The following is a 57,671-nucleotide window of genomic DNA, read 5'->3' on the forward strand; positions in this document are numbered from 1 at the left end:
GCCGACAGTTCCACCAGGCGGTAGTCCAGGAACGGCGTGCGCGCCTCCAGGCCCCAGGCCATGGTCATGTTGTCGACACGTTTGACCGGGTCGTCCACCAGCATCACCGTGCTGTCCAGGCGCAAGGCCTTGTCCACGGCGGCATCGGCACCGGGCATGGCAAAATGTTCGCGCACAAAGTCACCGGCGGCGTCATTGGCGGTCAGCCATTTGGGCGCGACGGTGGCGGCATAGTCGTCGTAGCTGCGGTCAAAAAAAGCGTCGCGGTAGGCGGCATACGGGTCGCTGGCGCCATCGACTTGCGGGTACCAGTGGTAGCCGGCGAACAACTCGTCGGCACCCTGGCCGCTCTGCACCACTTTGCAGTGCTTGGCCACTTCCCGCGACAGCAGGTAGAAGGCGATGCAGTCATGGCTGACCATCGGCTCGCTCATGGCGCGGAAGGCTGCCGGCAGTTGCTCGATGATCTCGCTTTCGGCGATGCGCAATTGGTGATGACGCGTACCGTAGTGTTTGGCAATCAAATCCGAATACTGGAACTCGTCGCCACGTTCGCCACCGGCGTCTTCAAAACCGATGGAAAAGGTCGACAGGTCCTGCACGCCGACTTCCCGCAGCAGGCCCACCAGCATGCTCGAATCCACGCCGCCCGAGAGCAGCACGCCGACATCCACAGCCGCACGTTGGCGGATCGCCACGGCTTCGCGGGTGCTGTCGAGTACACGGTCGGTCCAGTCTTCCAGCGTCAGGTTTTTCTCGTCGTCATGCGGGCCGTAGGGCAGGCTCCACCAGGTTTTCTGCTCGGTGGTGCCATTGGCGTCGATGCGCATCCAGCTGGCCGGCGGCAGTTTTTCTATACCCGCCAGCAAGGTGCGCGGTGCAGGCACCACGGCATGGAAATTCAAATAATGATTAAGCGCGACCGGATCCAGGATCGGGTTGATATCGCCACCTTTGAGCAAAGCCGGCAGCGCTGAGGCAAAGCGCAGGCGCTGGCCGGTGCGCGACAGGTACAGCGGCTTCACACCCAGACGGTCACGGGCGATAAACAGGCGCTGGGCGTCACGCTCCCAGATGGCAAAGGCAAACATGCCATTGAGCTTGGGCAGCAAGGCTTCGCCCCAGGCGTGATAGCCCTTGAGCAGCACTTCGGTGTCACCACCGGAATAGAAGGCGTAGCCCAGGGCTTCCAGCTCTTGACGCAATTCCGGGAAATTATAGATTGCACCATTGAACGCCAGGGACAGCCCCAACTGGGCGTCGACCATCGGTTGGGCGGAGCCGTCCGACAGGTCCATGATCTTCAGGCGGCGGTGGCCCAGGGCAATCGGCCCCTGGGCATGGAAGCCCCAGGCATCGGGGCCTCGCGGGGCAAGGTGATGGGTGATGCGTTCTACGGCTGCCAGGTCGGCAGGTTGATGATCAAAGCGTAACTCGCCAGCTAGTCCACACATAAATTCCTTACCGGTTTTTCCGTTGGGGAGGGCAATACTCAATACGCCCGACAGGGCGCGTACCCAGAAACTGACCCAGTGCTATGCGTGGAGTTTTAGACCGATAAGTTATAAGGCAAATAGCCGCGATGCTGGTAACGGCGTTATTTCTTCCCTCAGGATGATCAGCGTGTTGCGGGTTTTCCTCGTACCAGCGCGCGCAACGCAAACCGGTTCGGGTGGCAGGCTTCGGCCACGCTGGCCGGTACCGGCAGCGGTTCGTCGCTCAACCAGGCAGCCAGCAGTTCGCCGCACAGTGGCGCGGTGATCAGCCCGCGTGAACCGTGGCCGCTGTTGATATAGAGGCCCGGCAACCACGGGCAGGGCGTATCCGGGACTTGCCGGGCGTCTTTGCGCAGTACGGCGTAAGCCTGTTGGAACGCGGCGCTATCGGCCAAGGGGCCGACGATTGGCAGGTAGTCAGGGCTGGTGCAACGGAATGCGGCGCGGCCTAGCAAGTGTTCGGCGTTCAGTGAGTCAGCGCCAAGACGCAGCAGCAGGTCTGCGGAGATCTCGCGCAGCATCGCAAGGTTGCCGGTGTGTTCGGCAACGGTGGGTGTCAGGTCTTCATTATTGAAATCAAAACTGGCGCCCAAGGTGTGTTCGCCAAGGCGCGCCGGTGCCACATAACCTTCTGCGCACACCACGGTGGCCAATGCCGCACTCGCCGGGGTTTGCGCCAAACGCGTGATCTGCCCGCGAATACGCTTGAGCGGCAAATCCGCACTCAGCGGGAAGCGCTTGATTTCGGCTGCACCGGCCAGCACTACCACGCTGGCGCTGGCCAGTACGTCATCGCCGTCACGGGCTTGCCACTGCCCGTCGACGCGGTGCAGCTCGAGCGCCTCGTGATGGGTGAGCACCTTGATCAGCGGATGCGCGGCTTGCCATTGGCACAGCGCCGGTGGATGCACCCAGCCACCTTCCGGGAAAAACAGCCCGCCCTGGGCCAATGCGATGCCGGCCTGTTGTTGGGCCTGGTCCTGGTTTAGTACGTGCAACAGCTCCGGTGCGAAGGCCTCGGCCAGTTGCGCCTGGCGTTGAGCCTCCTTGGCGTCAAACGCCAGTTGCAGGACGCCGCAACCGTCCCAGTCAACGCCGCGCTGCAAGTGCTCCAGCAGGCGCCGGGTATGGCCGAAACCGCTGAGTATCAGCTGCGACAGCGCTGTGCCATGGGCCGACAGCTTGAGGTACAGCACGCCCTGCGGGTTGCCCGAGGCTTCCTGGGCCAAGGCGCCGTGACGTTCCAGCAGGCTGACGCGCCAACCCCGGGCGGCCAGGCTGGCGGCGGTGGCGCAACCGGCCAGGCCGCCGCCGATGACCATGGCATGGCGTTCGCCTTCGACGGCTGCCGGGCGCGCAAACCAGGGTTTGGGTGCGGCCGGCGGTGGCGTATCGTCGGGCCAACCGAGAAACTCGCCGCGCAGGATTTCCCACTTGTGGCCGATGCCGGGTGTGCGTTTCATCTTGAACCCGGCGGCATTGATCAGCCGGCGTACCCAGCCAGTGCTGGTGAAGGTGCTGATGGTCGAGCCCGGCGCCGCCAGGCGCGCCAGTTGGGCGAACAGCTCGGCGGTCCACATGTCGGGGTTTTTCGCCGGGGCAAAGCCGTCGAGAAACCACGCGTCCACTTGCGCATCCAGTTGCGGCAATTGCTCCAGCGCATCACCAATCAGCAGCGTCAGGGTCACGCGGCCGTTATCCAGCACCAGGCGCTGGAAGCCTTGATGGATCGCGATGTACTGCGCCAACAATTGCTCGGCAAACGGTTGCAGTTCGGGCCAGAGGGCGAGGGCGCGCTGCAGGTCGGTGTGGCTCAGCGGGTATTTTTCCACGCTGACAAAATGCAGGCGTGCCCCGGGCACCGCGTGTTGCTCGAACAGTTGCCAGGCGCACAGGAAATTCAGCCCCGTACCAAACCCGGTTTCACCAATCACCAACTGCCCGTTCACCGGCAAGGCGGCAAAGCGCTCCTGCAAACGGTTCTGCTCAAGGAACACATAACGGGTTTCTTCAAGGCCCGACTTGTCGGAAAAGTACACGTCGTCGAACACCCGCGAGTGCGGGCGGCCTTGGTCATCCCAGTCGAGCTGGGCGTGGGTGATGGGGGTCATGGGCGGCTCATAAAAATAACGGCGGGCAAAGGCACGGCGGCCATTCTAGCCGATCAACCGGTAATGAATTGACCCACGGCAAGCGCGGGTTGAATTTCCTTCCGCGTGTTGTTGCCCAATCCGCTAGTCTTGAGCCATCTTGAAACGGAGCTGCCCATGTTCGAATCCGCCGAAATCGGTCACGCCATCGACAAAGACACCTATGACGCCGAAGTGCCGGCCCTGCGTGAAGCCTTGCTGGAAGTGCAGTACGAGCTGCAACAGCAGAAGCGCTTCCCGGTGATCATCCTGATCAACGGCATCGAAGGCGCGGGCAAGGGCGAAACCGTCAAGTTGCTCAATGAATGGATGGACCCACGCCTGATCGAGGTGCGCACCTTCGACCAGCAGACCGACGAAGAACTGGCACGGCCACCGGCGTGGCGCTATTGGCGTCAGCTGCCGGCCAAGGGCCGCATGGGCATTTTTTTCGGCAACTGGTACAGCCAGATGCTGCAAAGCCGTGTGCATGGCCAGATCAAGGACGCGCGCCTGGACCAGGCCATCGCCGGTGCCGAGCGCCTGGAAAAGATGCTCTGTGATGAAGGCGCGCTGATCTTCAAGTTCTGGTTCCACTTGTCGAAAAAACAGATGAAGGCACGCCTCAAGGCGCTGGCCGATGACCCGCTGCACAGCTGGCGCATCAGCCCGCTGGACTGGCAGCAGTCCGAGACCTACGACAAGTTTGTGCATTTTGGCGAACGTATCCTGCGCCGCACCAGCCGCGACTACGCCCCCTGGCATGTGATCGAAGGTGTGGATGCGCATTACCGCAGCCTCACGGTGGGCAAGATCCTGCTCGAAAGCCTGCAAAACGCCTTGAAGCTGCCCAAAGGCAAGGCCAGCGGCATGAACCCGGCGCCGTTGATTGCCTCGGTGGACAAAAAGAGCCTGCTCGACAGCCTTGACTTGACCCTGCGCCTGGACAAAGACGATTACGAAGAACAGCTGATCACCGAGCAGGCGCGTTTCTCCGGCCTGATGCGCGACAAGCGCATGCGCAAGCACGCGTTGATCACCGTGTTTGAAGGCAACGATGCGGCGGGCAAGGGCGGGGCGATCCGCCGCGTGGCGGCAGCGCTGGACCCGCGCCAGTACCATATCGTGCCGATTGCCGCGCCGAGTGAAGACGAGCGCGCCCAGCCGTATCTGTGGCGCTTTTGGCAGAAGATTCCGGCACGCGGGATGTTCACCGTGTTCGACCGCTCGTGGTATGGCCGTGTGTTGGTGGAGCGCATCGAAGGCTTTTGCACCCCGACGGACTGGATGCGCGCCTATGGCGAGATCAATGATTTCGAAGAGCAACTGCGCGATGCGGGCGTGATCGTGGTCAAGTTCTGGCTGGCCATCGACAAAGACACGCAGCTGGAGCGCTTCCAGGCCCGTGAGGAAATCCCCTTCAAGCGCTTCAAAATTACCGAAGACGACTGGCGCAACCGCGACAAGTGGGACGATTACCGGGCGGCGGTGGGTGACATGGTCGACCGCACCAGCACCGAAGTTTCGCCCTGGACCCTGGTGGAAGCCAACGACAAACGCTGGGCACGGGTCAAGGTGCTGCGCACCATCAACCGCGCGCTGGAAGAGGCGTTCGACAAGACCGACAAGCACGATAAAAAGAAAAAGAAATAGCGGAAGCTGTCGAGCATTGATCGTTCCCACGCTCTGCGTGGTAACGCATCCAGTGACGCTCCGCGTCGACTTCAAGGTGGCCGTGGTCAGCGGGACGCAGAGCGTCCGGGGCTGCATGCCCACGCGGAGCGTGGGAACGATCCACCCAACGCAGGGCAAGCGAGCTTTCTGTGGCGAGCAGGCTTGCCCTGCGTTGGGCTGCGCAGCAGCCCCCGGCCCAGGCAGCGCGTTCTTTCAGGCAAACCTCATTGGCAGGGTGGCGAGCAGGCTTGCCCTGCGTTGGGCTGCGCAGCAGCCCCCGGCCCAGGCAGCGCGTTCTTTCAGRCAAACCTCATYGGCAGGTTTTGGGGCCGCTTCGCARCCCAACGCAGGGCAAGCCTGCTCGCCACMGAAGCCCTGTTCGCAAGGCGGTCTTGCTTTTGATCGTTCCCACGCTCTGCGTGGTAACGCATCCAGTGACGCTCCGCGTCGCCTTCAAGGTGGCCGTGGCCAGCGGGSACGCAGRGCGTCCGGGGCTGCATGCCCACGCGGAGCGTGGGAACGATCCATCTGCGTCGYCTTCAAGGCCTGTGGTARGCGAGCTTTCTGTGGCGAGCAGGCTTGCCCTGCGTTGGGCTGCGCAGCAGCCCCCGGCCCAGGCAGCGCGTTCTTTCAGGCAAACCTCATCGGGGCCGCTTCGCAACCCAACGCAGGGCAAGCCTGCTCGCCACMGAAGCCCTGTTCGCAAGGCGGTCWTGCTTTTGATCGTTCCCACGCTCTGCGTGGTAATGCATCCAGTGACGCTCCGCGTCGCCTTCAAGGTGGCCGTGGTCAGCGGGACGCAGAGCGTCCGGGGCTGCATGCCCACGCGGAGCGTGGGAACGATCCATCTGCGTCGTCTTCAAGKCCTGTGGTARGCGAGCTTTCTGTGGCGAGCAGGCTTGCCCTGCGTTGGGCTGCGCAGCAGCCCCCGGCCCAGGCAGCGCGTTCTTTCAGRCAAACCTCTGGGGCCGCTTCGCAACCCAACGCAGGGCAAGCCTGCTCGCCACAGAAGCCCTGTTCGCAAGGCGGTCATGCTTTTGATCGTTCCCACGCTCTGCGTGGTAACGCATCCAGTGACGCTCCGCGTCGCCTTCAAGGTGGCCGTGGCCAGCGGGCACGCAGAGCGTCCGGGGCTGCATGCCCACGCGGAGCGTGGGAACGATCCATCTGCGTCGTCTTCAAGGCCTGCTCGCCACCGAAGCCTCGTTCGCAAGGCGGTCATGCTTTTGTATATGCCAGGTGAATGATCATCGCTGTTGGGCAGGCCCGGATCTATGCTCGGTCCATCTCCCAACAACAAGATCGAGGTAGCCCATGCGTGAAGTAGTGATCGTCGACAGCGTGCGAACCGGCCTGGCCAAGTCCTTTCGTGGCAAGTTCAACCAGACGCGCCCGGATGACATGGCGGCCCATTGCGTCAACGCGCTGCTGGCGCGCAATGGCATCGACCCGGCGACGGTCGAGGATTGCATCGTCGGCGCCGGCTCCAACGAAGGCGCCCAGGGCTACAACATCGGGCGTAACGTGGCGGTGCTCTCGCAACTGGGCACCGGGACGGCGGGCATGACCCTCAACCGGTTCTGTTCCTCGGGCTTGCAGGCGATTGCGATTGCGGCCAACCAGATTGCCTCGGGTTGCAGCGATATCATCGTTGCCGGTGGCGTCGAGTCCATCAGCCTGACCATGAAAAGCGTCAACACCGACAACCTGATCAACCCGCTGCTCAAGGAACAGGTGCCGGGCATTTACTTCCCCATGGGCCAGACAGCCGAGATCGTCGCGCGCCGCTATAACGTCAGTCGCGAAGATCAGGACCTGTACGCCCTGCAAAGCCAGCAGCGCACCGCCCAGGCCCAGGCCGACGGCTTGTTCAACGATGAAATCGTGCCGATGGCGGTCCAGTACAAGGTCGAAGACAAAACTACCGGCCAGGTGCAGGTACTCGAGGGCGTGGTCGACCGCGACGATTGCAACCGCCCCGACACCACGCTGGCCAGCCTCAATGGCCTCAAGCCGGTGTTTGCCGAAGACGGTTCGGTGACGGCGGGCAACTCCTCGCAGTTGTCTGATGGCGCTTCGATGACCTTGGTGATGAGCCTGGAAAAAGCCCTGCAACTGGGGCTCAAGCCCAAGGCGTTTTTCCGTGGTTTTACCGTGGCCGGTTGCGAGCCGGACGAAATGGGCATTGGCCCAGTGTTCTCGGTGCCCAAACTGCTCAAGGCCAAGGGCTTGCAGGTGGCGGATATCGACCTGTGGGAGCTTAACGAAGCGTTTGCTTCCCAGTGCCTCTACGCACGCAATCGTCTGGAAATCGACAACGCCAGGTACAACGTCAACGGCGGCTCGATCTCCATCGGCCATCCGTTCGGCATGACCGGGTCGCGGCAGGTAGGGCACCTGGTGCGTGAGTTGCAGCGCCGTAACCTGCGCTATGGCATCGTCACCATGTGCGTGGGCGGTGGCATGGGCGCGACCGGGTTGTTTGAGGCCGTGCGTTAGTCAACCGACAGTTCGCACCTTATTTCTATAAAGGGGGAGCGTGCTCCCCCTTTGCACATTCGCTGTTTGGTAATAATCGGGTACGGCTTCGTTTGTTAGATTAGTTGCTCTAATGGCGTAAACACGGTTATTTTTCAATGTGTGTAATCCTCATCTTACAGATGCGATCTGGTTTGAATTGTTCTCATTAGTCCGCGCGTAGTCCTTTTCCTTCAGCTGTTTTCAAAGTTTTGGCAAATAGCCATGTTTTTCCTGCGTGGTCTAGTGTGTCGCGGCTACCTGGTTTACGGAAACAGATGGCTTACTTGCGCAAGTGTGAAGTGGAGAATTGCCCGGCGTTGAGCTGATCCCTGAATTGCAATACAACTAATTGGAAAACAACTCAGGAATCGTCGGCTTAACAACACGGGTTATAACCGCTCGTTTAATCAGCCCTGCACCGACCTGTGGCCGGGCTTCTTTAATGACACTTGTGAATAAGTGGGAATCTGTACATGAAAACCAAAATGAAAGCTGCGCTGTTGTCTATCGGTCTGATGGCCGGCTCGATCTCTGTTGCGCAGGCAGCGGATGGGACGGTTACGTTTCTAGGGTCGGTGCACTCGGGTGCTTGCTCTATCAAGCCTGACTCTGTGGATCAGACCGTTCGCCTGGGGGCGATTGCCAAACACCAACTGGAATCGGGCGGCAAGTCTGAGGCGCGCCGTGTGCTGATTGAACTGGAAGGCTGCGACCTGTCCGGCCTGACCGATAACACCGTGACCACCACCTTTACCGGCGCGCCTTCCAGCGCTGTGCCTGGCGCGATCGGTACGGTCGGTGGTGCAGGCGGCGTGGGCATCATGATGACTCACGGCGGCGACCTGGTTGAGCTGGGCAAACCCACCGCCCCACAAGCCATCGTCACCGGTAACAACACCCTGGAGTTCGGTGCCTACGTACAAGGCGCCGCCACCGACCCGATCATCCCGGGCGATTTCAGCGCCGTTACCAACTTCACCTTGGCTTATCAGTAAGTTTTGCTCCCCGCCACCCTGTGTGGCGGGGGGACGCTGACGGGAGAACCAGGTGAATACATTCATACGCCTCGCACTCGCCTCTTCGTTGACGACATTCATCGGCCCTTGTGTGTTCGCTCAGGCGGCATCGCAAGGCGATGGCGTCGTGGTGCTGGGGGGAGAAGTCGTTGACTCAGCCTGCGGGCTGGAACTGGGCAGTATCGATCAGACCATCGAGATGCCACCGGAGCCGGTGGGCCGGCTGCTACGCAATACGCGCGGCGAAGACCACCCCTTCCAGCTGCGTCTGGTCAATTGCACGCTGACCCGTCCGGACCCGTCGCGCCCAGGGGCAACCCTGCCTGACTGGGAGCACATGCGGGTGACGTTTGACGGTGCTACCGACCGGGCCGGGCTTTCCTTTGCTGTGTTTGGTGGCTCGCAGGGGGTTGCCCTGCACATTGTGGACGCTGCCGGCGAGGAGAGTATTCCCGGGCAGCGGATGACGCCGACCCCTCTGTCGGAGGGCGACATGACACTCAACTACAGATTTTATCTGGTCGGTAACGGGCTGCCGTTGGTCGTGGGCGCTCACACCGCCGCAGTGCGGTTCAAGTTGGAATACTTTTGAATAGTGATGGACAGGCGTTCATGTTGAATACAGCGAAGTTCAAAAATACGCTGCGCCCGAGCCTGTTTGGCGGGTTGATGTCTCTGGCAGGAACAGCACTGGGAGCCGGGGATGTCGAGTTTAATACGGATGTGCTCGACCTGATTGATCGCAGCAATATTGACTTGTCTCAATTTGCCCGCAGCGGGTTTATTTTGCCGGGTACTTACACGATGGTGGTGCAAGTCAATGGCCAGCCTATTCCTGAACAATCGGTGGCGTTCTATCCTCCGGACAAAGACCCCAAAGGCAGTCAGGCGTGTTTGTCGCGCAGCCTGGTGGAACAGTTAAGCCTGAAAGTCTCCGATGCCGACAAGCTGGGATGGTGGAAGGGAGGCGAGTGTCTGGATATTCAAAGTTTGCCAGGCATGGAAGTCAGTGGAGACCTGGCCACCTCCACGCTAAGTATCAACTTGCCCCAGGCGTATCTTGAGTACAACGCCATCAACTGGGACCCGCCTTCGCGCTGGGATGAAGGTGTGCCGGGGTTGCTGGTCGACTACAGCGTCACGGCGCAGTCCAACTACCAGCGCGGCGATGGCAACCGCAATAACCTCAGTGGCAATGGCACCGTGGGAGCCAACGCCGGCGCCTGGCGCTTGCGGGCCGACTGGCAAGGACGTGTTGAACGTGGCCGGCAGGAAGCGGCCGGGCCGCAAAAACTGGAATGGAGCCGTTACTACGCGTATCGCGCCATTCCTGCGCTGAAGGCGCGTTTGCTGGTGGGTGAGAACTACCTGTATTCAGACCTGTTCGACAGCTTCCGCTTCACCGGTGCCGCGCTTAATTCGGATGAAAGCCAATTGCCGCCCAACTTGCGTGGCTACGCGCCGGAAGTGGTCGGGGTGGCCAAGACCAATGCCAAGGTCATCATCAGCCAGCAGGGCCGCGTGCTCTACGAAACCCTGGTCGCAGCCGGCCCCTTTCGCATCCAGGATTTGCAGGACGCGGTCACGGGCAAGCTGGATGTGCGGGTGGAAGAACAGGATGGCTCGGTGCACAGCTTCCAGATGGACACCGCCGGCGTGCCTTACCTGACACGCCCTGGGCAGGTTCGCTACAAGTTGGCGACGGGCAGGCCGTCCAATCTGCAGAACGGCTCGAATGGCAATGTTTTCGGGACCGGCGAGTTTTCCTGGGGTATCAGCAATGGCTGGTCGTTGTTCGGCGGCGGCATGTCCGATAACAACTACCGGGCATTATCGGTCGGGGCCGGGCGGGACTTGCTGGCGTTCGGCGCCGTTTCGCTGGATGTGACGCAGTCGCACGCCGAGGTGTGGGACCAGACGCTCTCGGGCAAATCCTACCGCCTTCAATACTCCAAGAATTTCGAAGAGTACGACAGCCAGGTGACCTTCGCCGGTTACCGGTTTTCCGAGAAGAACTTCCTGAGCATGAGTGAGTACCTGGACGCCCGGCATTACGGCTTGAACGGCGAACTCGGCGGACGTGGGGACTACCGCGACCCCAATGAGGGCTGGAAGCCGATTGGCGGCAGCAAGGCGCTGTATACGGTCACCGTCAACAAGCAGTTTCGTGACCTGGGTGCCACCGTCTACGCCAGCTACAACAAGCAAACCTATTGGGATCGGCCGGACACCCAGCGCTGGAACCTGTCGCTGTCACGCTACTTCAATGTGGGCACGGTCAAGAACATGAGCCTGTCCCTGAACATGTACCGCACCGAGGAATACAACTACAAAGACAACGGCATGGCGCTCACGGTCAGCCTGCCATTGGGGCGCACCGGCACACTGTCGATGGACGCCAACCGGACTGCCGGAAAGAACAACTTTGCGACGCGCTACAGCGATCGCCTGGATGAGCGCAACAGCTACCAGCTCAGTGCCAGTGACTCGTCCGCCAGTGGTTACTTGAGCCATATGGGCGACCAGGCCGATATCGACCTGAGCGCCAGCACCCAGGAGGGCGGCTACAGCAGCGTCGGCCTGTCGGCACGTGGCGGCGGCACGCTCACACCCTACGGTGGCGCACTCCATCGAACGACCAGCACCGGCGGCACCCGCCTGATGATCGACACCGGTGGCGTACCCGACGTGCCTGTGCGCGGTTACGGCTCACCGACCCGCAGTAACGTGTTCGGCAAGGCGGTGATCTCCGACATCAGCAGCTACCAGCGCACAGCGGCCAGCGTTGATCTGGAGTGCTTGCCAAACAATGTCGAGGCCACTCAATCGGTCACGCAATTGACCCTCACCGAAGGCGCGATCGGCTACCGCTCGCTGGATGTGATCGCCGGTGAAAAGGCCATGGCCGTGGTACGCCTGCCGGACGGCAGCCTGCCGCCTTTCGGCGCGACGGTGAAGAACCTCAAGCAACAGGACACCGGGATTGTGAACGACGGCGGCAACGTCTACCTGAGCGGTATTCGGGCCGGCGAACAGATGGTCGTCAGTTGGGGCGGCGACGAACGCTGCCTGCTCACGCTGCCGGCCACGTTGCCGGCTGATGGTTTGACCGACGCCCTGCAACTGCGCTGCCAGGTGGTCGCCACCGAGCAATCCCTGACTGAGCCCGCCGTGCTGACCGGCAAGCCCACTGATACGGAGAACACATCCTCATGAAGCTCAACACACGCCTTACCTCCCAAGCCTTCGCGCTGCTGGCCCTGGCCCTTAGCCAGAGCGCCAACGCCGCCGTCGGCCTGGACCGCACCCGCGTGATTTTCGATGGCGGCAAAGATGCCACCAGCGTGAACATCACCAATAACAACACGCAGTTGCCGTATCTGGCCCAGGGCTGGATCGAGGACGAAGCGGGTAAAAAAATCACCTCGCCGTTGATCGTGCTGCCGCCGGTTCAACGCCTGGAACCTGGCAAACAAAGCCAGGTGAAAGTCCAGGCGCTGCCGGCGGCCAAGTCGCTGCCGCAGGACCGGGAGACGGTCTATTACTTCAACCTGCGGGAGATTCCGCCGCGCAGCGACAAGTCCAACACCCTGCAAATTGCCTTGCAGACCCGGATCAAGTTGTTCTACCGGCCGCAAGCCATTACCCCGAGCCAGCAGGACCTGTCCAACCCCTGGCAGCAGAAACTCACCCTGACCCGCGAAGGCGACCAGTATCGGGTGCACAACCCGACGCCTTACTACGTGACCCTGGTGGATGCGCGCAGCAGCAAGGAGGGCAAAACCGTGGAGGGCTTTGCGCCCCTGATGATTGCGCCCAAGGAGTCGTTGACCCTGGGCCCCTCCGCCAAGGCGCTGGGCGCGGCCCCTTACCTGGCCTATGTGAATGATTACGGCGGTCGTCCGCTCCTGGCGTTCACCTGCACGGGTGACACGTGCAGCGTGAACGTGCAGGCCTCATCGCCTAATTGAGTAATGCGTGCTGCTGGAGAAGGTTATGAAGTCGCAACGTATGAAGGTCTTGGGCGGCCTGTTGTGGGTCTTGGCGGCGGGGGTTCACGCCGCCGAGGATGACGAGGATATCGAAGGAATGAGTGGGATGCTGAATGTCCTCGGGGCCATGCACGAGTCGCCGTGCAGCCTGGAAATGACCTCGCTGCATCAGACGGTGGACCTGGACGCCATATCGACCAGCCATCTGCAACGGCCCGGCGATCAGGCACCGGTCAAAGCCTTTCAGCTGCGGTTTACCGATTGCATGCGCAGCGCCGGTCGCGTGCGTAACGAGCGCACCGGGAACCTGACGTGGAGTGCCTACCAACCGGTGCTGTCGGTGGCGTTTGACGCACCGGCCGATGCCGATGATCCACGCCTGGTCAAGGTACAAGGCATAAGCGGTATGGGCCTGCAGTTGACCGACCCCCTTGGGCGCGATGTTCAGCTGGGCGCCAAGGGCGAACCGTTGATCCTGCCCGTAGGCCGCAACATCCAGACCTGGAATGTTCGGCCGACGCGCACCTCGGCGCCGTTGACCAGCGGGGCATTCAAGGCCGTGGTGCAATTCAGGCTCAACTATGAGTAAGGGCAGAGCGATGGCTAGAACATTCGGCCCATGGGCCATTCTTATCGGTGGCGGCATGCTGTGGGCTGCCAGCCAAGGGGTGCAGGCCGATACCGCCCTGAACATCCGCGCGGTCATCATCGCGCCGCCGCCTTGCGTGATCAACAGCGGCGCAACCCTGGATGTGCCGTTTGGCAACGACCTGCAGACGTCACGGGTCGATGGGGTTAATTACCGGCGTGACGTGCCCTACATCGTCACCTGCGATTCGCCGTTCAGCAATGCCCTGACCCTGGAACTCAAAGGCACCGGCGCCGGGTTTGACAGCCGCGTGCTGTCGACCCGCAAGGCCGACCTTGGGGTCAAGCTGTTCGTGAATGGCGCTGACTGGCCGTTGAACACGGCGGTGAATTTTACCTATCCCAATTTCCCGGCGGTACAGGCGGTGCCTGTCAAGCGCGTGGGCAGCAAGCTGACCGGCGGGGCATTTGATGCCGCTGCCACCCTGGTGGTCGATTACCAATGACGAGGAATGCTCAATGACATTTTGGCAGCAACGCCTGTTGCTCACCGTGTGTTCCATCGGCCTTTGCAGTGGTGCGTCGGCCAACCTGACGTTCAGCGGCACGCTGAATGAACCGCCGCCGTGCACGATCGATAGCGGCAACACCATTGAGGTGGATTTTGGCGATGTCGGGGTAAAACGCATCGATGGTGTGAAATACCGCCGAGGCGTCGGTTACGCCATCAACTGTGGCACCGACACCTTGCCGTGGGAGCTCAAATTGAGCGTGAACGGCACAGCCTCGTCGTTTGACGGTGCAGCGGTGCAGACCAGCGTGCCGGCGCTGGGCATTCGGATTTTCCAGAACAACCTGCCGTTTCCACTCAATACACCGCTGGACATCACCCTGTCGTCACCGCCGACATTGGAGGTGGTGCCCGTGCAACAGCCCGGTGCAGTTCTGACCCCCGCGCGGTTTACGGCCGTGGCCACGTTGTTGGCTGAATACCAGTAGGAGTTGAGTCGATGCGAGACCAAATTGTGCAAAAAGGCGGGCTGGCGTTGCTGCTCGCCTCGGGCCTGATCCCGGTGGGGCACGCGGCGGATAACCTGAGTTTCAAGGGCAACCTGGTGGAAGAGGCCTGCACCATCCGCCCAGGCGATGAAGCCATCACGCTGGAACTCTGGGACGTCACCAGCAAGCACCTTTATATCAACACGCGAACCGTGGGCAAGCGCTTCCAACTGCACCTGGAGGAGTGTGATACCACCATCGGCAACACGGTGACCATCACCTTCGGCGGTGCCGAAAACGGCGAGTTGCCCGGTTTGTTCGCGCTGGACGGTGGCAGTGGTGCTTCGGGGATTGGAGTCGGTATCGAGACGCTGAGCGATAAGCCATTGCCTGTGAATGCCGTCAGTGATGAACAAGTGCTGAGCGATGGCAACAACGTGATCGAACTCAAGGCCTATGTGCAGGGCGAGCCGGCGGCTATCCGCGATCAAACCATAGGTCACGGCGCTTACACAGTGACCTCGACTTTTACGTTGGACTACCCCTAGCAGCCTGCTGCCCTCAAGACGCGGGCTGTGAAGGCTCGTTGGGCAGTATCTGGATAGGCAAGAGCAAGAGAGATCAAAATGAAAGGATTTTTGGGAGCCTTCGCGCTTCTCGCCCTGACGGGTGTTGCAACGACCGCGCAAGCCGTTGATTGCCGTGTGAATGGCGGCGCTTGGCAAACGGGTAATCCTAACTTGCAGGTGCCGGTTACGGTTGTTCTGGCCGCCGATCGTACGAGAATCACGCTGGAAGGCGCGCGGCTTGAATGCAGGTTTTCCCCTGGGTCGCAGAGCCCGTCCTGGCGCGCGGATTACTGGGCCACCGGCAATGCGTCAGGGAGCGCCTGGACGCCGGGACCGAGGTTCAGCGGTGAACGCACTGGCCTGCGTATCAACGGTGGGTTTTTCAATACGCCTGTCCAAAATGGAGTGCGTGCAGCGACGATGCCGGATGACCTGAGAAGCTACCCGATCGATATCACGCCCTATATTTTGATGCGTAACTACCCGTCCAATCCGTTCGATGTGCGCATCGGCGACAACCTGGGGTTGTTGCGTCTTACCAGTTCGAACAACTACGACGCCAGCCGACCGCAGCTCAGTGTGACCTACATCGCCGCGAATAACTTTACCGTCTCCCCCTCCAGCTGCACGATCAACAATAACAACCCCATTGAGATCAACTTCGGCACGGTGCACCAGCGCGCAATCGGCACGGACCCGTTGACCTCATCGATCGTCAGCAACCGCAGGCTCACTTACTCATGCCCGGATGGCGGCATTACCACGCCGATCACCATTACCTACAAAGGCACCCGAACAGGGTTCGACACGCGCCTGCTGATGATGAGCAATCCGGATGTGGGTACGGCCATGGTGCATGCTGGCACGGCGGTACCGGTAAATGGCTCGTTCCTCACCCGTATCACCAACAGCGTGGGCGGTGACGATGTGACGTTTTCGCTGGTACGGCGCAATGGCTCCTTCCCGGCGGCCGGGCCCATAAACGGCAGCGGTGTATTGGTGATGGGCGTGCCCTGACACACAATCATCGATACCCAAAACACAGCGCACCACCCTAGAATGCCGGCTCCTCCACCTCCGGTTTTTGGGGCACACATGCACATTTCTTCGGGCCGCTGGGTCTATGGTTTTCTCCTGACCCTGCTGACCGCGCTGCTCTGGGGCATTCTGCCGATCAAGCTCAAGCAAGTGCTGCAGGTGATGGACCCGATCACCGTCACCTGGTTTCGTCTGGTAGTGGCCGGCAGTTGCCTGTTTATCTACCTGGCGCTGAGCAAACGCTTGCCGAGTCGCAAGGTGCTGGGCCCCAAGGGTGGCTGGCTGGTGGCGATGGCCGTGTGTGGGCTGGTGGGCAACTATGTGTTGTACCTGGTGGGCCTGAAACTGCTCAGCCCCGGCACCGCGCAACTGGTGGTGCAGATGGGGCCGATCTTTTTGATGATTGCCAGTGTGTTCGTGTTCAAGGAGCGTTTCAGCCTGGGGCAGGGCATGGGGCTGCTGGTGCTGATCCTGGGTTTTGGTCTGTTCTTCAACCAGCGCCTGGCCGAGCTGCTGACCTCCATGGGCGCCTACACGGCCGGCGTGCTGACGATCCTGCTCGCCACCACCATTTGGGTGTTCTACGCCCTGGGCCAGAAGCAACTGCTGACCGTGTGGAATTCGTTGCAGGTCATGATGGTGATCTACCTGTCGTGCGCCCTGTTGCTCACGCCGTGGGCGCATCCGCTGGAAGCTTTGCAATTGAGCCCGCTGCAAGGCTGGTTGCTGTTGGCCTGCTGCATGAACACATTGGTGGCGTATGGCGCGTTTGCCGAAGCGCTGGCGCATTGGGAGGCGTCGCGGGTCAGTGCGACCCTGGCGCTGACGCCGTTGGTGACCTTTGTGGCGGTGGCTTTGGCGGCGTGGTTGTGGCCGGACTATGTGCAGGCGGAGCAGATCAATACCCTGGGCTACGTCGGCGCGTTGGTGGTGGTGCTCGGTTCAGCGACAGTAGCACTGGCGCCATCGTTGCTCGCCGGGCTCAAGGCCCGGCGAGTGCGTATGGCGTCTTGATACCCTTAAAGCACGAATACACTCACTACAGGATGCTTTTTCGCCCATTAGATCGTTCCCACGCTCCGCGTGGGSATGCAGCCCCGGACGCTCTGCGTCCCGCAGGCCACGGCTGCCTTGAAGGCGACGCGGAGCGTCACTGGATGCATTCCCACGCGGAGCGTGGGAACGATCCCCCGGACGCTCTGCGTCCCGCAGGCCACGGCTGCCTTGAAGGCGACGCGGAGCGTCACTGGATGCATTCCCACGCGGAGCGTGGGAACGATCAAGGACGAACACACCCTCTGTGGCGAGCAGGCTTGCCCTGCGCTGGGCTGCGCAGCGGCCCCACAACSCGCCGATGAGGTTGGCCTGACAGAACGCGTTGACTGGATCAGGRCGGCTTCGCCACCCAACGCAGGGCAAGCCTGCTCGCCACARAAGCCGCGTTTTGGATCGTTCCCACGCTCCGCGTGGGGATGCAGCCCCGGACGCTCTGCGTCCCGCAGGCCACGGCTGCCTTGAAGGCGACGCGGAGCGTCACTGGATGCATTCCCACGCGGAGCGTGGGAACGATCCCCCGGACGCTCTGCGTCCCGCAGGCCACGGCTGCCTTGAAGGCGACGCGGAGCGTCACTGGATGCATTCCCACGCGGAGCGTGGGAACGATCAAGGACGAACACACCCWCTGTGGCGAGCAGGCTTGCCCTGCGTTGGGCTGCGCAGCGGCCCCAAAGCCCGCCGATGAGGTCTGCCTGACAGAACGCGTTGCCTGGATCAGGGCGGCTTCGCCACCCAACGCAGGGCAAGCCTGCTCGCCACAGAARCCGCGTTGGATCGTTCCCACGCTCCGCGTGGGGATGCAGCCCCGGACGCTCTGCGTCCCGCAGGCCACGGCTGCCTTGAAGGTGACGCGGAGCGTCACTGGATTCATTCCCACGCGGAGCGTGGGAACGATCAACACAGAAACCGCGTTCGTCACAGGATGCTTTTTCGCCCGGTCTCCTAGTGCCCGGCTTCCAGCATGTTTTCCGGGCGCACCCACTGATCGAACTCTTCATCAGTCAGGTAACCCAGGTCCAGCGCGGCCTGGCGCAGCGTCAAGCCTTCGGCGTAGGCCTTCTTGGCGATCTGCGCCGACTTGTCGTAGCCGATATGCGGGTTGAGTGCCGTTACCAGCATCAAGCCGCGTTCCAGGTGCTTGGCCATTTGCTCGGCATCCGGCTCAAGGCCGGCGATGCAGTGCTCCTGGAAGTTGTTGCAGCCGTCGGCCAGCAAGCGGATCGATTCGAGCAGGTTGTGGATGATCACCGGCTTGTACACGTTCAGCTGCAAGTGCCCTTGGCTGGCGGCGATGCCGATCGTCACATCATTGCCCAGTACCTGGCAGGCCAGCATCGACAGCGCTTCGCACTGGGTGGGGTTGACCTTGCCCGGCATGATCGAGCTGCCCGGTTCATTGGCCGGCAGCTTGACCTCGGCCAGCCCCGCGCGTGGGCCGGAACCCAGCAGGCGCAGGTCGTTGGCGAGTTTCATCAGCGCCACCGCCAGGGTTTTCAGTGCGCCGTGCAGGGTCACCAGTGGCTCGTGGCCGGAGAGGGCGGCGAACTTGTTCGGCGCGGTCACGAAGGGCAAGCCGGACAGCGCCGCCAGCTCGGCGGCAATCGCCTCGCCAAAACCATGGGGCGAATTGAGCCCGGTGCCCACGGCGGTGCCGCCCTGGGCCAGCTCGCACACGGCGGGCAGGGCGCTGCGGATGGCGCGCTCGGCGTAGTCGAGTTGGGCGATAAAGGCCGAGACTTCCTGGCCGAAGGTGATCGGCGTGGCATCCATCATATGGGTGCGGCCGGTCTTCACCAGTTTCATATGGCGGGCGGCCAACTCGGCCAAACCGCCAGAAAGCGTGGCGAGCGCCGGTAACAGGCGTTCATGAACCGCTTGTACCGCCGCGATGCTCATGGCCGTGGGAAAGCAGTCGTTGGAGCTTTGCGAGCGGTTCACATGGTCATTGGGGTGCACCGGGCTTTTGCCGCCACGGGCCTTGCCCGACAGCTCGTTGGCGCGGCCGGCGATCACTTCATTGGCGTTCATATTGCTTTGGGTGCCGCTGCCGGTCTGCCATACCACCAGCGGGAACTGGTCGTCGTGCTGGCCGTCGAGCACTTCATCGGCGGCCTGTTCGATCAGGCGGGCGATGTCGGCGGGCAAGTCGCCATTGCGGTCGTTGACCCGTGCTGCGGCTTTCTTGATCAGGGCCAGCGCGTGCAACACCGCCAGCGGCATGCGTTGCTCGCCGATGGCGAAGTTCACCAGCGAGCGTTGGGTCTGGGCGCCCCAGTAAGCGTCATCCGGGACTTGGACGTCTCCCAGGCTGTCGGTTTCGATACGGCTCATCGGGCACACTCCTTCAGGTTCGTTTGCGCAGTTTAGGCTGTGCCTGGGGTTGTGGGTTCCATAAAAGACTTTTCATCGAGGGTATTCCCATGCGGTTCAGGCTGCATGCGGTCACAGGTGGGAGCTGGCTCTCACAGAAAGGCAGATCCCAGGCCCGCGGCCCCGCAAAACCAGGCCGAACAAGGCCTGGGGTTGAGCCGCAAGGTTTTTTAGGCGCAGAATGGTCGCCCTTGGGGTATTACCTCGCCTGCTAGAAAGGAAACTCGATGACTCGTCTTCGTGCCATCTGTACCGCGGTTGCTCTGGTTTGCGCCAGCGGCCAGGTTTTTGCCGATACCGCCAGCCATAACGCCAGTGCCGAAGCCTTCCTGACCCTGGCCCACGCTGACAAGCTGGGTACCCCGGTGTACATGCAAGTGCAGCAAATGTTCGCCCAGCGTTTCGAACAGACCAAGGCACCTGCCGCCAAGCAGTCCGTACTGGACAGCTACCAGGCCAAGGCCAACGCCGCGCTGGACCAGGCTATCGGCTGGCCGAAGCTGAAGCCGGACATGGTCAAGCTTTACACCACCAACTTCAGCGAATCCGAGCTCAAGGACCTGGTAGCCTTCTACCAGTCGCCACTGGGCAAGAAAGTCCTGGAAAAAATGCCGCAACTGACCCAGCAATCGGCCCAGATGACCCAGGCCAAGCTGGAAAGCGCCGTGCCGGTGGTGAACAAGCTGCTCGAAGACATGACCAACGAGCTGGCGCCAAAAGCCGCCGCACCGGCCAAGAAGAAGTAAGCAGGAATGACCATGCAACAGCGTATCGAAACGGCGCTCGCCGCCCTGAGCCCGCAACACCTGAGCGTGCTGGATGAAAGCCACATGCACAGCCGTGGGTTGCAGACCCACTTCAAGGCCGTGCTGGTCTGCCAGCAGTTCGAGGGGCTCAACCGCGTCAAGCGCCACCAGACGGTCTACGCCACCCTGGGTGACCTGATGAGCGAATTTCATGCGTTGGCGCTGCATACCTATACGCCTGAAGAATGGGCGAAAATCGACGCAGCCCCGGCCTCGCCGACCTGCGCCGGCGGGCATGACTAATGATCAGGTGTCTCTGACACCCGGCATTTGTTAGAATCCGCAACGCGCCGCTTAGCCGGCGCGTTTTTTTTGCATCCGGTTCACCCCTTACGAGGGTAGCCACCTGGAGAGAACACCCATGACTCAACCGATTGTCGTGGCGGCACTGTATAAGTTCGTCACCCTCGAAGATTACGTCGCCCTGCGCGAGCCACTGCTGCAGGCAATGGTCGATAACGGCATCAAAGGCACCTTGCTGATCGCCGAAGAAGGCATCAACGGCACCGTTTCCGGCAGCCGCGAAGGCATTGACGGCCTGATGGCCTGGCTCAAGAACGACCCACGCATGGACGACATCGACCACAAAGAGTCGTACTGCGACGACCAGCCGTTCTACCGCACCAAGGTCAAGCTCAAGAAAGAGATCGTGACCCTGGGCGTCGAAGGCGTTGACCCGAACAAAAAGGTCGGCACCTACGTCGACCCGCAAGACTGGAACGCGCTGATCAGCGACCCTGAAGTGCTGTTGATCGACACGCGCAACGATTACGAAGTGTCGATCGGCACCTTTGAAGGCGCAATCGACCCGAAAACCACCAGTTTTCGCGAATTTCCCGACTATATCAAAGCCAATTTCGACCCGGCCAAGCACAAGAAAGTCGCGATGTTCTGCACCGGCGGCATTCGTTGCGAAAAAGCCTCCAGCTACATGCTGAGCGAAGGTTTCGACGAGGTTTACCACCTTAAAGGCGGGATCCTGAAGTACCTCGAAGAGGTGCCGCAGGCAGAAACCAAATGGCAGGGCGACTGTTTTGTCTTCGACAATCGCGTCACCGTGCGCCACGACCTCAGCGAAGGCGACTACGATCAATGTCATGCCTGTCGCACACCGGTCAGCGTAGACGACCGCGCGTCCGAGCATTATGTGGCTGGCATCAGTTGCCCGCATTGCTGGGATAAGCTGCCGGAGAAGACCCGTCGCAGCGCCATCGACCGGCAAAAGCAGATCGAGCTGGCCAAGGCCCGCAACATGCCGCACCCGATTGGCTTCAACTACAAGCAAACCCCTTCCGAGGCCTGACCCATGCCCGCGCGCCTGCTCTATGTGATGGACCCGATGTGTTCCTGGTGCTGGGGCTTTGCCCCGGTGGCGCAGGCGCTGGTTGAGCAGGCCCAGGCGGCCGGCGTGGATGTGCACCTGGTGGTGGGCGGTTTGCGCACCGGCAGCGGCGCGGCGCTGGAGCCGACTACGCGGCGCTATATCCTTGAGCACTGGCAGGCCGTCACCGATGCCACCGGCCAGCCGTTCAAGCGCGAAGGCGCGTTGCCCGACGGCTTTGTCTATGACACCGAGCCCGCCTGCCGCGCCATCGTCACTGCGCGCAGCCTGGCGCCGGATTGCGCCTGGACACTGCTGGGGCTGATCCAGCGGGCGTTTTATGTCGAGGGCCGCGATGTGACCCTCGCCAGCGTGCTGGTGGAACTGGCGGAGCAGGCGGGCATTCCGCGCATCGAGTTTGCCGGCGCCTTCGACCGCGCCGAGCAACATGCGGCGACGGCGGCTGATTTTACCTGGGTGCAGGACTTGGGCATCGCCGGTTTCCCGACGCTGCTGGCCGAGCGTAATGGCCAGCTGGCGTTGCTGACCAACGGCTATCAGCCGTTGTCCGAGCTGTCGCCCTTGCTCGCCCGATGGCTGGAGCGTGCCACCTGTGCAGGATGAGCCCAAACGCACCGATCGACTGACCTGGGCGGAAATTCGCCGCCTGGCCCTGCGTCACAAGAAATCCTTGTGGATCGCCAATGGCGTTGCCGTGCTGGCGACCCTGTGCAGCGTGCCTATTCCTTTGCTGTTGCCGCTGCTGGTAGATGAAGTGCTGCTGGGCCACGGCGATGCCGCGCTCAAGGTGATGAACCACGCGTTGCCACTGGGCTGGCAAAAGGCCGCCGGTTATATCGGCCTGATGCTGTTGGTGACCCTGTGCCTGCGCTGTGGCGCGCTGGTGTTCAACGTGGTGCAGGCGCGGCTGTTTGCGCGGCTGGCCAAGGATATTGTGTATCGCATCCGCGTGCGCCTGATCGAACGGCTCAAGCGGATTTCCCTGGGCGAATACGAAAGCCTGGGCAGTGGCACGGTGACCACGCATCTGGTCACCGACCTGGACACGCTGGACAAGTTTGTCGGTGAAACCCTCAGCCGCTTCCTGGTGGCCATGCTTACGCTGGTCGGCACCTCGGCGATCCTGGTGTGGATGCATTGGCAACTGGCGCTGTTGATTCTGCTGTTCAACCCCTTGGTGATCTACGCCACGGTGCAGTTGGGCAAACGCGTCAAACACCTGAAGAAACTGGAGAACGACAGCACGTCACGCTTTACCCAGGCGCTGACCGAAACCCTCGACGCCATCCAGGAAGTGCGCGCAGGCAATCGCCAGGGTTTTTTTCTCGGGCGCCTGGGCCAGCGCGCCCAGGAAGTACGCGACTACGCGATCCACTCGCAATGGAAAACCGACGCCTCCAGCCGCGCCAGTGGCTTGTTGTTCCAGTTCGGTATCGACATCTTTCGCGCGGCGGCGATGCTCACCGTGTTGTTTTCCGACCTGTCCATCGGCCAGATGCTCGCGGTGTTCAGTTACCTGTGGTTCATGATCGGCCCCGTGGAGCAACTGCTGAACCTGCAATATGCCTACTACGCCGCAGGCGGTGCGCTGACGCGGATCAACGAGCTGCTGGCACGGGCCGACGAGCCGCAATATGCCGGCGGCGAAGACCCGTTCACCGGGCGTGAGACTGTCGGCATCGAGGTGCGCGGCCTCAACTTCGGCTATGGCGAAGAGTTGGTACTCAACCAGTTGAACCTGGCCATCGCACCCGGCGAGAAGGTCGCGATTGTCGGCGCCAGCGGCGGCGGCAAAAGTACCCTGGTGCAACTGCTGCTCGGGCTGTATACGCCACAGGCCGGCAGTATTCGTTTCGGCGGTGCCACCCAGCAGGAAATCGGCCTGGCGACCATCCGCGAGAACGTCGCAGTGGTGCTGCAACACCCGGCGCTGTTCAACGACACCGTGCGCGCCAACCTGACCATGGGCCGCGCGCGCAGCGACCAAGCCTGCTGGCAGGCACTGGAAATCGCCCAGTTGGATGCTACCGTCAAGGCACTGCCCTTGGGCCTGGACAGTGTGGTGGGGCGCTCGGGTGTGCGTTTTTCCGGCGGGCAGCGCCAACGCCTGGCGATTGCACGCATGGTGCTGGCCGAGCCCAAAGTGGTAATACTGGACGAGGCCACCTCGGCCCTGGACGCCGCCACCGAGTACAACCTGCACCAGGCGCTGGCGCGGTTTCTCAGTGGGCGTACTACACTGATCATCGCCCACAGGCTTTCTGCGGTGAAGCAGGCCGACCGGGTACTGGTGTTTGATGGCGGGCATATCGCCGAAGATGGCGACCATCAGCAGTTGATTGCCGATGGAGGGCTGTACGCCAAGCTCTATGGGCATCTGCAACAAGTGCGTTGATTTAGCTGAGCTATCGAGAGCGGATTTTCGCGTGCGTATCAAGCAGTGCATGTGCAAGGGACCTCATGAAGCAAAAGCGTACTCTCGGAGCGACGTTAAGCAGGCCGCGGTTGCTGGGCATTGTCTGGCCCTTTATCGCCGTCGTGCTGTTCCAGGCATTGCTGGGCTGCGTCAGCCTCTACGTGCTGTCAGCAGTGCGCGGCTACGTGGCAGGCGAGAGCTTGTGGTCCAAGGGCCAGAAAGATGCCATCTACTACCTGACCCTTTACGCCGATAACCGCGACGAAGCGACCTTCCTCAAATACCAGCAGGCCATCGCCGTGCCCCAGGGCGGCCATGAGTTGCGGGTGGCGCTGGACCAACCCACGCCCGATCTTGCGGCTGCGCGCCTGGGTATCCTCAAGGGCGGCAACCACCCCGATGACGTGTCCAGCCTGATCTGGCTGTACCTCAATTTTCGTCATTTCAGTTACCTGGAAAAAGCCATCGAACTGTGGACCGTCGGCGATGGATACCTGCTGCAACTCGATGACCTGGCCCAGGCGATGCACCGGGCGATCCACAGCGATCAAGTCAACTCTGGCGACATTGCCAATTGGAAGACGCGCATCATCGCCATCAACGAAGGCGTGACGCCGGCGGCCAAGGCCTTCAGCGATGCCTTGGGCGAAGGTTCGCGGATGATCCTGCGCCTGCTGCTGATCACCAACCTGGCCACTGCCCTGGGTTTGATCGTGCTGGCGCTGCTGCGTACCCACAAGCTGCTGACTCAGCGCCACGCCTTTGCCACCGCGCTGCAAGCCGAGAAGGAGCGGGCGCAGATCACCCTGGAGTCGATTGGTGACGGCGTGATCACCACGGATGTCGACGGCGCGATTGCTTACATGAACCCGGCCGCCGAGGCGCTGACGCATTGGAAAAACGCGCAGGCCCAAGGGTTGCCGTTGGCGGCGTTATTCAACCTGCTCGATGAGAATGCCGAGCCCGATGGATTCGCCCTGATCGAACACATTATCAAGGGCGAACTCAGTGGCAGTAGCGGGCATTCCAAGCTGATCCAGCGCGTGGACGGCAGCACGGTGTCAGTCACCCTGGTGGGCGCGCCGATCCGCAGTGCCGGCAAGGTCAGCGGCGCGGTGCTGGTGCTGCACGACATGACTCAGGAGCGCCAGTACATCGCCAACCTGTCGTGGCAGGCGACCCACGATGCCTTGACGGGCCTGGCCAACCGCCGCGAATTCGAGTTCCGCCTGGAGCAGGTGTTGCAACAGGTGTCGCGCCAGCAGAGCGGGCGGCATGCCCTGATGTTCCTCGACCTCGACCAGTTCAAGCTGGTCAACGACACCTGCGGGCATGCGGCGGGTGATGAGCTGTTGCGGCATATCTGTGCGTTGCTGCAATCGGACTTGCGCGAAGGCGACACCCTGGCGCGCCTGGGCGGCGACGAGTTCGGCATCCTGTTGGAGAACTGCCCGGCAGCGGTGGCGGAAAAGATCGCCGAAAGCCTGCGCCATACCGTGCAAAGCCTGCACTTTGTGTGGAAAGGCCGGCCGTTCATGACCACCGTGAGCATTGGCCTGGTGCATATCTCGCAATCGCCGACCACCCTGGAAACCTCGCTGCGCGCCGCTGATATGGCCTGTTATATGGCCAAGGAGAAGGGGCGCAACCGGGTGCAGGTCTACCATGCCGATGACTCGGAATTGTCCCTGCGCTTTGGCGAAATGGCCTGGGTGCAGCGCCTGCACATGGCCTTGGAAGAAGATCGCTTTTGCCTCTATTCCCAGGAAATCTCGCCGCTTGGCCACACCGATGGCGGTAATGGTCATATTGAGATCCTCCTGCGCCTGCATGACGAGGCAGGTCGGATCATCCTGCCGGACAGTTTTATTCCGGCTGCCGAACGTTACGGTTTGATGACTTCGCTGGACCGTTGGGTGGTGGAAAACGTATTTAAGATTATCGCCCGTTGTATGCAAGAGCGTGCAGGCCGTCCTATGGCTATGTGTGCGATTAATCTGTCAGGCATAACTATTGGAGATGATGATTTTCTCGGATTTTTACGTGAGAAATTCGAGGCTTACAGCATTCCGCCGGAAATGATTTGTTTTGAAATAACTGAGACCAGTGCGATTGCCAATTTGGGCAGTGCAATCCGCTTTATTAATGAACTCAAGGCCTTAGGTTGCCATTTTTCACTTGATGACTTTTGTGCCGGAATGTCTTCATTCGCCTATCTTAAACATTTGCCTGTAGACTTCCTGAAGATCGACGGGAGTTTCGTAAAGGATATGCTGGACGACCCGATTAACCGTGCCATGGTCGAAGTGATCAACCACATCGGCCACGTCATGGGTAAGCGCACAATTGCCGAATTTGTTGAAACACCGCTGATCGAACAGGCTTTACTTGAGATCGGTGTGGATTATGCTCAGGGCTACCTGATCGAACGTCCGCAATTGTTTACCTTTGATAGTCTGCAATGCCGACCTGTGCGGCCGCAGCCACTGTTGCTAAAGGCGCCCGGCACATTCCGCTGAAGCATCCGACGGTCTGTACAATCACACTAGAAAAGGAGCCCTACAGTGATCGACACCTTCAACCGAACCGGCCCGCTTATGGAAGCCTCGAGTTACCCAGCCTGGGCGCAACAACTGATCCAGGACTGTAGCGAGAGCAAGCGCCGGGTTGTCGAACACGAACTGTACCAGCGCATGCGTGATAACACGCTCAGCGCCAAGACCATGCGCCACTACCTGATCGGTGGCTGGCCAGTGGTTGAACAGTTTGCCTTGTACATGGCACAGAACCTCACCAAGACCAAGTTTGCCCGTCATCCTGGGGAGGATATGGCGCGCCGGTGGCTGATGCGCAATATTCGCGTGGAACTCAACCACGCCGACTATTGGGTGCACTGGGCACGTGCCCACGGGGTAAGCCTGGAAGAGTTGCAAGCGCAGAACGTACCACCGGAGTTGCATGCACTGAGTCACTGGTGCTGGCACACCAGCTCGGCCGATTCGTTGATCGTGGCGATTGCCGCGACCAACTACGCGATCGAGGGGGCGACCGGGGAGTGGTCTGCCGTGGTGTGCTCGACCGGTGTGTATGCGGCCGCCTTCCCTGAAGAAGACCGCAAGCGCGCCATGAAGTGGTTGAAGATGCACGCGCAATACGACGACGCTCACCCTTGGGAAGCGCTTGAAATCATTTGCACATTGGCGGGGATGAACCCGAGCAAAGCCTTGCAGGTAGAACTGCGCCAGGCGGTGTGCAAGAGCTACGACTACATGTACCTGTTTTTGGAAAGTTGCATGCGGTTGGAGAACGAAAAAGCAAAGGCGCCAGCAGCCGTTCGCGAACGTCAGGTTTGCGTCGCCAGCGAGGCGTGATGTGAGCGTGATGGCGGGGTTTTACCCCGCCATTGCCAAGCGGTTGCGACCTTCGCGCTTGGCCACGTACAGGGCGTTATCGGCCCGCCGCAACAGGCTTTCTGCCGACTCGGCCGCCAACAGGGTCGAGCAACCCAGACTCACCGTCAGTTCAATCCGCTTGCCATCGGCCCAATAGTCCTGGGCCTCTGCCGCCCGACGCAGGCGTTCGCCGACCAAACCTGCCGCATCCCGGCCGGTGTTCGACAGCAGGATCAAAAACTCTTCCCCGCCAAATCGAAATACCATGTCCACATTGCGTAACTGGCTCTTTATCGAGTCGGCGACGGCGCGCAATACGATGTCGCCCGCCGCATGGCCGTGGGTGTCGTTGATTTTCTTGAAGTGGTCAATGTCCAGCATCAACAAGGACAACGGGCTCAGGTGCCGCCGGGCCATGTCGATTTCTCGTTGCAGCGTCTGGTCCATCGCAATGCGGTTGCCGGTTTCGGTCAGCGGGTCACGCAGGGCGCTGCGGGTGGCGGCGCGGTAGAGCAGGGCGTTACGCATCGGGTACAGCAAGGTCGACAGCAACGACTCCAGCTGCGCCAATTCATCGTCCAGGAAGCGTTGGTTGCGCCGGAATATCAACTCGCCCAGATGCTCGCCTTCATGGCTCAAGGTGTAGCTCACCGAGTGATGGCCGCGATGGCCAAACTCCAGGCGCAAGTCGCTGGCCTCATGGCGATATTGCAGTGCGTCCAACGGCACCAGCCGCTGAACTTCGCGAAAGAACAGCGCCAGTATGCGTTCCGGCTCAAGGCTGGTTTGCAATTGCTGGCTCAGTTGCTGACGAAGTTGCGCAAGTGTGGTGGGGCGACGTGGAAGCAGGGAAGGCTGACCAAACCCCAGGCGTTGCAATTTGGCACTGTCGAAGTCAATTGCGTTGGTCTGGGTAGGTGATTTCATAAACGGACGGCCTCTAAGCACTTAACTGTCTTACAGGCTGCACGAGAGCGGCAAATGCCAAGCGTCTTACTGTTCCTTCAGTTCCGTAAAACATTGGAAACAGTTTAAACCGCTTTGCCATGGGTTATAACCCCTGGGCCCTGCCACACGTCTTGTCATCGCTTAACCTGCTTGAAAGGGGTTAGAGCGAGATTCATGCCAGTTTGTTTAACTTAAAAAAACGCCTTATAAATCAACGACTGTTTAAAAAATCGCCACAGTCGTTGCGCCCTGACGTCAGTTATTTGGCTGTTTGAACCAAGGTGGTGTGGTCAATCTGATCAATCGAGGTCACGCCGGTCAAGGTCATGGCCACGCGCATCTCCTTGGCGAAGATATCCAGCAGGTTTTCCACCCCGGACTGGCCGGCGGCGGCCAGCGCGTAGACTGTCGAGCGACCCAGCAAGCAACCCTTGGCGCCGAGGGCGAGCATGCGTACCACGTCGAGCCCGGACCGAATGCCGGAGTCCACCAGCACGGTCAGGTCGTCGCCCACGGCTTCGGCAATCGGCGGCAGGGCTTTGGCGGTTGACAGCACGCCATCAAGCTGGCGCCCGCCGTGGTTGGAGACCACGATGCCGTCGGCGCCGAAGCTCACTGCGTCCTTGGCATCCTGGGGGTCGAGGATGCCCTTGATAATCATCGGGCCTTTCCAGAACTCACGGATCCACTCCAGGTCTTTCCAACTGATCGACGGGTCGAAATTGTTCGCCAGCCAGCCAATGTAGTCTTCTAGGTGGGTGGGCTTGCCAAGGTATTTGGAAATATTGCCCAGGTCGTGTGGGCGGCCCATCAAGCCCACATCAAAGGCCCATTGCGGCTTGCACACGGCCTGCAGCATTCGGCGCTGCGCCGCATAGGGCCCGGACATGCCCGAATGCGCATCACGGTAACGCGCGCCGGGTGTGGGCATATCAACGGTAAACACCAGCGTGGTCACGCCCGCTGCCTGGGCGCGCTCCAGCGCATTGCGCATAAAACCGCGGTCCTTGAGCACATAGAGCTGGAACCAGATCGACTGCGGGCTTTGCGACGCCACTTCTTCAATCGGGCACACCGACACCGTCGACAGGCAAAACGGAATGCCCTTGTTGGCTGCCGCCTTGGCCGCCTGCACTTCGCCCCGTCGCGCATACATGCCGGTCAGGCCCACGGGGCTGAGAATCACCGGCATGGCCTGTTCCTCGCCGAACAGCGTGGTCTTGAGGCTCAGGTCGTCGACATTGCGCAGGATGCGCTGGCGCAGGCTGATCTCGGCCAGGTCCGAACTGTTGGCGCGCAGGGTGTGCTCGGCGTAGGCGCCGCCGTCGATGTAATCGAACAGAAAGCGCGGCAGCTTGCGTTTGGCGGCTGCACGGTAGTCGGAGGCGGACGAGATGATCATGAACGGGTTCTCCACAGAGCGGGGTCGCACCACCATAAGCAAAAAGCTGGCATGATAAAAACAACTTTTATTACTAGTATCCAGTCGCTATAGGAATACCGATGAACCTGAGAACCGTGCGGGCGTTTGTCGAAGTGGTGCGCCAGGGCGGTTTCTCCCAGGCGGCCGAAGTGGTGGCCCTGACCCAATCCACCGTGAGCAAGGCGGTCAAGACCCTCGAAGACGAGCTCGGCACGCCGCTGCTCAACCGCCTGGGCCACCGTAACGAGCTGACGGCGGCCGGCGAAATCGCCTACCGCCGCGCCCTGGTGCTGCTCGCCGAACACAATGACCTGGTGGCCGAGATCAACGACCTGCGCGGCCTCAAACGCGGCGTGCTGCGCATCGGCCTGCCACCGGTAGGCTGCGGCGTGCTGTTTGCAGCGATGTTCGCGGCGTACCGCAGCCGCTACCCGGAAATCGAAATCGAACTCACCGAATACGGCAGCAAAAAACTGCGCGAATGCCTGGAAGCCGGGGAGGTCGACCTCGCCGCGCTGCTGTTGCCGGTGGACCAGGCCTTCGACTACCAGCCGGTGCGCAACGAACCACTGATGGCGGTACTGCCCATCAACCACCCACTGGCCAAGCGTAAACGCATCGACTTCACCGACCTGGCCGATTCACCGTTCATTTTGTTCGAAGCCGGCTTCGCCCTGAACGCCAAGATCCTCGCCGCCTGTGAACGCAAAGGCGTCACGCCCCGAGTGACCGCGCGCAGCGGGCAGATCGATTTTATCGTTGACCTGGTCTCAGCCGGGCTGGGCGTCGCCTTCCTTCCGCGCATGCTCGCACTCAAACATCAACACGCGGGTATTGCCTTGATTGCGTTGGACGAACCCCACACCGACTGGCACATCGCCCTGGCCTGGCGCGCCAGCGCACACCTGCCGCCGGCGGCGCGTGCGTGGCTGGATCTGGCCAAGGAAATGGCCAGCCCGGTGTAGCGGGTTGCAACCGGAATTCGCAGGATTTCGTCAACATGCACCTCAGTGCTTGACTTCTTCTTTTTAATCAGTAACATACGGCGCATTCCGCGATAGCTCAGTTGGTAGAGCAAATGACTGTTAATCATTGGGTCCCTGGTTCGAGTCCAGGTCGTGGAGCCAGATAGAGAAAAGCCTGCAGAGATGCAGGCTTTTTTTTGCCTTGGATTTGGCTGATCGTCGCAACTTTTCCCCTATACAACCCCTCTCCTCAGCCCATAAAATGAGAACTATTATCATTAGTGCGGATCTGAAATGCAGCACGACAGCACCCCCTCGCCCGTCGCCCAGCTGTACGCCAATCACCACAGCTGGCTCCGAGGCTGGTTGCACCGGCGGCTGGGGCATACGGCCGATGCCGAAGACCTCGCACATGACACCTTTATCCGCGTGCTGCGCTTCCAGGATGACGTGGGTGAATTACGCCAGCCCATGGCATTTCTTGCCACCATCGCCAACGGCTTGCTGATCAACCGTTGGCGTCGCCAAGCCATCGAGCGGGCTTATCTGGAAGCGCTGGCGGCGCGGCCGGTGGCCGAGGAGCCTTCGCCGGAAGAGCGGTATCTGATGATCGAAACGCTGTCGCAGCTGGATTCGCTGCTGGTCGGTTTGTCGACGCGGGTGCGGCAGATTTTCTTCTTGTCGCAGCTCGATGGCCTGACCTATCCGCAGATCGCCAAACAATTAAGCCTGACGGTGGCCCAGGTGCAGCGCGCCATGGGTAAGGCATTCAGTGTCTGCTATGCGAGCCGGTTTGAATGAGCAGTGTGGCGGTTGACCCGCAAGTGCGCGACAGTGCCATCGAGTGGCTGGTGCGTCTGCAGTCCGGCTTGATGAATGCCGCCGACCATCAGGCTTTGCAGCAATGGCGCCAGGCCAACCCCGCGCATGAGTACGCCTGGCAGCGGGTCAGCAGCTTGCCGCTGTTGTTGCAACCAGGCGCCAATGTGTTGGCCGACGTCACGGCACGCCAGGCATTGCAGGCGGCCGGGACCGATCCTCATCGCCGTCGTCAGGTGCTCAAATGCCTGTTGGCGCTGGGGCTGCTCGGTGGCGTTGCCTGGCAAGGTGCGGACTCCACGCGGGTACGCGCGGCGCTGGCGAGTTATCGCACCCGCACTGGCGAACGCCGACACTGGACCCTGGCGGACGGCAGTTCGCTGTGGCTGAACACCGCCAGTGCGGTCAACCTGGACGTGAACGCAGGCCAACGCAGCGTGCAGTTGGTCGAAGGCGAGCTGGCACTCGACACGCCAGCGGGGTCTGCCTCGTTGCAACTGCAAACCCCGAACGCGCTGCTGTACAGCCAGGGCGCCAACCTGTTGGTGCGCCACGATCATCAGGGCACGTTGGTGACTGTTTTGCGCGGGCGGGTGCAAGTGAGTGCGCGGCATCAGCCGACGCCCGTGCCGTTGCAGGCTGGCTGGCAGATAAACGTTGACGACTACGCAATCGGGCGCCCAAGCCCGGTTGACTTGTTGCTGGCCCAGGCCTGGATGCACGGCATTCTGCCTGCCGAACGCATGCGCCTGGATCAGTTACTGGCCGAACTCTCGCGCTATCGCCCGGGCTTGCTGCGTTGCAGTGAGGCGGTGGCGGCGCTGCGCATCACCGGCAGTTTCCAGTTGGACGACACCGATGCCGCGCTGGCCCTGGTGGCCAAAACCTTGCCGGTGCGCATCGAGCGAAGAAGCCGTTATTGGGTGACGGTGGTGCCCGCGTAAAGTTTTTTTTTCGCCGACGCGATAGTTTTTTCGATCTGGCTTGGCCTTTAGGTATTACCCACCGGCACAGGTGGTTTTCGATCCCTAGGAGCCTTGCATGATTTCCCCCGTTAGTGTCTTGCGTCGTCATACGTTCAGCTTGTTGTTTCTCGGCCTGCAACCGTTGTGCGGTGAGCTGGTGCTGGCCGTCGGTGAACGCCCGTACAGCATCAGTGCCGGGCCGCTGGACCAGGTGCTGTCGCGCTTTGGTGCCGAAGCCGGGATCAGCATGGCGGGCAGTTCGCTGCTCACGGCGGGCAGAAAAAGCCAGGGGCTGCAGGGTGAATTCAACACTGAGAACGGCCTGGCCCAGGTGCTCTCGGGCACCGGCCTCGACTATCAGCGCCAGGCCGATGGCGGCTATGTGTTGCGCCTGCGCCAGGAGGCCGTGCAGCTGCCGACGCAAAAAGTGACGGGCGAAAATCTCGACGAAGAGGAGGTCTACCGAGCGCCGCGTTCGTCGGTGTATATCTCCGGCGAAGACATGCAACGTTTTGGCGTGGTGTCGGTGGGTGATGTGCTCAAGGGCCAGCCCGGCGTGCAGGTGGGCGACAGCCGCAATGGCGGCGGTTTGGATGTGAATATTCGTGGTATCCAGGGCCAGAGCCGGGTGGCGGTTACGGTGGACGGTTCGCAGCAGGCGCTGGATGTGTATCGCGGCTATGCCGGTACTCAGCAGCGCAGTTACATCGACCCGGATTTGATCAGCGACATCACCATCGACAAAGGCCCAAGCCTGACCTCCAGCGCCATTGGCGGTACGGTAAAGATGCGCACCCTGGGCGTTGGCGACATCCTCAAGGACGGCCAGAACATCGGTCTGCGCCTCAAGGGCGACTTTTGGAACAACGGCGTCGCCCCGGCGTCCCGCGACCCACACTCCAAAACCCAGGACCTGTATGCTGAGCCGCAACAGAGCCGCGGCGGGCTGTTCGGCTCGCAGGCCGAAGCCGGCAGCGCCGCGTTTGCCTACACCCATGAGTTATTCGACGTGGTGGCGGCCTACGCCAAGCGCAACCAGGGCAATTATTTTGCCGGTAAAAAGGGCCAGGACCGTTACCGCACCTACGACCGTTGGGGCGATGAAGACACCAGCGTAGCCACCACCTACAACGCCGGCGAAGAGGTACTCAACTCTTCGGCGAAGACCGAATCGTTCCTGCTCAAGACCACTCTGCGCCCGGCGGACGGCCATACCTTCGACCTCGGCTATCGTCGTTATGACGGGCGCATTGGCGAGATCATGCCGTCGGATATCTTCCGTTTCGGCACCGGCGGTATCTATCAATACCCACTGGGCCACACCAGGATCGACACTTACACCGCTCGCTACAACTACCTGCCCTCGGGCAACCCGCTGGTGGACCTGACCGCCGACCTGTGGATGACCGACGCCCAAACCAGCCAGCTCACCTCGGTGGCTGCACCTGCGTCCCAGGCTTATCGCTCCGACCGCGCCTGGAGCCGCCAGGCCAACCAGCGCATCGGCGGCGGCCTGGCCAACACCTCACGCTGGGTGACCGGCTACGGCGATCTGAAGCTCGACCTCGGCAGCTCGTTCCAGCTCGAAGAACTGCGCCCGCAAAAAGGCGTTGCCACCACCCAGGACGATATCAACGCCAACCGTATGCTGCGCGAAGGCTCGCGGCAGGAATACAGCTTCAATGGCAAGCTCGAATACAAACCGGTGGACCGTCTGACCTTATGGGGCGGCGGCCGTTATACCCACTATCGCAGCAAAGACCACATTGCCAGGTCCACCGCACGGCGCGAGGAGCGTGACCTGCGTTACCTGCGTGTCTACAACGGCAACAATTCCGGCAACATGATGTGGTTCCCGGACCAGAACGGCGAGTACACGAATGCCACCGATCCGCGCCTGAACAACGGCATCGTGTTCCAGAACACCAACTTCCCCTTCGAGGGCGTGCGCTACAACGACTTTGGCGTGATCGATTCGACGGTTTACCCGTCCCAGGTCGGTGACGTGGTGAGCGGCTATGACTATTCCGGCAAGGCCAGCAACAGCGGCGGGGCTTTTTCGCCGGCGCTGGGCATCAATATCGAAGTGCTGCCGGACACCTTTGTGTATGCCTCCTACACCCAGGGTTTTCGCATGCCCTCATTGTTTGAAACCAGCCAGGGCGTGCTGCAAACCCTGCCCGGCAAGGGCTTGAAACCCGAGCGCTCAAGCAACTGGGAGGTCGGTGCCAGCACCTTGCGCAAAGGGCTGCTGGTCGAGGATGACGCGGCGGCGATCAAGCTCGCCTACTTCAACAACACCATCAAGAACTACATCACCCGCTACTACGACCCAAGCCCAGGCACCTGGGGCCAGATGCGTTTCAGCAACACCGACAGCTACAAGACCAGCGGCCTGGAACTGCAAGCCCGCTACGATGCCGGGCGCGTGTTCGCCGACCTGTCGTCCACCTACTACCTGAAAACCGAAACCTGCGATGCGGCCTTCGCCGCCAGGCTGCGCGCTACCAGCAACAGTTACCAGAAAACCGCCGACACCCCGAACTGCACGCCGGGCAGCTTCATGGGTTCCTACACCAACACCCAGAACCCACCCCGGCTTGCAGGCAACCTGACCACCGGCCTGCGCTTCTTTGACCAAAGCCTCACGCTCGGCACACGTATAACCTACACCAGTGGCCCCACCGTCACCGCCGACAAAACTTGGCAGACCGGCGCCACCACGCCGCAACTGAACTACCGCGAAGTAGCCATGGTGGATCTGTTCCTCAACTATAAGTTGCAGGAGGACGCGAGCCTGAACGTATCGCTGCAGAACGTCACCGATCGCTACTACCTGGACCCGCTGGCGCAAAGCTTCATGCCGGCGCCAGGGCGTACATTACGGGTGGGCGTGCAGGCTAAGTTCTAAGGGCCAGGCAACGCCCATCAGTGAAGGCTGAACACCTTCACCGTGGCGAGCAGGCTTGCCCTGCGTTGGGTGGCGAAGCCGCCCCAATTCGGGTGACGCGGCGAGTCAGCTGGAAGGGGCTAGGGCCGCTGCGCAGCCCAACGCAGGGCAAGCCTGCTCGCCACAAGTGACCGTGTTCGTCGTTGAATGGAGGGCGCTCGCCCACTGGCAGGCAGCGCCCGGTCATCGCTCTTAGAAGGTTACATCGCCTGCACAATGATCTGGCTTTTCAAATCATTGACCATGCCTTCAATCGCCGACTTCATCGCCGCGTACACTTGCGGGGAGCACAGGGCATCCGGCTTGGTGAAGGTATAGTGGCGCGTGATCAGCACCGTGTTGGCTTTTTTCACAGTGATCGTTCCCATGCTCTGCGTGGGAATGCATCCGGTGACGCTCCGCGTCACGCCTTCAAGCGCTGGACGCAGAGCGTCCGGGGCGGCATTCCCACGCGGAGCGTGGGAACGATCAATTAACCCTATCCCCAGGGCAACCTGGGTATCGGCAGGCGCTACCCTCCAAGAGGATCAACGGTATGGCATTTACCACCCTGATACTGGATGCCCCCGGGCCGCCGTTACTGTTTGAGGAGGTCGATCGCTTTCTTGAACTGGGCCTGGGCGTCACCCTCAACCTGCATTATTTCGCGGACAAAGAGCGCATTCGGCAGCACTACGGCACGCGCATTCACTATGCCGAGATCAACTGCCATGACGAGCCTGGCTTTATTGCCGCCGTGAGTCAGGCCGGGGGCTACAGCGTGTTCAAGACGCGCCTGAACATCCCCTTGGGCGCCGGCCTGATCCGCGCTGCCACCTCGCCGGCGTTGGCCACGCCACTGCGCGCCATTGCCCAGGCTGGCGCAGGGGTCAATCATATTGATCGGCTGGCGTGCGAGCAGTGTGGCGTGGCGATCCTCAACACGCCGGGTTCCAACGCGGCCGCTGTTGCCGAATACGTCGTGGCCCAGGCGCTGTATCTGTCGCGCGATCTGGATGACTACAACGCCGAAACGCACAACGGCCATTGGGCAAAAGGCACCTTGGCGCCTGCCTGCGAATACGCCGAACTGACGCTGGGGCTGGTGGGCACCGGCAGTATTGCCCGGCAGGTGGCGCGCAAGGCTGCGGCGCTGGGCATCAAGGTGATCGCCACCGGGTCCGAACGCTTTACCGAACCGGTGGCGCGCAGCCTTGGGCTTGAACGACGGGCGGGTCTTGAACCGTTACTGGCCGAGGCGGACATCGTCTCGATCCACGTACCGCTCACCCCGCAGACCCGAGGCTTGTTCGGCACTGCCGAGTTCCGGCAGATGCGCCAGGGCTCAATCCTCATCAATACCGCGCGCGGCGGGATCGTCGACGAACACCAGTTGGCCGCCTTCATGGGCGAGTTTCCCAGGCATATCAAAGCGGTGGCCATCGATACCTTTGCCCTGGAGAAAGACCGCTTCGACTCGCCATTGACCGCGATTGCCAATGCGCAATTGACGCCGCACATTGCCGGCAATACCACCACGGCAATCCGGACGGCATCACGCCAGATCGTCGACAAGATCCACGCATTCAGTGCCGCCGCCATCGTGCGTTAACCTGCCGGACACAAGGACGGCCGATGACTCATTCGTGCCCGGCGCGCTGTATTAAAGGGCAAGAGGCTGGTAAGTATGACGTCGGATAGTGAGCCGACGAAATCAATCATGAAACGCCATTTCGAAGATTTGCAGCTGGGCAGCATCGAGCTGTTCTGCCTCGCTGCCGAAGCCGGCAGCTTTACCGCGGCCGCGCAGGCCGCAGGTGTTACCCCGGCCGCCGTGAGCCGCAGTATCTCGCGCATGGAAGAACGCCTGGGCGCACGCTTGTTTGTGCGTACCACCCGCAGCATTCGCCTCACCGACAGCGGCCGCACATTTTTCGAGCAGTGCCGCGAGGCGCTGACGCAACTGGTGGAGGCCCAGCAACAGGTGATGGGCGAGCAGGCGGTGCCGTCCGGGCGCTTGCGCATCAGTGTGCCGACCACTTACGCGCATCACCGCTTGCTGCCGCTGCTGCCCAGGTTCCGTGCGCAGTACCCGCAAGTCACCGTGGATATCCATATCAGCAACCGCAATATCGACTTCGTTGCCGAAGGCTATGACCTGGCCATTCGCGTGCGCGCCCAGCCGGATTCGTCGCTGATCGCGCGGCTGCTGGAAGATGCCGAGCTGGTGGTCGTTGCCGCACCGGCTTACTTGCAGCGCGTCGGTACGCCGCAGATGCTGGACGACTTGCCTGCGCATGAGTGCATTCAATTTGAATTGCCCAGCAACGGTCGACGCATCCCCTGGCTGTTCCAGGTGCAAGGCCAGGAGCAGGAGTTTGCCGGGCAGGCCGGTTACAGCATTGCCCATGATGTGCTGGGCGGCGTAACCCTGGCCAAACACGGCGCGGGGCTGTTTCAAACCTACAAATTCATTGTTGAACCCGAGTTGGCCGACGGCAGCCTGGTTGAAGTGTTGAAGCCGTTTGGCGGGCGCTCGCGGCCCTTCACCTTGCTGTATCCCCATGGGCGCTATGTGCCGCATCGGGTGCGGGCGTTTGTGGACTTTTTGCTGGCGTGTCGGGACGAATGGGCGACGCGGTAGCGGCGGTAATGTCCCATGTCAGCAGGAGTTGGCTGATCGCCGCGTCGATATCCTTAAACCGCACGTTATCGCGCGCCAGGATCGAAACGCCCTGCAAGAAACTGTCAAATACCGTCGCCATCGACGCTGCCTGCGTGGTGCCCGGCAATTGCCCAAGACGTATCCCGCGCTCAACGCAGGCCACAATCCCGGCCCGGGTGCGCACGCGCGATTGCGTCAGTGCGTCCGCGACCCGCGCATTCTCGGGGCTGGGTGCGCTCATCACGCCCAGCGCCACCATGCAGCCCTTGGGGTGCCCGTCTTCACACTGCATGCGCGCCGACTGGCGCAGCGCGGTTTCGATGGCCTTGCGGGGTGGCAAAGCCTCGTCCCACAGGCATTCGGTGACCTGGGCATAGGTGGCCAGATAACGCTGCACGCACTCATCGAACAGCGCTTCTTTGGAGCCGAATGCCGCGTAAAAACTCGGCGCGGAGATACCGCCACCCAGCCCGGCCTTGAGCTGGGCGAGGGAGGTGGCGTCATAACCGTGCTGCCAAAACAGGTGCATGGCCTGTTCCACGGCCTGGTCTCGGTCGAAATTACGCGGGCGGCCCATTTGTGCCATGTGGGGAATCCTCTGGGTAAGCGAGATAAATACTAGTCGATACATAAGTCGTTGACAACGCACGGTGTGCGCACGCAACATTTATATCGATCAGTATCTAAGTTGTCCCAAGGAGTTTCCCGTGACACCCTCACTCAGCTTATCCGCGTCATCCGACCGTCTGCCCATTGGCGCTTTGCTCGCCCTGGCCATGACCGGCTTTATCTGCATCGTCACCGAAACCCTGCCCGCCGGGCTGTTGCCGTTGATCAGCGACGGCCTGGCGATTTCGCCGTCGATGGCCGGGCAGATGGTCACGGCCTATGCGCTGGGTTCGGTGCTGGCGGTGATCCCCATGACCATTGCCACCCGTGGCTGGCGGCGGCGCAATGTGTTGCTGCTGACCATCGTCGGCTTTCTGCTGTTTAACTCCATCACCGCGCTGTCGTCCCAATACGGCGTAACCCTGGTGGCGCGGTTCTTTGCCGGCGTGGCGGCGGGGCTGGCCTGGAGCCTGCTGGCCGGTTATGCCCGGCGCATGGTTGCGCCGCATCAACAGGGCCGGGCGCTGGCACTGGCCATGGTGGGTACGCCGATTGCGTTGTCGCTGGGTGTGCCGCTGGGCACGTGGCTGGGCGGTCTGGTGGGTTGGCGCACCACCTTTGGTCTGATGTCGGCGCTGACGCTGCTGCTGATCGTATGGGTGCTGGCGAAAGTCCCGGACTATCCGCCGCAGCCTGCGCACCAGCGTCTGTCCCTGGACCAAGTGCTGACCACGCCCGGCGTGCGGCCGGTGCTGGCGGTGGTGATCAGTTGGATGCTGGCGCACAACATTCTGTACACCTACATTGCTCCGTTTGTGGCGCGTGCAGGCTTGGCTGAACGTGTGGATTTAGTCTTGCTGGTGTTCGGCATTGCCGCGCTGCTGGGGATCTGGTTGACGGCCAAACTGGTCGAACCGCTGTTGCGCAAGACCGTGCTGGCAAGCCTGGTGGCGTTTGCGGCGGTCACCCTGGTGTTCGGCTTTGTGGGCAGCGTGCCGCAGGTGATCTACCTCGGCGTGGCCGTGTGGGGCTTGAGTTTTGGTGGCGCCGCCACACTGCTGCAAACCGCATTGGCCGATGCCGCCGGGGAGGGCGCCGATGTGGCGCTGTCGCTGAACGTGGTGGCGTGGAACAGTGCCATTGCGGCCAGCGGCGTGGTCGGTGGCGTGCTGCTGAAAACGTGGGGCGCTGCCTCGTTTCCCTGGGCAATGGCGCTGTTGCTGCTGGTGGCGTTGGTGATTGCCTGCACGGCGCATGCCCATGGTTTCAAACCGGGACGGCGGTCAGCCGATGGGCCAGCGGTGGCGGGGCACTAGGCGCTAAGCGAGCTTCACGTTCAGGGTGCCGCCTGCCCGTTCGGCAAGTGGCTTCCCCGGCAGGTGCAGCATCCTGCGTGAAGCGCTGGCGTGCCTTAACGAGGTGGGGATCCCGGCGCAGGCGGCCTGGAATTCGATCCGCCAGGCGTCGCACTAAAGGTTAAAGTGAGGGTCCATTAGGCTCCTCACTTTAAGATATAAAACATGCACTTACGCATTATTGCAGTTGGCCTGTCGGCGCTTGTTCTGCTCTCGCCCGGCGCACAGGCCCGTGGTCTGCTGGACCTGATCAAACCACCGGCCCATGAACACACTTCGCGCTCAAGTTCCATCAGCCAAAGCGCAGCCCTCGGTCTCTATTCCAGTCAAGAACAACGGCTCTCCTTCGACGGCTGCGCGGACCTGTTTCCCGGCGCCAAGCCGATCAACACGGCCACCGTGCCCGCCTCGATGAAACCCATGGCGCTGTGTTCGGATCACTTTGCGGTGCTCTACTCGCAAACCAGCAAGACGCCTTTGGTGGTGGTCGAGCGTTTGAATGCCGCACAGCTGAAAGACGCCAAGGGCGAGGAGCGCACCAACCAGTTTTATCCCGACCCGCGCATTCCCAAAGGCGCGCGCGCGGAACTGAGCGACTACCGCAGCCAGCACCCGGCGGTGGACCGCGGCCATCAATCTCCGGCTGCCGATGCGCCAAGCGCAAATGCCATGGCGCAATCCTTCGCTTTGTCGAACATGGTGCCGCAAGACCCCACCAACAACCGCAAGATCTGGAGCAAGGTCGAGGCCGACGTGCGCAAGTTCGCCGTGCGGGCCGGCGGCAATGTGTTTGTGTTCACCGGCCCGTTGTTTGATGCCGGCTACAGCACCATCGGCGACAACAAGGTGTGGGTGCCTACGCGCCTGTTCAAGCTGGTGTATGACGCCTCGTCCCAACGTGCCTGGGCCTATGTGCTGCCCAACGCCGAAACCCGTATCCAGAAGCCGATGGACTACGACACTTTCGTGAAAAGCACCGGGCTCAAGTTGCTCGGCAATTTGCCGGTTACCGGCTCGGTGAGTCGGACATAACCACTTTCAGGCGGTCTGACTGACGCTTGATCGGCCCGCTGTACTGACACCCACGGGATGTCGGCACAGCGGGCGTCTCAGGGCTTTAGACTTTTTCGATCCAGCCTGCCGGCGCTTCAACGTCGCCGTTCTGGATGCCGGTCAGCTCATTGAACAAACGCTGGGTCAGCGGCCCGGCCTCATGCTCGCTGTGGAATACATGTAGGTGATCGTTGTAGCGGATACCGCCAATCGGTGTGATCACCGCTGCGGTGCCGCACGCGCCGGCTTCCTTGTAAGCCGCCAGGTTGTCGATATACACGTCTTCTTCCACCGCCTTGAGCCCCAGACGGCTTTGCGCCAGCTCGATCAACGAGGCGCGGGTGATGCCAGGCAATACTGAAGGTGAACGCGGGGTCACAAAGGTGTTGTCATGGGTGATGGCAAAGAAATTCGCCGAACCGACTTCTTCGATTTTTTTATGGGTCAGCGGGTCGAGGTAAATGCAGTCGGCAAAACCCGCCTGCCGTGCTTCGGTGCCGGGTAGCAGGCTGGCCGCGTAGTTTCCGCCGACCTTGGCAGCGCCCGTACCATTGGGGGCGGCGCGGTCATAGTCCGAAATGATGAAGTTGCTCGGTTGCAACACGCCTTTGAACAACGCGCCGACCGGGATGCAAAACACGCAGAAGATAAACTCCGGCGCGGTACGCACACCGATGTTATCGCCCACACCGATGACGAAAGGTCGCAGATACAGCGAGCTGCCGGTACCGTAGGGCGGCAGGAAGCGTTCGTTGGCCTTGATCACCTGCTTGCAGGCATCGATGAATTGCGCGGTCGAGACGGGCGGCATCAGCAGCCGTGAGCAGCTGCGCTGCATACGGGCAGCATTCTGATCGGGGCGAAACAGGTTGATCGAACCATCCTTGCAACGGTAGGCCTTCATCCCCTCAAAACACTGCTGGCCATAATGCAGCGCGGTTGAGCCTTCGCTGATATGCAGTTGGTTATCTTCGGTCAGCGCACCTTCCTGCCACTGACCGTCACGCCAGTGTGCGATGTAACGAAGGTCGGTTTTCCTGTAGCTGAAGCCCAGGTTATTCCAATCCAGTTGCGGATGTTCCATATCACGACTCCCGAACCCGGCTACGGGTGGTATTTATTGGTTCCAGTTGATGCTCAATGCAGCATCAAGCCATTGGTGGTACGCGTTCGCCGCCTCATCCGAGGCATGTACCGAGAAGATGAACCCTGGGTAGCCGCCAAACGCGGGAGGGGGTGGTGAAAGGTGTCCGGCCTCGAAAAAGGTCACGATCCGTGCGGTTTCCGGGTGCTCCTCGACCTTTTCCAGCCCGCTGAAACCGTTGAAACGGCCATCGCCGCGCAGAGGAATGATGTAGTTTGCTGCCACTTTGGCGGCCGGCAGTACATCGGGCAGTGCCGGGGTCGGCAGCCCCAGGGCGGCCTTCATGCAGAGTGCGGCGAACGACACGCCGGTGCTCTGCTCGACCACAAAGTGCGAGACCCCCGAGCCCCCTATGCGTGCGCCGATTTCAATCACATACGCTTGCTGCTTGGCATCCAGGCGCAGCTCCACATGGGCGGCGCCCATGGTAATGCCCAACGCCTTGACCCCGGCGCGCGCGGTGTCGCACAGCGCCATGATCAAGGGGTCGTCGATATCTCGACGCTGGCGATAGATCGTTTCTTCAAACCAGGGCCCTTCGGGTTGGCCCTTGTCGCCCACTGCCAGGACATGCACCCCTTCGATGTCGACAAAGCACTCCACGACGAATTCTTTACCCGGCAAATACTGTTCAACAACCAGGCCTGCGGCTTTGTCCTGGTCATAGAAACGTGCCAGGTCCTTGCTCTGCACCTCCCAGACAGCGTTGACGAGGGCGGGAAGCTCTTCGGCCGTTTTGGCCAGCATCACACCGGTGCTCGACCAGCCGGAGAGCGGCTTGATCACCAGGGGCAAGCCCAGGGCGCGGGTTTGCGACAGGTCGTGGGGGTTATCAATGTAGCAAAAGCCCGGTGACCTCAAGCCTGCCTCGGCAAAGGCCTGGCGCATCAGGTACTTGTTGCGGGCCAGCGCCGCCACATGGGGATCGATGCCAGGGGTACCGATTTTTTGCGCCGCCAGTGCCGTCCAGATTATCGCTTCTTCGCGAACCGTCATGACCCCGCCAATCCCTCGCTCTTGCGCGCCGGCCGCGAATGCTTCCAGCGCTACCTGCGGCTCGTCGAACACCGGCAGCTGCCAGGTCGACGTGACCGCCGGCAAGTGCGCGGGGGCGCTTTCGGTCGTGTCGTAAATCAGTACCAGTTCAATACCTGCCGCTTCTGCGGCCTCAAATACAAAGGACAACTTGGCACTGCGGTGGCAAACCAACGCCAGCTTTTTCATTGTATTTCCTCACTAACCGGTGGGTTTGGGGCGCGACGCTTGAACGTCCAGCCCGAGGCGCCTGATGCATCCATGAATAGCAGGGTGATCCCCACCATGACCGCAATCATCGCGACGATTTTTACTGCACCCAAGGTCGTGCCGGAGCCGATCAACCACTCACCGGTGACCACGGCGAACGGCGCCAGCAAGCCAATCGCATTGGCATACAGCACACCGCCCTCCGCCAGGACCTTCTGGTACAACACATACACTGGCGCCGAGCAGGCAGCCCCCAAAATCAGCACTTTGAGCGCGTCCTCAAGGTTCAGGCGCAACAAGGGCGCGGGGTCGAGAATGAACAGCGGCACAAAGCACGCCGCGGCGATCAGCGTGACCCAGGCCAGCGAGTTGATCAGTGGCAGATCCTTGAGGTAACGCTTGGACAGCAGGCCATAAACGGCGTAGGAAAGCGCCGCGACCAAGGCCAGCGCAATGCCTGACGGGCTGACTGCGCCAACGTCGCCGGTGTGGGTATTGAACGCCAGCGCCGCGACACTGACGATCACCACACCCGCCAGCTTGAGCCAGGAAAACCCCAGGCTGCGTGTCAGCAGACCCAGCAGGTAGGTAATGCCCGGAATCGTCGCCAGGACCATGGTCAGGTCGCTGGCTTTCAGCGTTTTCAAGGCGCCGAAGCTGCAGACAAAATAGAGCGAGAACCCCAGGATCGACAGGATGAAAAACCCCGGCATCCTGGCGAGCAGGGGCTTGGAAGCCTGCGGCGGTCGTGTGCTGAACGCCACGATCAGCCATAACGCGGCCGTTGTGGCCCACAGCCTGAGCCCAACGGCATGCATCACCGCAACGTTACCGAGCAGGCTTTTCGATAGCAGCCAACTGATCGAGAACAACGCGAGAATGGCCACGGTGAACAACAGCAGGCGGACCTTCAATGCATTCATTGGGGGCACTCGGCCAGCACGCGGCGTGCGTAGTGCGTGGCCGGGAAATTGAAACGTGCCAGTGGGGTTTGCGGTGTGCCCAGATGCTGCTGCACATAAGCTTTGGCACCCGCCAGATAGGCCTCGTCGTCGAGTGCTTCGAGGGCCTCGATATCGGCGATCATCGACACCAGCTTTTGGCCAAGACGTTCGCTGTCGAAGGTGAGGTGACCCTGCTCGGTTTCGACCAATGCCTTGGCATTGATCAGCATCTCAAAGAGCAAAATCCCGGTGCCGGCATCGAACGTCATGTGCTGGTCCGAGCCTTTGGGGTAGCGGAACATGCGCTCGAGCAGAATGAACTCAGCGATTTCACGCCAAAAGTCCGGACTGTGTTCCAGCACCAGGCGCACCGTAATCAGGTCACACTTGGTTTCTTCCAGCAGGCCGGTAAACCAATTCAGCTTTATGTACAGGTTTTTGTCCAACGGGCGTGGCCCGGTGTGGTGCGCATAGTCATGGTAATAACCCCACAGGCAACGCGCGTCGTACATGTCTGACTCAGACATCTGGCGGCTTCTCAATTGGCCGAACAGGAACGGGCTCTGGCGCCCGAACAAGCGGTCTGCCTCGACGAGTGTCTGCTCGTTGTAGATACGCAGAAACTTGCTGAAGAAGAACAGCGCGAAGGTCTGTTTATCGACCTTGGCTGCCGTCGCCACGGACTCTGGAAACAGCACAATGCAATTGCCTTGCAGGAACCCCTTCGAGGCCGCTCCCAGCTTGATGCATTGAAACGGTGCCACGTAGTGCTCGGTGTACTGCGCGGCCTTTGCCAGGTAAGGGGTTTCACTGCGGTAGCCGGTGACCAGCTCCAGCCGAAAGCCTTCGGGGTCAGGGCCGTTGGTCGCGCGCATGGGGGCCAGAAGAAACAAGGCGTCGCCGGGGGCAGGGGTGTTGAAACTGGCGAGTGTCTTATCGAATAACGGCCGTTGATCCAGGCCATTCTTCAGCCAGCTACCCAGGTCTTCCAGCGTCGCCGTCAGCAGCGGCGCAGACAGCCCGTCGATCATTGCGGCGTGCCGGTCTAGCTCGGCGATCAAGCGGCTGATGAGGGCCTGGTCGGCCACGTTCGGCGCCTTGATGCTGCCATCCAGTTCCTGGCGGGCACGCACTTCATTGACGATATTGACCAAGGTCGACAGCGGTTCAGGCTTTTGCATGGTCGGCTCGCTTCAGCGAATGGACCAGAAAGGCCATCGGCACCTGGCCGAAATCCTCAATGATGTTCAGCTCATGCAGGTCTGCCGCGACCACGGTGGTCACGCACGCATCTGCCTTGCCAGTGCTGCACAGCACGGCGGCATCGGCATTGCTGTTGGCAAACACCTTGCGGTAATGGCTGGCCACCAGGGATTGGGGCGCGGGATGGGTTGCCACACTCTTTATCTGGTCGGCGCTGGTACGACTGGCAAGCACCATGGAGTGGGTCGGCATGATGAAGCTGTCGCACAACTCCATATCGCCCAGGCGGGTAAAAATCAGCGTATGCAAATCGGGATAGGCGGCGCAGCTTAAAAGATAGCCGTCCTGTTTTCCGGACAACTCATCAAAGGCTTGCTCAAGCGTCTCATGCAGAACAATTCGCTGCGCGCCATTGCGCTCTTCACGAGAGTCAAGCCACCACTGCGCGGCGGTGGCGCAATTGGTACCCTCGGGGCCAAGCGTATAGATAGTCGGACTGATAGCCGTGTGCATGCTTTAACTTCCTTGTCAGAGCCCACCGAACAGCGGGCCAGAATCCATTCCTGCCACCCGTTGGTGGCTGCCTTGGCGCAGGTTACTGTAGGTTTTTTGTTCAAGCAATACACCCGGCGAAACTAAACTTTGCCGCCTTCGCGGCCTTACCTGGCCGTCTGAATTCCTGCAAGGGCCGACCCTGTCAGGGTTTATACTCAGCGCCAATCTTCCCCCCGATCACATCCGAGAAAGCCCATGAGCACCTCCCTTTCCCTGAGCCCCGCGCGCAAGCCTATCGCGCCGTTGGTGGCTTTTATCATCCTGGTGGCCGGCGCCGTATTCCTGCAAAACAGCGTCGGCTCGCGCCAGGTGCTGTTGCTGGTGGTCGGCGCCGCATTAGGCTTGACCCTGTACCACGCCGCTTTCGGGTTCACGTCGGCCTGGCGCGTATTTATCAATGATCGGCGCGGCGCCGGTTTGCGCGCACAGATGGTTATGCTGGCAGTGGCGGTGTTGCTGTTCTTCCCGGCGCTGGGAGCGGGCACGTTGTTCGGGCAGCCGGTGGTCGGGCTGGTAGCACCGGCTGGCGTGTCGGTGGTATTCGGGGCGTTTATTTTTGGTATCGGCATGCAGTTGGGCGGCGGTTGTGCGTCCGGCACGCTGTTCACCGTGGGCGGCGGCAATGCACGCATGCTGGTGACGCTGCTGTTCTTTATCTGTGGCTCACTGATTGCCACGCACCATGTGGATTGGTGGTTCGCGTTGCCGGCGTTCCCGGCGGTGTCCATCGTCAAGAGCTTCGGCGTGTTGCCGGCCATGATTCTGAGTCTGGCCGTGTTCGCAATCATCGCGCTGGTCACCGTGCGCTTGGAGAAGGGCCGTCACGGCCAGCTTGAACCCGGCGTGACCAGCGAGCACATCGGTCTGCGCCGTTTCCTGCGTGGCCCATGGCCGTTGGTGTGGGGTGCGATCGGCCTGGCGCTGCTTAACTATGCGACGCTGGCGCTGGCCGGGCGGCCATGGGGCATTACCTCGGCGTTCGCGTTGTGGGGCGCCAAAGTGGCCAGCGGCTTGGGTGTGGATGTGGCCAGTTGGGCGTTCTGGCAAATGCCGGGCAATGCCAAAGCCCTGGCAGCCCCCGTGTGGGAAGACATCACCAGCGTGATGGACATCGGCATCGTCCTCGGCGCGCTGTTGGCTGCGGGCCTTGCCGGGCGTTTTGCCCCAAGCCTGAAAATCCCGGCGCGCTCGCTGGTGGCTGCAGTGATCGGTGGTTTGATGCTGGGCTATGGTTCGCGCCTGGCCTACGGCTGCAACATCGGCGCGTACTTCAGCGGCATCGCCTCCGGCAGCCTGCATGGCTGGGTGTGGTTGGTGGCAGCGTTTATCGGTAACAGCGTCGGTGTGCGCCTGCGCCCGTTCTTCTTCGCAGGCGAGCGACCGCAGGTGGCCTTGAGCGGTTGCTGAACCCCAACGACCGATAAGGTAGCCCCATGATCAGAGAGTTGAGAACCTTCGTAAGCGCCTCCCGCCGTGGCACCTTTGCCGCCGCCGGGCAGCAGGTGGGGCTGACGCAATCGGCTGTGAGTGCGCAGATCAAACACCTCGAGGACGCCCTGGGCGTCAAGCTGTTCGACCGCACCGGGCGCTCCGCCACGCTCAATGCGGCCGGGCAGCGCGCGGTGCCGCTGGCGGAGGAGATCCTCGATATTTTCTCGCGCATGGGCGCGCCCGACAGCGCCAATAATTTTCACGGCTCGCTGCGCATCGGCGCCATCGGCAGTGTGCAAACCGGCCTCCTGCCCCAGGCGCTGGTCGCGCTTAAACGCCGCGCGCCGTTTATCGAGGTCAGCCTGGTGCCCGGCGTTTCGCTCAACCTGCTCAGCCAGGTGGATGCCGGTGAGCTGGACCTGGCGATCATGATTCACCCGCCGTTCAACCTGCCCAAAGACCTGAATATCGAGGTCATCGCCCGCGAACCCTTTGTGCTGATTACCGCCAAGGACGTGCAGGGCGACGACCCGCTGCAGATCCTGCGTGAACAACCCTTCGTGCGGTACGACCGTGGCTCGTTCGGCGGGCGCCAGGTCACGCAGTTTCTCAAGGAACACAAGCTCCAGACTCAGCAGGCACTGGAACTCGACGAGTTGGACGCCATCGTCAAGATGGTGCGCAGTGGCCTCGGCGTGTCGCTGGTGCCCCTGGCCGGCCTGTGGCTGGAACACGGCAGCGACGTGCGGGTTTTGCGATTGGACAAGCTCACGTTCTACCGTGAAATCGTGCTGCTGACCAAGTACACCCAGCGCCAATTGCCGCTCTTCGAATTATTCAGGGCGTGCGTCATCGAAGTGCTGGGTGCGCCGAAGTAGGGCGCGAGCATCAAAATTATTGAGGCTCAGGGCGAAAGATATCCGCTTTATCCGTGGGGCTTTGTGGTGAAGAATCGAGTTCTAACCCAACAGAACCTGCAGGTAGCCACCGTGAGCCTTTCTCCCTTTCATCTAGCGATTCCCGTCTACGACCTGGCCGCCGCGCGTCACTTCTACGGCGATGTGTTTGGCCTTTCGGAAGGGCGCTCCAGTGCGCAATGGGTCGACTTCGACTTCTACGGCCACCAACTGGTGATTCACGAGCATCCCAAGACTGCATCCCAGGAATCGGTGCACTCCAACCCCGTGGACGGCCATGATGTGCCGGTGCCGCATTTCGGCATCATCCTGCAGTGGGACCAGTGGGAAGCCCTGGCTGACCGGCTGCGCGCGCGGGAGACCCGGTTTGTGATCGAACCCTACATCCGCTTCAAGGGTGAGGTGGGCGAGCAGGCCACCATGTTCCTGTTCGACCCATGCGGCAACGCCCTGGAGTTCAAGGCGTTCAAGGACATGAGCCAGCTGTTCGCCAAGTAATTGCTCACCGTGCGACCGTCGCCACCCGAGCGACGGCGTTTATAAGACAGTGAAGCCCTGCGGGGCGGATCTTCATGCCTGCCGCATGCGAGATATGCCGTGATGTCTGACGTTAACTGTGAGACCAGGCCCGTGCCTGCGTCGCTGCGTTGGCAGTTCGAAGCCTGCGGCGACAGTTGCATCGTGGTGGTGTTTGCGACGCTGTTCAGCGCGCAGGCCAACCGCCGTGCAGTGGTGTTGAGCGCCGCGCTGCACGACTTACAGGCGCGTGGAAAGCTGTGCGGTATTACCGACGTGGTCCCGGCACTGGTGACGGTAGGCGTGCATTATTGCCCCTACACATTCGCAATGCAGTATCCGCACTTAACGCCCTTTGACGCCGTTGCCCAGGTGCTGGAGAACGCGCTGATGGGCCTGCAAAACACACCTTGCACGTCCTCTAAACAGTTGGAAATTCCCGTGTGCTATGAGGGCGAGTACGCGCCCGACTTGTTGCACATCGCCAACGCCTGCGCCATGACGCCAAGCGAAGTGATTGCCGCGCACAGCGGGCAATGGGTGGATGTACTGATGGTCGGTTTTGCGCCGGGCCATCCTTATATCGGCATGCATCAACCCGCGTTGAAGCTGGCCCGCCGCACGGTGCCGCGTACCGCGGTCAAGCAAGGCAGTGTCGGGTTGGCCAACGGCCAAAGCGTGATTTACCCCTCGGATTTGCCGGGCGGCTGGCACATCATCGGCCGCACGCCCTTGAGCCTGTTCACGCCGGCCAACGACCCGCCGTGCCTGTTAACCGGCGGCGATCAAGTGCGTTTTGTACCCATCAGTGCCCGTGAGTTTGAGTCCCTGGCCGGAGTGCGGCCATGACGATCAAAGTGATCAGGCCCGGGCTGTTTTCCTCATTCCAGGACAGCGGGCGTACCGGTTTCCAGCATTGGGGCGTGCCGGTCAACGGTGCGATGGACCAGGACGCCCACGCGCTGGCCAACCTGCTGGTGGGCAACCCGACCCGCGCAGCCAGCCTGGAAATCACCCTGCAAGGCCCCGTGCTGTGCTTTCAGGCCAAGGCCTTGATTGCCCTGGCAGGCGCCGACCTGGGTGCACGCCTGGACGGTGTGGTGCTCAAACCAGGGCATGCCACTTGCGTAAAACCGGGCGCGGTGCTGAGCTTCGAAAAGCGCGAATACGGTGTACGGGCTTACCTGGCCGTCAGCGGTGGTTACCTGCTGCAACCGGTGATGAACAGTGCCAGCACCTACAGCCGAGGCGGGTTCGGTGGGCTGTGCGGGCGCGCGCTCAAAGCGGGCGATGTGATCCCTATCTGTTCTTCATTCGCCAATCCGCCACGGGTGAATATTCCCGCCGGCTGGTTGCTCAACCCGTCTGCCAGTGCCGTCTCGATCCGCGTGCTGCACGGCCGCGAATGGCACGACTTTTCTGCGTCGGCCCGTCATGACTTGCTCAACGAGCCTTATCAAATGACGGCCGCCTCGGACCGCATGGGCTATCGGCTGGAAGGCGCCGCCCTGGACCTCACGCAGCCCAGGCAACTGCTCTCCGAAAGCGTGACCTTCGGCACCGTGCAAGTGCCGGCGGGCGGGCAGCCGATCGTGCTGATGGCCGACCGGCAAACCACCGGTGGTTACCCTCGCATTGCGCAGGTGGCCAGTGTCGATCTACCCAAACTCGCGCAGTTGATGCCGGGTGATGAAATTCGCTTCTCACTGATCGATTTGCCCACGGCGCAGGCACTGCTGGTAGCGCGTATGGGCCGACTGAAAAAACTGGAGGCCGCCCACTCATAAACCTGCGTAGCCACCCAACAATAAAAACAGGAGCGCTACATGATCAAGCCTAGTTTCACCCTTCTTACTGTCGAGCATTAAAACCCCCGGTATCCCGGCGGGTTTACTTCTGGGTGGCGCAATCCACCTCAATAACTCAAACGACCCAAGGTCGGAGTGGAAGGTGTTTATGTCTCGAGTGTTTTCTACTACAGCGCCATCGCCGCGTGTTGATGCACGTGAAAAAACCACCGACACCAGTGCCACAAAAATAGCCAGGCGCGCTGCGATTGCCGCCGCCACCGGCACGGCGGTGGAGTATTACGAGTTCGGTGTGTATGGCTTTATGGCGACGATTATCGCGCCGTTGTTCTTCCCCAGTGATAACGCCGCGGCTGCGTTGCTGGCCACGCTGGCCGTATTCGGCAGTGCCTTTCTGATCCGGCCGCTGGGCGGGATTTTACTGGGGCGCCTGGCCGACCGCATCGGCCGGCGCAAGGTATTGCTCAGTACCGTGATCGGTATGGGCACTGCGACGGCGGCCATCGGCCTGTTACCGACCTCGGCCCAGGTGGGCATTGTTGCGCCGATCCTGCTGGTGCTGATCCGGCTGGCCCAGGGCTTTTTCGCCGGTGGCGAAGTGATCGGCGCGGCGGCGTTCCTGGCCGAGTCTTCGCCCAAAGGCCGTCGCGGGTTTTATGGCGCGTTCACGCCGGTCGGCGTGGCGATTGGCGGCTCGATGGCGGCGATCATCTGCGGCATCACCACCGGCCTGGTCGATGCCGAACAACTCCAAGCCTGGGCCTGGCGGATTCCGTTTTTTCTGGCCATTCCCCTGGTTATCTTCTCTTGCGTCATGCGCCACAATGTCGAGGAAACCCCGGAGTTCAAAGCCTTCCTGGCCGTAGAAAAACCACCCACCGCACCGGTCAAGGAAGTGCTCACCCAGCATATGCCGGCGGTGCTGCGGGTGGTGGTGTTTGCCTTTGCGCAGAACGCCGGCTACTACATCGGCCTGGTGTTCATGAACATCTACCTCACCACCTACCTGCATTTTGAAAAGGCCAAGATCTACTGGGTGATTGCCGGCGTCAGCCTGTGCATGGCCGCGATGATGCCGTTGTGGGGCGGGCTGTCGGACCGCATCGGGCGCAAGAAGGCCCTGGCGATTGGTTTTGTCGGCTACGCGGTGCTGGTGATTCCGATGATGGTGTTGATGAACAACAGTAGCCTGTTGATTGCGGTACTGGCGTTTTTTGTCGCGACGTTGCCGATGCCGGTGATTCAGTCGGTGGGTTATCCCACCTACGCCGAACAGTTCCCGACCCGCGTGCGGTACACCGGCATGGCGATCAGTATCAACCTGGGCGCGATTTTAGGCGGCGGCATCACGCCGTATATCGTCACCTCGTTGATCGGCTCGACCGGCAATTTGCTGGTGCCGGGGTTCTTCATGGCCGGGGCGGCGGTGTGTGCGTTGGTGGCGTTGACTACGCTGCGTGAAACCTCACAGGGTGATTTGCGTCGCTGAAACACTATGTCCGAATCGGTCCTCAAGTGGTCCGCCACCTGCCTGTCGTTCATCGGCGCGTGTGCTTACCATGGCTTGCATAAACCACTGTGATGCAAGCCACAAGGACCCGTCATGAGCCGCAAAGCCCTTATCGTTATCGATGTGCAGCAGTCATTCCGTCATTCTGCTTACTGGTCCGAAAATGACCTGCCACAGTTCCTGAAAAAACAGCAAGCGCTGATCGATGGGTGTGTTCAACAGGGCATCCCGGTGATACAAGTCTTCCATGTTGAAGACCAAGGGCACTTTTCGATGGCATCGGGCAATGTCAAAACCTTGAGCGAGTTGTCGATCAACCCCGACCTGATCATTCACAAGCGCTTTCACAGTGCTTTCGCCGGCACGCCTTTGGCGGCACGGCTTACGGAGATGGGCGTGAGCGCGCTGATCATCAGTGGCATCCGCACCGAACAGTGCTGCGAAACCACCACCCGGCAGGCGTCGGACAGCGGTTTTGCGGTGGATTTTGTCAGCGAGGCAACGCTGACTTTCCCGATGACCCACGCACGCAGTGGCCGCGAGTACAGCGCCGCCGAGATTCGTGAGCGTACCGAACTGGTGCTGGAAGAGCGCTTTGCGCGCATCGTCACCGTCGCCCAGGCCTTGGAGAGTTGAACCCGTGAGCGTGCCGGTGCTGTTCGTGCTGTTGCCCAACGTGCTGATGCTGGACCTGGCCGGCCCCGCCGAGGTGCTGCGCCTGGCCGCGCAGGCCGAGGACGGGGCGGGCATTGACTTCGACTTGCAGTACGTCAGCCCGGTGCCCGCGCTGCAAACCTCCATCGGCTTGCCGCTGGCCGGCCTGGCGCCATTGCCGCCAAGCCTGGCGCCCGGCACGCTGGTGGTGTTGGTCGGCTCCACGTCAAAGGTGAGCAAGGCGCAGCAGCAGGCGTTCGAGTCGGCCAGCGACGCCTTGACCCAATGGCTGCAAAGCGTGTTTGCCCCGTCGGGCCAGCGGCTGGTTTGCGTGTGCGCCGGCGCATTGAGTGCCGCCCGCGCGGGGTTGCTCGATGGCCGCCAGTGCACCACTCACCACGCGCTGTGCGCGGCCTTGCAGGCCCTGGCACCCAAGGCCCGGGTGCTGGAAAACCGGCTGTATGTCACGGACGGCCCGGTCAGTTGCAGCGCCGGTGTCACGGCGGGCATCGACCTGATGCTGCACCTGCTCGCCGAGTTGGCCGGGCCACGGCTGGCCTGCAGCGTGGCGCGCGACATGGTGGTGTACATGCGCCGCAGCGGCGCCGACCCGCAGCTCTCAGCCTGGATCACCGGTCGCAACCATCTGCACCCGGCCGTGCACCGTGTGCAGGACGCCATCACCGCAGCGCCCTGTGAAGCCTGGACCGTCACACGCATGGCCGAACTGGCCTGCACCAGCAGCCGACACCTGGCGCGGCTGTTCCACGAACACGTTGGCATCAGCCCGCTGGATTACCTGCACACGCTGCGTATCACCGTGGCCCGTGAACTGCTCATGGCGTCGAGCCTGGACATGGAAACCGTCGCCGAACGCGCAGGCTTTGGGTCAGCCCGGCACCTTCGGCGAATCTGGAACAAGTATGAGGTGGGCACGCCTTCAAGCGGGCGTGTCGGCAGCGCTGGTTGAGGCTTGATCGGCCTCGGCTTCGAGTTTGGCGCGGTCGGCTTTGCTGATGTATTTATCTTTGCTCTTGGGCGCCAGTTTGGCGCTGGCCTTCTTGGCTTTAGCCTTGAAGAGCTGCTTGAGTTTTTTCTGGCGGTTCATGTCTCGGTGCCTTTTGGGTGAAGGCCGGGATGATATCAGGTTAAAAACCTGGGTCGCTTTTTAGCGTCAATCTGTGCATTGAACGCCTTGGGGTTTTACCAATAATCGGGCCGTGAATTCAGCACAAACGGGAAAAACCGATGAGCCTCCACACCCGCAGCAAACGCTTGACCGTCCCGCAACTGGTCGCCATGAAGGGCCAGCAGAAAATCGTCTCCCTCACCGCGTACTCCAGCGCCATCGCCAAGCTGATCGACCCGCTGGTCGACTTCATTCTGGTGGGGGATTCCACGGCGATGGTCGGCTATGGCCGGGCCTCGACCTTGAGCATGCAGCTGGAAGAAATCATCGGCCACACCCGCGCCGTGGTCGACAGCACGCGCCTGGCCTGCGTGATTGCCGACATGCCGTTTGGCAGCTATCAGGAATCCAATGAGCAAGCGTTTCGCAACTGCGCCCAAGTGCTGGCGCGCACGGGTTGCGATGCGGTGAAGCTGGAGGCCAACGTGGCACTGGCGGGCACCGTGGAGTTTCTGGTGGCGCGCGGCATTCCGGTGATGGCCCATGTGGGGTTGATGCCGCAGTTCGTCAACGTGATGGGCGGCTTCAAGGCCCAAGGGCTTACCGCCGAAACTGCTGCTGTGATTGCCGCGGATGCCCGTGCCAATCTGGAGGCGGGCGCCTTCAGCCTGTTGCTCGAAGGTGTGGCCGAAGGCGTCGCGCGGCAGATCACCCTGGATTCAAGGATGCCCACCATCGGCATTGGTGCGTCGCCAGCCTGCGATGGTCAAGTGTTGGTCACCGAAGATGTGCTGGGTTTGGGCGGCGAGCACCTGCCGCGCTTCGTCAAACAGTACGCAGATGTAGGCGCGGTGATTCGCGATGCCTGTGAGCGGTTTGCCGATGACGTGCGCCATGGCCGTTTCCCCGAAGCGCGGCATTGCTACGGGCTTTGATCGATCGCCTTTGCCAATAGCTTTACGGCCTGGGCGATATCCTTGCTCCAGTCGAGGGTGTAGCTCAGGCGCAGGTGCTGCGGCCAGGCGCCGTGCTGGCTGAACAGCTCGCCAGGGGCGATGACGATGCGCTGGGCCAGCAAGCGCTCAAACACCTGACGCATATCCACCGCATGCGGCGCTTGCAGCCAGAAGCTGGCGCCGCCTTGGGGCGCAATCACCTGCCAATGTTCCTCCAGCAAGGCTTTCATGCCGGTCATGCGCTCCAACAGCAGCGCCCGCAGCGCTTTCAAATGCGCGTCGAGTCGCTTGGAGGTGAGCAGCTTGGCGATCGCCTTTTGCCGGATCGGTGACAGGCGAAACCCACGCTCCAGAAACACCCGCTGCAATTGCGGCCCCTGCCCGCGACACACCACATAACCATACGGCGCTTCCGAGCCGATGACTTTATCGACGGTCGAAAACACCAGCAGCTTCTGCAGGTCGGCGAAGTCGCGATAACGCGGCGGCTGCGCTTCGAAATACAACTCGCCGTAGGTGTCGTTTTCAAACAGCCAGATAGCCTGCGCCGCCAGCCAGCCGCAGATCTGCTGCTTGTCCTGTGCCGGCATTACGCCACCCTGGGGGATATTCACCGTCGACGACAGCACCGCCAGGCGAATCGGCTCACGCATCAGCACGCCTTCCAGCGCCGCCAGGTCGAAACGCCCGTGGGCGTCGAGGGGCATTTCGATCACGCGAATTTTCGCCGCCTGCAACTGGCGCAGGATCGCCCACGAACACGGTGACTCCACCAGCGCCACCGTGCCGCACAGGTCCAGGGCGACCAGTGCCGCCTCCAGCACGCTGTGCAGGTCCGCGCCGATATACACCTGGTCGGCCTGCCAGTAGCGGTCGGCGGATTGGGTGTAGCGCTCGGCCAGCGCGGCACGCAACTCGGGCTCACCGAAGGGTAAGTAAAGCGGCGCGAGAGAGCGTGGGTGCTGGCGGGTCAGTTCACGTTCGAGCATCAGCAGCGGTTTTTCCAGCGACAACAGCATGGCCGGTGCATCACTGCTCAAGGCCAGCATTCCCGGCTGGCGGGCATTGGCGAACACCTGATCGAGCAGGTTGGTTTCAGTGGAGGTTGCAGTGGAAATCATGGCCCTTATGAAATAACCCTGCTTGGGCCGCGCGTGGATCCGCCCTTCATCCTCAAGCAAGGCGTAGGCGTACTTGGTGGTCGATACCGACACGCCAAGGCGCTCGGCCAATTGGCGCAGGGACGGCAGTTTGCGTTCGCCTGACGACGGACTGGCGTCGATCAACTCGACGAGGTAGCGGTAGACCGCTTGATAGGCAAAGCCAGCGTCTTTGGGTTTATCCATGGTCCTTTGCGCTGCGCCATACAGAGTGGGAAGAGAGCCTGCGAGTATCACTCAAGGCTATCTCATTTGCGCGCGTCTCGGGCTGAACAGCCCACGGCCAGGACCCATTGGGTTTGAGGCAACCCATCATGAACAGGGCTAAAGGTTTGGTGAAATCGTTTCATTATCTCTTGCTCTATGGCCAGCATAGACTCCACCTTAATGATTGAAACTGTAAAGACTTGGGTCAAACGTCGGCGTGTTGCTAAAAGGCAAACAGTGAACTCAAGTCTGTCTCAACTTTTAAGGTGTCAGGTGGTCATGGATAACGCGTTTGAGTTTGCGATTAAGAGTGTTTGTTTTGACGAGAATTATCACCCCTCCGAGAACACGCGCATCACCACCAATTTCGCTAACTTGGCCAGGGGCGAGCGCCGCCAGGAAAACTTGCGCAATACCTTGACGATGATTAATAACCGCTTCAATGCCTTGGCGCATTGGGATAATGCTGGCGGTGATCGGTATGCCCTCGAACTCGAAATCGTTTCCGCCGAGATGCAGATCGGTGTTGAAGGCAATGGGCAGGCCATTCCGTTGATTGAAGTGTTGAAAACCACGATTGTGGACCGTAAAACCAATGAGCGCCTTGAGGGCATCGTCGGCAATAATTTTTCTTCGTATGTACGCGACTATGACTTTAGCGTGGTGTTGTTGGGCCACAACAGAGGCCAGGCTGAATTCAGCACGCCCGATAATTTTGGCGACTTGCATGGCAAGCTGTTCAAGTGCTTTGTGAATTCAGCGGCGTACAAGCAGCACTTTAAAAAGTTGCCAGTCATCTGCTTGAGCGTTTCGAATACCAAGACCTATCAGCGAACTGAAAACCAGCACCCGGTATTGGGCGTTGAATACCAGCAGGATGAGTATTCGCTGACCGATGAATACTTCAAGAAGATGGGCTTGAATGTGCGCTATTTTATGCCGCCCAACAGTGTTGCACCCTTGGCATTTTATTTTTTTGGTGACTTGCTGAGTGATTACACGACACTTGAACTTATCAGCACCATTAGCACGATGGACACCTTTCAAAAGATCTACCGACCTGAAATTTACAACGCAAATTCCATCGCCGGAAAACGCTATCAGCCCAGTCTGAAGCATCAGGATTATTCATTAACACTCATTGTTTACGATCGAGAA

General features: G+C 61.1%; 51 protein-coding genes and 1 tRNA gene (2 of these 52 cut by a window edge). 38 read left to right on the forward strand and 14 right to left on the reverse strand.

Features of this window, described 5'->3' with window-relative positions; genetic code table 11:
- Nucleotides 1-1,454: the 5' portion of an N-acetylglutaminylglutamine amidotransferase gene (locus ASE80_RS24130; protein ID WP_056861135.1), read on the reverse strand. 319 nt of this gene lie to the left of the window's left edge; only the first 1,454 of its 1,773 coding nucleotides appear in the window; it begins with the start codon at nt 1,452-1,454; its stop codon lies off the left edge, out of view.
- Between the two features lie 164 nt (nt 1,455-1,618).
- On the reverse strand, nt 1,619-3,607 hold the full coding sequence (mnmC, locus tag ASE80_RS24135; protein WP_056861136.1) for a bifunctional tRNA (5-methylaminomethyl-2-thiouridine)(34)-methyltransferase MnmD/FAD-dependent 5-carboxymethylaminomethyl-2-thiouridine(34) oxidoreductase MnmC: 1,989 nt from the start codon (nt 3,605-3,607) through the stop codon (nt 1,619-1,621).
- 156 nt (nt 3,608-3,763) lie between these two features.
- Here mnmC and pap point away from each other — a divergent pair, with 156 nt between their 5' ends.
- From pap to ASE80_RS24195, 12 genes are all read left to right on the forward strand, one after another.
- Nucleotides 3,764-5,278: a polyphosphate:AMP phosphotransferase gene (gene pap / locus ASE80_RS24140; protein ID WP_056861137.1), complete on the forward strand. Its 1,515-nt coding sequence runs from the start codon at nt 3,764-3,766 to the stop codon at nt 5,276-5,278.
- Between the two features lie 1,335 nt (nt 5,279-6,613).
- Nucleotides 6,614-7,798, forward strand: a complete 1,185-nt coding sequence (locus ASE80_RS24145) for a thiolase family protein (protein ID WP_056861138.1) — start codon at nt 6,614-6,616, stop codon at nt 7,796-7,798.
- A gap of 494 nt (nt 7,799-8,292) precedes the next feature.
- Entirely contained in the window at nt 8,293-8,814 is a 522-nt protein-coding gene (locus tag ASE80_RS24150) for a fimbrial protein (RefSeq protein WP_056861139.1), read from the forward strand.
- A 52-nt stretch (nt 8,815-8,866) separates the two neighbouring features.
- Nucleotides 8,867-9,427, forward strand: a complete 561-nt coding sequence (locus ASE80_RS24155) for a fimbrial protein (RefSeq protein WP_056861140.1) — start codon at nt 8,867-8,869, stop codon at nt 9,425-9,427.
- A 20-nt stretch (nt 9,428-9,447) separates the two neighbouring features.
- On the forward strand, nt 9,448-12,051 hold the full coding sequence (locus tag ASE80_RS24160; RefSeq protein ID WP_156376422.1) for an outer membrane usher protein: 2,604 nt from the start codon (nt 9,448-9,450) through the stop codon (nt 12,049-12,051).
- Nucleotides 12,048-12,806: a fimbria/pilus periplasmic chaperone gene (locus tag ASE80_RS24165; RefSeq protein ID WP_056861141.1), complete on the forward strand. Its 759-nt coding sequence runs from the start codon at nt 12,048-12,050 to the stop codon at nt 12,804-12,806. The genes ASE80_RS24160 and ASE80_RS24165 overlap by 4 nt, the downstream gene beginning before the upstream one ends.
- Before the next feature lie 25 nt (nt 12,807-12,831).
- Nucleotides 12,832-13,416, forward strand: a complete 585-nt coding sequence (locus ASE80_RS24170) for a fimbrial protein (protein ID WP_056861142.1) — start codon at nt 12,832-12,834, stop codon at nt 13,414-13,416.
- A 10-nt stretch (nt 13,417-13,426) separates the two neighbouring features.
- Entirely contained in the window at nt 13,427-13,921 is a 495-nt protein-coding gene (locus tag ASE80_RS24175) for a fimbrial protein (RefSeq protein ID WP_056861143.1), read from the forward strand.
- Nucleotides 13,922-13,934: 13 nt separating this feature from the next.
- Entirely contained in the window at nt 13,935-14,414 is a 480-nt protein-coding gene (locus ASE80_RS24180; protein ID WP_056861144.1) for a fimbrial protein, read from the forward strand.
- An 11-nt stretch (nt 14,415-14,425) separates the two neighbouring features.
- Complete coding sequence (locus ASE80_RS24185; protein WP_056861145.1) at nt 14,426-14,962, forward strand: fimbrial protein; 537 nt, start codon at nt 14,426-14,428, stop codon at nt 14,960-14,962.
- Nucleotides 14,963-15,040: 78 nt separating this feature from the next.
- The gene (locus ASE80_RS24190; RefSeq protein ID WP_056861146.1) at nt 15,041-16,000 is read left to right on the forward strand and encodes a fimbrial protein; all 960 of its coding nucleotides are present in this window, start codon (nt 15,041-15,043) and stop codon (nt 15,998-16,000) included.
- 78 nt (nt 16,001-16,078) lie between these two features.
- On the forward strand, nt 16,079-17,035 hold the full coding sequence (locus ASE80_RS24195; protein ID WP_056861147.1) for a DMT family transporter: 957 nt from the start codon (nt 16,079-16,081) through the stop codon (nt 17,033-17,035).
- A gap of 984 nt (nt 17,036-18,019) precedes the next feature.
- Here the strand turns inward: ASE80_RS24195 and ASE80_RS24210 are convergent.
- A complete protein-coding gene (locus tag ASE80_RS24210) occupies nt 18,020-19,408 on the reverse strand; it encodes a class II fumarate hydratase (RefSeq protein WP_056861150.1) in 1,389 nt (462 codons plus the stop codon).
- Nucleotides 19,409-19,674: 266 nt separating this feature from the next.
- On the opposite strand from ASE80_RS24210, the gene ASE80_RS24215 reads away from it, so the two are divergent.
- From ASE80_RS24215 to ASE80_RS24245, 7 genes are all read left to right on the forward strand, one after another.
- Nucleotides 19,675-20,193, forward strand: a complete 519-nt coding sequence (locus ASE80_RS24215; RefSeq protein ID WP_003175221.1) for a DUF2059 domain-containing protein — start codon at nt 19,675-19,677, stop codon at nt 20,191-20,193.
- A gap of 6 nt (nt 20,194-20,199) precedes the next feature.
- Nucleotides 20,200-20,496 (forward strand): BolA family protein, encoded by a 297-nt coding sequence (locus ASE80_RS24220; protein ID WP_056861151.1) that lies wholly within the window; start codon nt 20,200-20,202, stop codon nt 20,494-20,496.
- 118 nt (nt 20,497-20,614) lie between these two features.
- A complete protein-coding gene (trhO, locus tag ASE80_RS24225; protein ID WP_056861152.1) occupies nt 20,615-21,556 on the forward strand; it encodes an oxygen-dependent tRNA uridine(34) hydroxylase TrhO in 942 nt (313 codons plus the stop codon).
- 36 nt (nt 21,557-21,592) lie between these two features.
- A complete protein-coding gene (locus ASE80_RS24230; RefSeq protein ID WP_177034541.1) occupies nt 21,593-22,198 on the forward strand; it encodes a DsbA family protein in 606 nt (201 codons plus the stop codon).
- On the forward strand, nt 22,188-23,990 hold the full coding sequence (locus ASE80_RS24235) for an ABC transporter ATP-binding protein (RefSeq protein ID WP_056861154.1): 1,803 nt from the start codon (nt 22,188-22,190) through the stop codon (nt 23,988-23,990). Before ASE80_RS24230 ends, ASE80_RS24235 begins: the two co-directional genes overlap by 11 nt.
- 65 nt (nt 23,991-24,055) lie before the next feature.
- Entirely contained in the window at nt 24,056-26,530 is a 2,475-nt protein-coding gene (locus ASE80_RS24240) for an EAL domain-containing protein (RefSeq protein WP_056861155.1), read from the forward strand.
- Between the two features lie 78 nt (nt 26,531-26,608).
- A complete protein-coding gene (locus ASE80_RS24245) occupies nt 26,609-27,382 on the forward strand; it encodes a TenA family transcriptional regulator (RefSeq protein WP_371920504.1) in 774 nt (257 codons plus the stop codon).
- A 21-nt stretch (nt 27,383-27,403) separates the two neighbouring features.
- Here ASE80_RS24245 and ASE80_RS24250 read toward each other — a convergent pair whose 3' ends face one another.
- Both ASE80_RS24250 and lldD read right to left on the reverse strand, forming a co-directional pair.
- Complete coding sequence (locus tag ASE80_RS24250; RefSeq protein WP_056861157.1) at nt 27,404-28,330, reverse strand: GGDEF domain-containing protein; 927 nt, start codon at nt 28,328-28,330, stop codon at nt 27,404-27,406.
- Nucleotides 28,331-28,610: 280 nt separating this feature from the next.
- On the reverse strand, nt 28,611-29,753 hold the full coding sequence (lldD, locus tag ASE80_RS24255; protein ID WP_056861158.1) for an FMN-dependent L-lactate dehydrogenase LldD: 1,143 nt from the start codon (nt 29,751-29,753) through the stop codon (nt 28,611-28,613).
- A 101-nt stretch (nt 29,754-29,854) separates the two neighbouring features.
- Here lldD and ASE80_RS24260 point away from each other — a divergent pair, with 101 nt between their 5' ends.
- The 5 genes from ASE80_RS24260 (at nt 29,855) to ASE80_RS24280 (ending at nt 35,434) form a co-directional block, all read left to right on the forward strand.
- Complete coding sequence (locus tag ASE80_RS24260; RefSeq protein WP_056861159.1) at nt 29,855-30,739, forward strand: LysR family transcriptional regulator; 885 nt, start codon at nt 29,855-29,857, stop codon at nt 30,737-30,739.
- Nucleotides 30,740-30,825: 86 nt separating this feature from the next.
- Nucleotides 30,826-30,901: transfer RNA gene (locus tag ASE80_RS24265), tRNA-Asn, on the forward strand.
- Nucleotides 30,902-31,033: 132 nt separating this feature from the next.
- Nucleotides 31,034-31,540: a sigma-70 family RNA polymerase sigma factor gene (locus ASE80_RS24270; RefSeq protein WP_056861160.1), complete on the forward strand. Its 507-nt coding sequence runs from the start codon at nt 31,034-31,036 to the stop codon at nt 31,538-31,540.
- Nucleotides 31,537-32,502 carry a FecR domain-containing protein gene (locus ASE80_RS24275; protein ID WP_056861161.1) on the forward strand — a complete coding sequence of 322 codons (966 nt, stop codon included), beginning with the start codon at nt 31,537-31,539 and terminating at the stop codon, nt 32,500-32,502. Before ASE80_RS24270 ends, ASE80_RS24275 begins: the two co-directional genes overlap by 4 nt.
- A gap of 97 nt (nt 32,503-32,599) precedes the next feature.
- Entirely contained in the window at nt 32,600-35,434 is a 2,835-nt protein-coding gene (locus ASE80_RS24280; RefSeq protein WP_056861162.1) for a TonB-dependent receptor, read from the forward strand.
- A 239-nt stretch (nt 35,435-35,673) separates the two neighbouring features.
- On the opposite strand, the gene ASE80_RS31170 is transcribed toward ASE80_RS24280, so the two are convergent.
- A complete protein-coding gene (locus ASE80_RS31170) occupies nt 35,674-35,826 on the reverse strand; it encodes a hypothetical protein (protein ID WP_235593084.1) in 153 nt (50 codons plus the stop codon).
- Between the two features lie 182 nt (nt 35,827-36,008).
- Here ASE80_RS31170 and ASE80_RS24285 point away from each other — a divergent pair, with 182 nt between their 5' ends.
- On the forward strand, nt 36,009-37,064 hold the full coding sequence (locus ASE80_RS24285; protein ID WP_056861163.1) for an NAD(P)-dependent oxidoreductase: 1,056 nt from the start codon (nt 36,009-36,011) through the stop codon (nt 37,062-37,064).
- Between the two features lie 108 nt (nt 37,065-37,172).
- On the forward strand, nt 37,173-38,096 hold the full coding sequence (locus tag ASE80_RS24290; RefSeq protein WP_056861164.1) for a LysR family transcriptional regulator: 924 nt from the start codon (nt 37,173-37,175) through the stop codon (nt 38,094-38,096).
- Here ASE80_RS24290 and ASE80_RS30440 read toward each other — a convergent pair.
- Entirely contained in the window at nt 37,999-38,703 is a 705-nt protein-coding gene (locus tag ASE80_RS30440) for a TetR/AcrR family transcriptional regulator (RefSeq protein WP_082463670.1), read from the reverse strand. The two genes, ASE80_RS24290 and ASE80_RS30440, sit on opposite strands and share 98 nt — an antisense overlap.
- A 121-nt stretch (nt 38,704-38,824) precedes the next feature.
- On the opposite strand from ASE80_RS30440, the gene ASE80_RS24300 reads away from it, so the two are divergent.
- Together ASE80_RS24300 and ASE80_RS24305 are read left to right on the forward strand one after the other, a co-directional pair.
- On the forward strand, nt 38,825-40,042 hold the full coding sequence (locus ASE80_RS24300; RefSeq protein WP_056861166.1) for an MFS transporter: 1,218 nt from the start codon (nt 38,825-38,827) through the stop codon (nt 40,040-40,042).
- A gap of 204 nt (nt 40,043-40,246) precedes the next feature.
- Nucleotides 40,247-41,113, forward strand: coding sequence for a DNA/RNA non-specific endonuclease (locus ASE80_RS24305; protein WP_056861167.1), 867 nt, complete (start codon nt 40,247-40,249; stop codon nt 41,111-41,113).
- A gap of 85 nt (nt 41,114-41,198) precedes the next feature.
- On the opposite strand, the gene ASE80_RS24310 is transcribed toward ASE80_RS24305, so the two are convergent.
- The 5 genes from ASE80_RS24310 to ASE80_RS24330 are packed head-to-tail and all read right to left on the reverse strand — an operon-like array spanning nt 41,199 to nt 46,183.
- Nucleotides 41,199-42,218 carry a branched-chain amino acid aminotransferase gene (locus ASE80_RS24310; RefSeq protein WP_056861168.1) on the reverse strand — a complete coding sequence of 340 codons (1,020 nt, stop codon included), beginning with the start codon at nt 42,216-42,218 and terminating at the stop codon, nt 41,199-41,201.
- A 33-nt stretch (nt 42,219-42,251) separates the two neighbouring features.
- On the reverse strand, nt 42,252-43,502 hold the full coding sequence (locus ASE80_RS24315; RefSeq protein WP_056861169.1) for an ATP-grasp domain-containing protein: 1,251 nt from the start codon (nt 43,500-43,502) through the stop codon (nt 42,252-42,254).
- Nucleotides 43,499-44,446, reverse strand: coding sequence for a DMT family transporter (locus tag ASE80_RS24320; RefSeq protein ID WP_082463671.1), 948 nt, complete (start codon nt 44,444-44,446; stop codon nt 43,499-43,501). Before ASE80_RS24320 ends, ASE80_RS24315 begins: the two co-directional genes overlap by 4 nt.
- The gene (locus ASE80_RS24325; protein WP_056861170.1) at nt 44,443-45,648 is read right to left on the reverse strand and encodes a DUF6421 family protein; all 1,206 of its coding nucleotides are present in this window, start codon (nt 45,646-45,648) and stop codon (nt 44,443-44,445) included. The genes ASE80_RS24320 and ASE80_RS24325 overlap by 4 nt, the downstream gene beginning before the upstream one ends.
- On the reverse strand, nt 45,635-46,183 hold the full coding sequence (locus ASE80_RS24330) for a hypothetical protein (RefSeq protein ID WP_056861171.1): 549 nt from the start codon (nt 46,181-46,183) through the stop codon (nt 45,635-45,637). The genes ASE80_RS24325 and ASE80_RS24330 overlap by 14 nt, the downstream gene beginning before the upstream one ends.
- A 237-nt stretch (nt 46,184-46,420) precedes the next feature.
- Between ASE80_RS24330 and ASE80_RS24335 the strand changes: the two genes are divergently transcribed.
- The 8 genes from ASE80_RS24335 to ASE80_RS24370 all read left to right on the forward strand — a co-directional run bounded on the left by ASE80_RS24335 (nt 46,421) and on the right by ASE80_RS24370 (nt 54,031).
- A complete protein-coding gene (locus tag ASE80_RS24335) occupies nt 46,421-47,632 on the forward strand; it encodes a YeeE/YedE family protein (protein WP_056861172.1) in 1,212 nt (403 codons plus the stop codon).
- A 26-nt stretch (nt 47,633-47,658) separates the two neighbouring features.
- Nucleotides 47,659-48,534 (forward strand): LysR family transcriptional regulator, encoded by an 876-nt coding sequence (locus tag ASE80_RS24340; RefSeq protein ID WP_056861173.1) that lies wholly within the window; start codon nt 47,659-47,661, stop codon nt 48,532-48,534.
- A gap of 111 nt (nt 48,535-48,645) precedes the next feature.
- Nucleotides 48,646-49,071 (forward strand): VOC family protein, encoded by a 426-nt coding sequence (locus ASE80_RS24345; RefSeq protein ID WP_056861174.1) that lies wholly within the window; start codon nt 48,646-48,648, stop codon nt 49,069-49,071.
- 102 nt (nt 49,072-49,173) lie between these two features.
- Nucleotides 49,174-49,938, forward strand: coding sequence for a 5-oxoprolinase subunit B family protein (locus ASE80_RS24350; RefSeq protein WP_056861175.1), 765 nt, complete (start codon nt 49,174-49,176; stop codon nt 49,936-49,938).
- The gene (locus ASE80_RS24355) at nt 49,935-50,876 is read left to right on the forward strand and encodes a biotin-dependent carboxyltransferase family protein (protein ID WP_056861176.1); all 942 of its coding nucleotides are present in this window, start codon (nt 49,935-49,937) and stop codon (nt 50,874-50,876) included. Before ASE80_RS24350 ends, ASE80_RS24355 begins: the two co-directional genes overlap by 4 nt.
- Nucleotides 50,877-51,045: 169 nt before the next feature.
- Nucleotides 51,046-52,386, forward strand: coding sequence for an MFS transporter (locus tag ASE80_RS24360; protein WP_056861177.1), 1,341 nt, complete (start codon nt 51,046-51,048; stop codon nt 52,384-52,386).
- 114 nt (nt 52,387-52,500) lie between these two features.
- Complete coding sequence (locus tag ASE80_RS24365; RefSeq protein ID WP_056861178.1) at nt 52,501-53,043, forward strand: cysteine hydrolase family protein; 543 nt, start codon at nt 52,501-52,503, stop codon at nt 53,041-53,043.
- A gap of 4 nt (nt 53,044-53,047) precedes the next feature.
- The gene (locus ASE80_RS24370) at nt 53,048-54,031 is read left to right on the forward strand and encodes a GlxA family transcriptional regulator (protein ID WP_056861179.1); all 984 of its coding nucleotides are present in this window, start codon (nt 53,048-53,050) and stop codon (nt 54,029-54,031) included.
- On the opposite strand, the gene ASE80_RS30445 is transcribed toward ASE80_RS24370, so the two are convergent.
- Nucleotides 54,002-54,169, reverse strand: a complete 168-nt coding sequence (locus ASE80_RS30445) for a DUF2986 domain-containing protein (RefSeq protein ID WP_065931392.1) — start codon at nt 54,167-54,169, stop codon at nt 54,002-54,004. The genes ASE80_RS24370 and ASE80_RS30445 overlap by 30 nt on opposite strands.
- Nucleotides 54,170-54,309: 140 nt before the next feature.
- Between ASE80_RS30445 and panB the strand changes: the two genes are divergently transcribed.
- Nucleotides 54,310-55,125, forward strand: coding sequence for a 3-methyl-2-oxobutanoate hydroxymethyltransferase (panB, locus tag ASE80_RS24375; protein WP_056861180.1), 816 nt, complete (start codon nt 54,310-54,312; stop codon nt 55,123-55,125).
- Here the strand turns inward: panB and ASE80_RS24380 are convergent.
- The gene (locus tag ASE80_RS24380; protein WP_056861181.1) at nt 55,113-56,492 is read right to left on the reverse strand and encodes an aminotransferase-like domain-containing protein; all 1,380 of its coding nucleotides are present in this window, start codon (nt 56,490-56,492) and stop codon (nt 55,113-55,115) included. The genes panB and ASE80_RS24380 overlap by 13 nt on opposite strands.
- Before the next feature lie 300 nt (nt 56,493-56,792).
- Here ASE80_RS24380 and ASE80_RS24385 point away from each other — a divergent pair, with 300 nt between their 5' ends.
- Nucleotides 56,793-57,671 carry the 5' portion of a DUF1852 domain-containing protein gene (locus tag ASE80_RS24385; RefSeq protein WP_056861182.1) on the forward strand. The gene runs 105 nt beyond the window's last position, so 879 of the gene's 984 nt are visible here — the first part of the coding sequence; it begins with the start codon at nt 56,793-56,795; the stop codon falls past the right edge of the window.

This window comes from Pseudomonas sp. Leaf15, assembly GCF_001421425.1.
GTDB lineage: Bacteria > Pseudomonadota > Gammaproteobacteria > Pseudomonadales > Pseudomonadaceae > Aquipseudomonas > Aquipseudomonas salomonii.

Excerpts from the sequence above, each read along its gene's own strand:
- ASE80_RS24285 (WP_056861163.1), top strand. The coding sequence starts at position 36,009 with ATGGCATTTACCACCCTGATACTGGATGCCCCCGGGCCGCCGTTACTG.
- ASE80_RS24215 (WP_003175221.1), top strand. The coding sequence starts at position 19,675 with ATGACTCGTCTTCGTGCCATCTGTACCGCGGTTGCTCTGGTTTGCGCC.
- ASE80_RS24335 (WP_056861172.1), top strand. The coding sequence starts at position 46,421 with ATGAGCACCTCCCTTTCCCTGAGCCCCGCGCGCAAGCCTATCGCGCCG.
- ASE80_RS30440 (WP_082463670.1), bottom strand. The coding sequence starts at position 38,703 with ATGGCACAAATGGGCCGCCCGCGTAATTTCGACCGAGACCAGGCCGTG.
- panB (WP_056861180.1), top strand. The coding sequence starts at position 54,310 with ATGAGCCTCCACACCCGCAGCAAACGCTTGACCGTCCCGCAACTGGTC.
- ASE80_RS24315 (WP_056861169.1), bottom strand. The coding sequence starts at position 43,502 with ATGAAAAAGCTGGCGTTGGTTTGCCACCGCAGTGCCAAGTTGTCCTTT.
- ASE80_RS24195 (WP_056861147.1), top strand. The coding sequence starts at position 16,079 with ATGCACATTTCTTCGGGCCGCTGGGTCTATGGTTTTCTCCTGACCCTG.
- ASE80_RS24270 (WP_056861160.1), top strand. The coding sequence starts at position 31,034 with ATGCAGCACGACAGCACCCCCTCGCCCGTCGCCCAGCTGTACGCCAAT.
- ASE80_RS24250 (WP_056861157.1), bottom strand. The coding sequence starts at position 28,330 with ATGAAATCACCTACCCAGACCAACGCAATTGACTTCGACAGTGCCAAA.
- ASE80_RS24380 (WP_056861181.1), bottom strand. The coding sequence starts at position 56,492 with ATGGATAAACCCAAAGACGCTGGCTTTGCCTATCAAGCGGTCTACCGC.
- mnmC (WP_056861136.1), bottom strand. The coding sequence starts at position 3,607 with ATGACCCCCATCACCCACGCCCAGCTCGACTGGGATGACCAAGGCCGC.
- ASE80_RS24230 (WP_177034541.1), top strand. The coding sequence starts at position 21,593 with ATGTGTTCCTGGTGCTGGGGCTTTGCCCCGGTGGCGCAGGCGCTGGTT.
- ASE80_RS24145 (WP_056861138.1), top strand. The coding sequence starts at position 6,614 with ATGCGTGAAGTAGTGATCGTCGACAGCGTGCGAACCGGCCTGGCCAAG.
- ASE80_RS24260 (WP_056861159.1), top strand. The coding sequence starts at position 29,855 with ATGAACCTGAGAACCGTGCGGGCGTTTGTCGAAGTGGTGCGCCAGGGC.
- ASE80_RS24290 (WP_056861164.1), top strand. The coding sequence starts at position 37,173 with ATGAAACGCCATTTCGAAGATTTGCAGCTGGGCAGCATCGAGCTGTTC.
- lldD (WP_056861158.1), bottom strand. The coding sequence starts at position 29,753 with ATGATCATCTCGTCCGCCTCCGACTACCGTGCAGCCGCCAAACGCAAG.
- ASE80_RS24360 (WP_056861177.1), top strand. The coding sequence starts at position 51,046 with ATGTCTCGAGTGTTTTCTACTACAGCGCCATCGCCGCGTGTTGATGCA.
- ASE80_RS24220 (WP_056861151.1), top strand. The coding sequence starts at position 20,200 with ATGACCATGCAACAGCGTATCGAAACGGCGCTCGCCGCCCTGAGCCCG.
- ASE80_RS24160 (WP_156376422.1), top strand. The coding sequence starts at position 9,448 with ATGTTGAATACAGCGAAGTTCAAAAATACGCTGCGCCCGAGCCTGTTT.
- ASE80_RS24210 (WP_056861150.1), bottom strand. The coding sequence starts at position 19,408 with ATGAGCCGTATCGAAACCGACAGCCTGGGAGACGTCCAAGTCCCGGAT.
- pap (WP_056861137.1), top strand. The coding sequence starts at position 3,764 with ATGTTCGAATCCGCCGAAATCGGTCACGCCATCGACAAAGACACCTAT.
- ASE80_RS24180 (WP_056861144.1), top strand. The coding sequence starts at position 13,935 with ATGACATTTTGGCAGCAACGCCTGTTGCTCACCGTGTGTTCCATCGGC.
- trhO (WP_056861152.1), top strand. The coding sequence starts at position 20,615 with ATGACTCAACCGATTGTCGTGGCGGCACTGTATAAGTTCGTCACCCTC.
- ASE80_RS24280 (WP_056861162.1), top strand. The coding sequence starts at position 32,600 with ATGATTTCCCCCGTTAGTGTCTTGCGTCGTCATACGTTCAGCTTGTTG.
- ASE80_RS24355 (WP_056861176.1), top strand. The coding sequence starts at position 49,935 with ATGACGATCAAAGTGATCAGGCCCGGGCTGTTTTCCTCATTCCAGGAC.
- ASE80_RS24165 (WP_056861141.1), top strand. The coding sequence starts at position 12,048 with ATGAAGCTCAACACACGCCTTACCTCCCAAGCCTTCGCGCTGCTGGCC.
- ASE80_RS24190 (WP_056861146.1), top strand. The coding sequence starts at position 15,041 with ATGAAAGGATTTTTGGGAGCCTTCGCGCTTCTCGCCCTGACGGGTGTT.
- ASE80_RS24240 (WP_056861155.1), top strand. The coding sequence starts at position 24,056 with ATGAAGCAAAAGCGTACTCTCGGAGCGACGTTAAGCAGGCCGCGGTTG.
- ASE80_RS24150 (WP_056861139.1), top strand. The coding sequence starts at position 8,293 with ATGAAAACCAAAATGAAAGCTGCGCTGTTGTCTATCGGTCTGATGGCC.
- ASE80_RS30445 (WP_065931392.1), bottom strand. The coding sequence starts at position 54,169 with ATGAACCGCCAGAAAAAACTCAAGCAGCTCTTCAAGGCTAAAGCCAAG.
- ASE80_RS24185 (WP_056861145.1), top strand. The coding sequence starts at position 14,426 with ATGCGAGACCAAATTGTGCAAAAAGGCGGGCTGGCGTTGCTGCTCGCC.
- ASE80_RS24245 (WP_371920504.1), top strand. The coding sequence starts at position 26,609 with ATGGAAGCCTCGAGTTACCCAGCCTGGGCGCAACAACTGATCCAGGAC.
- ASE80_RS24305 (WP_056861167.1), top strand. The coding sequence starts at position 40,247 with ATGCACTTACGCATTATTGCAGTTGGCCTGTCGGCGCTTGTTCTGCTC.
- ASE80_RS24350 (WP_056861175.1), top strand. The coding sequence starts at position 49,174 with ATGTCTGACGTTAACTGTGAGACCAGGCCCGTGCCTGCGTCGCTGCGT.
- ASE80_RS24275 (WP_056861161.1), top strand. The coding sequence starts at position 31,537 with ATGAGCAGTGTGGCGGTTGACCCGCAAGTGCGCGACAGTGCCATCGAG.
- ASE80_RS24170 (WP_056861142.1), top strand. The coding sequence starts at position 12,832 with ATGAAGTCGCAACGTATGAAGGTCTTGGGCGGCCTGTTGTGGGTCTTG.
- ASE80_RS24325 (WP_056861170.1), bottom strand. The coding sequence starts at position 45,648 with ATGCAAAAGCCTGAACCGCTGTCGACCTTGGTCAATATCGTCAATGAA.
- ASE80_RS24175 (WP_056861143.1), top strand. The coding sequence starts at position 13,427 with ATGGCTAGAACATTCGGCCCATGGGCCATTCTTATCGGTGGCGGCATG.
- ASE80_RS24310 (WP_056861168.1), bottom strand. The coding sequence starts at position 42,218 with ATGGAACATCCGCAACTGGATTGGAATAACCTGGGCTTCAGCTACAGG.
- ASE80_RS24330 (WP_056861171.1), bottom strand. The coding sequence starts at position 46,183 with ATGCACACGGCTATCAGTCCGACTATCTATACGCTTGGCCCCGAGGGT.
- ASE80_RS24320 (WP_082463671.1), bottom strand. The coding sequence starts at position 44,446 with ATGAATGCATTGAAGGTCCGCCTGCTGTTGTTCACCGTGGCCATTCTC.
- ASE80_RS24365 (WP_056861178.1), top strand. The coding sequence starts at position 52,501 with ATGAGCCGCAAAGCCCTTATCGTTATCGATGTGCAGCAGTCATTCCGT.
- ASE80_RS24340 (WP_056861173.1), top strand. The coding sequence starts at position 47,659 with ATGATCAGAGAGTTGAGAACCTTCGTAAGCGCCTCCCGCCGTGGCACC.